The sequence below is a fragment of the Mycobacterium montefiorense genome (assembly GCF_003112775.1).
Lineage (GTDB): Bacteria > Actinomycetota > Actinomycetes > Mycobacteriales > Mycobacteriaceae > Mycobacterium > Mycobacterium montefiorense.
The window spans coordinates 1-57259 of sequence record NZ_BFCH01000017.1; the positions used below are offsets into that span (position 1 = coordinate 1).

Annotated in this window: 58 protein-coding genes and 2 pseudogenes (1 of these 60 cut by a window edge); 34 read left to right on the plus strand and 26 right to left on the minus strand. The window is 65.8% G+C overall.

Translation table 11 applies throughout. From position 1 onward, the window contains the following. Positions 1 to 920: LpqN/LpqT family lipoprotein (locus DB708_RS09950; RefSeq protein ID WP_108921794.1), on the minus strand; the 920-nt coding region annotated here is incomplete at its 3' end. A gap of 188 nt (positions 921 to 1108) precedes the next feature. Between DB708_RS09950 and leuS the strand changes: the two genes are divergently transcribed. Continuing rightward, positions 1109 to 4021: a leucine--tRNA ligase gene (gene leuS / locus DB708_RS09955; protein WP_108921795.1), complete on the plus strand. Its 2913-nt coding sequence runs from the start codon at positions 1109 to 1111 to the stop codon at positions 4019 to 4021. A gap of 7 nt (positions 4022 to 4028) precedes the next feature. Here the strand turns inward: leuS and DB708_RS09960 are convergent, their stop codons facing one another. The 14 genes and pseudogenes from DB708_RS09960 to DB708_RS10025 form a co-directional block, all read right to left on the minus strand. Further along, positions 4029 to 4700, minus strand: coding sequence for an SDR family oxidoreductase (locus DB708_RS09960; RefSeq protein WP_108921796.1), 672 nt, complete (start codon positions 4698 to 4700; stop codon positions 4029 to 4031). 48 nt (positions 4701 to 4748) lie between these two features. Beyond that, the gene (locus DB708_RS09965) at positions 4749 to 5255 is read right to left on the minus strand and encodes a MarR family winged helix-turn-helix transcriptional regulator (RefSeq protein WP_108921797.1); all 507 of its coding nucleotides are present in this window, start codon (positions 5253 to 5255) and stop codon (positions 4749 to 4751) included. A 64-nt stretch (positions 5256 to 5319) separates the two neighbouring features. Beyond that, positions 5320 to 6069, minus strand: a complete 750-nt coding sequence (locus DB708_RS09970) for an amino acid ABC transporter ATP-binding protein (RefSeq protein WP_108921798.1) — start codon at positions 6067 to 6069, stop codon at positions 5320 to 5322. Beyond that, a pseudogene (locus tag DB708_RS09975) lies at positions 6066 to 7872 on the minus strand (ABC transporter substrate-binding protein/permease). The gene DB708_RS09970 and the pseudogene DB708_RS09975 overlap by 4 nt, the downstream one beginning before the upstream one ends. A 51-nt stretch (positions 7873 to 7923) precedes the next feature. Beyond that, on the minus strand, positions 7924 to 8673 hold the full coding sequence (locus tag DB708_RS09980; protein WP_108921799.1) for a GntR family transcriptional regulator: 750 nt from the start codon (positions 8671 to 8673) through the stop codon (positions 7924 to 7926). 139 nt (positions 8674 to 8812) lie between these two features. Continuing rightward, positions 8813 to 9619, minus strand: a complete 807-nt coding sequence (locus tag DB708_RS09985) for an LLM class F420-dependent oxidoreductase (RefSeq protein ID WP_108921800.1) — start codon at positions 9617 to 9619, stop codon at positions 8813 to 8815. 26 nt (positions 9620 to 9645) lie between these two features. Beyond that, a complete protein-coding gene (locus DB708_RS09990) occupies positions 9646 to 10560 on the minus strand; it encodes an alpha/beta fold hydrolase (RefSeq protein ID WP_108921801.1) in 915 nt (304 codons plus the stop codon). Between the two features lie 11 nt (positions 10561 to 10571). Then, positions 10572 to 11780: a DUF1214 domain-containing protein gene (locus DB708_RS09995; RefSeq protein ID WP_108921802.1), complete on the minus strand. Its 1209-nt coding sequence runs from the start codon at positions 11778 to 11780 to the stop codon at positions 10572 to 10574. Between the two features lie 2 nt (positions 11781 to 11782). Then, the gene (locus tag DB708_RS10000) at positions 11783 to 12583 is read right to left on the minus strand and encodes a sugar phosphate isomerase/epimerase family protein (protein WP_108921803.1); all 801 of its coding nucleotides are present in this window, start codon (positions 12581 to 12583) and stop codon (positions 11783 to 11785) included. Positions 12584 to 12587: 4 nt separating this feature from the next. Beyond that, the gene (locus tag DB708_RS10005) at positions 12588 to 13757 is read right to left on the minus strand and encodes a sulfotransferase family protein (RefSeq protein ID WP_108921804.1); all 1170 of its coding nucleotides are present in this window, start codon (positions 13755 to 13757) and stop codon (positions 12588 to 12590) included. Then, the gene (locus DB708_RS10010) at positions 13754 to 14881 is read right to left on the minus strand and encodes an LLM class flavin-dependent oxidoreductase (protein ID WP_108921805.1); all 1128 of its coding nucleotides are present in this window, start codon (positions 14879 to 14881) and stop codon (positions 13754 to 13756) included. The genes DB708_RS10005 and DB708_RS10010 overlap by 4 nt, the downstream gene beginning before the upstream one ends. Positions 14882 to 15087: 206 nt before the next feature. Further along, a complete protein-coding gene (locus DB708_RS10015) occupies positions 15088 to 16185 on the minus strand; it encodes an inositol-3-phosphate synthase (protein WP_108921806.1) in 1098 nt (365 codons plus the stop codon). A 60-nt stretch (positions 16186 to 16245) separates the two neighbouring features. Then, entirely contained in the window at positions 16246 to 16788 is a 543-nt protein-coding gene (locus tag DB708_RS10020; protein WP_108921807.1) for a PadR family transcriptional regulator, read from the minus strand. 149 nt (positions 16789 to 16937) lie between these two features. Next, positions 16938 to 17816, minus strand: a complete 879-nt coding sequence (locus DB708_RS10025) for a DUF1707 SHOCT-like domain-containing protein (protein ID WP_108921808.1) — start codon at positions 17814 to 17816, stop codon at positions 16938 to 16940. A gap of 100 nt (positions 17817 to 17916) precedes the next feature. Between DB708_RS10025 and DB708_RS10030 the strand changes: the two genes are divergently transcribed. The 20 genes from DB708_RS10030 to dnaB all read left to right on the plus strand — a co-directional run bounded on the left by DB708_RS10030 (position 17917) and on the right by dnaB (position 37808). Then, the gene (locus tag DB708_RS10030; protein WP_108922223.1) at positions 17917 to 18351 is read left to right on the plus strand and encodes a DUF5318 domain-containing protein; all 435 of its coding nucleotides are present in this window, start codon (positions 17917 to 17919) and stop codon (positions 18349 to 18351) included. Further along, positions 18344 to 20914, plus strand: a complete 2571-nt coding sequence (locus DB708_RS10035) for a transglycosylase domain-containing protein (protein ID WP_409347583.1) — start codon at positions 18344 to 18346, stop codon at positions 20912 to 20914. Before DB708_RS10030 ends, DB708_RS10035 begins: the two co-directional genes overlap by 8 nt. Continuing rightward, entirely contained in the window at positions 20911 to 22569 is a 1659-nt protein-coding gene (locus tag DB708_RS10040; protein ID WP_108921810.1) for a glycosyltransferase family 87 protein, read from the plus strand. Before DB708_RS10035 ends, DB708_RS10040 begins: the two co-directional genes overlap by 4 nt. Next, positions 22570 to 23208, plus strand: a complete 639-nt coding sequence (locus DB708_RS10045) for a DJ-1/PfpI family protein (protein ID WP_108921811.1) — start codon at positions 22570 to 22572, stop codon at positions 23206 to 23208. It abuts the gene before it with no gap. A gap of 155 nt (positions 23209 to 23363) precedes the next feature. Further along, positions 23364 to 24326, plus strand: a complete 963-nt coding sequence (locus DB708_RS10050) for a phosphate/phosphite/phosphonate ABC transporter substrate-binding protein (RefSeq protein ID WP_108921812.1) — start codon at positions 23364 to 23366, stop codon at positions 24324 to 24326. Continuing rightward, positions 24281 to 25111, plus strand: a complete 831-nt coding sequence (gene phnC, locus DB708_RS10055) for a phosphonate ABC transporter ATP-binding protein (RefSeq protein ID WP_108921813.1) — start codon at positions 24281 to 24283, stop codon at positions 25109 to 25111. The genes DB708_RS10050 and phnC overlap by 46 nt, the downstream gene beginning before the upstream one ends. Positions 25112 to 25119: 8 nt before the next feature. Then, complete coding sequence (phnE, locus tag DB708_RS10060; RefSeq protein ID WP_201263480.1) at positions 25120 to 26754, plus strand: phosphonate ABC transporter, permease protein PhnE; 1635 nt, start codon at positions 25120 to 25122, stop codon at positions 26752 to 26754. A gap of 96 nt (positions 26755 to 26850) precedes the next feature. Then, entirely contained in the window at positions 26851 to 27600 is a 750-nt protein-coding gene (locus DB708_RS10065) for a GntR family transcriptional regulator (protein ID WP_201263481.1), read from the plus strand. After that, complete coding sequence (locus tag DB708_RS10070) at positions 27593 to 28027, plus strand: phosphonate C-P lyase system protein PhnG (protein WP_108921815.1); 435 nt, start codon at positions 27593 to 27595, stop codon at positions 28025 to 28027. The genes DB708_RS10065 and DB708_RS10070 overlap by 8 nt, the downstream gene beginning before the upstream one ends. Continuing rightward, on the plus strand, positions 28024 to 28605 hold the full coding sequence (gene phnH / locus DB708_RS10075; protein WP_165839793.1) for a phosphonate C-P lyase system protein PhnH: 582 nt from the start codon (positions 28024 to 28026) through the stop codon (positions 28603 to 28605). Before DB708_RS10070 ends, phnH begins: the two co-directional genes overlap by 4 nt. After that, positions 28605 to 29714: a carbon-phosphorus lyase complex subunit PhnI gene (locus tag DB708_RS10080; RefSeq protein ID WP_108921817.1), complete on the plus strand. Its 1110-nt coding sequence runs from the start codon at positions 28605 to 28607 to the stop codon at positions 29712 to 29714. The genes phnH and DB708_RS10080 overlap by 1 nt, the downstream gene beginning before the upstream one ends. After that, entirely contained in the window at positions 29711 to 31534 is a 1824-nt protein-coding gene (locus DB708_RS10085; RefSeq protein ID WP_108921818.1) for an alpha-D-ribose 1-methylphosphonate 5-phosphate C-P-lyase PhnJ, read from the plus strand. Before DB708_RS10080 ends, DB708_RS10085 begins: the two co-directional genes overlap by 4 nt. Positions 31535 to 31539: 5 nt before the next feature. Further along, complete coding sequence (locus DB708_RS10090) at positions 31540 to 32277, plus strand: phosphonate C-P lyase system protein PhnL (RefSeq protein ID WP_108922225.1); 738 nt, start codon at positions 31540 to 31542, stop codon at positions 32275 to 32277. Beyond that, positions 32274 to 33473, plus strand: a complete 1200-nt coding sequence (locus DB708_RS10095; RefSeq protein WP_201263482.1) for an alpha-D-ribose 1-methylphosphonate 5-triphosphate diphosphatase — start codon at positions 32274 to 32276, stop codon at positions 33471 to 33473. The genes DB708_RS10090 and DB708_RS10095 overlap by 4 nt, the downstream gene beginning before the upstream one ends. After that, positions 33470 to 34000: an HD domain-containing protein gene (locus tag DB708_RS10100; protein WP_108921819.1), complete on the plus strand. Its 531-nt coding sequence runs from the start codon at positions 33470 to 33472 to the stop codon at positions 33998 to 34000. The genes DB708_RS10095 and DB708_RS10100 overlap by 4 nt, the downstream gene beginning before the upstream one ends. 165 nt (positions 34001 to 34165) lie before the next feature. Then, positions 34166 to 34456, plus strand: coding sequence for a 30S ribosomal protein S6 (rpsF, locus tag DB708_RS10105; protein WP_061557737.1), 291 nt, complete (start codon positions 34166 to 34168; stop codon positions 34454 to 34456). A gap of 116 nt (positions 34457 to 34572) precedes the next feature. Then, positions 34573 to 35097 carry a single-stranded DNA-binding protein gene (locus DB708_RS10110; RefSeq protein ID WP_108921820.1) on the plus strand — a complete coding sequence of 175 codons (525 nt, stop codon included), beginning with the start codon at positions 34573 to 34575 and terminating at the stop codon, positions 35095 to 35097. 55 nt (positions 35098 to 35152) lie between these two features. Next, positions 35153 to 35407: a 30S ribosomal protein S18 gene (gene rpsR / locus DB708_RS10115; protein ID WP_066819628.1), complete on the plus strand. Its 255-nt coding sequence runs from the start codon at positions 35153 to 35155 to the stop codon at positions 35405 to 35407. A gap of 31 nt (positions 35408 to 35438) precedes the next feature. After that, on the plus strand, positions 35439 to 35897 hold the full coding sequence (gene rplI / locus DB708_RS10120; protein ID WP_108921821.1) for a 50S ribosomal protein L9: 459 nt from the start codon (positions 35439 to 35441) through the stop codon (positions 35895 to 35897). 534 nt (positions 35898 to 36431) lie between these two features. Next, a complete protein-coding gene (dnaB, locus tag DB708_RS10125) occupies positions 36432 to 37808 on the plus strand; it encodes a replicative DNA helicase (protein ID WP_108921822.1) in 1377 nt (458 codons plus the stop codon). Between the two features lie 90 nt (positions 37809 to 37898). Here the strand turns inward: dnaB and DB708_RS10130 are convergent, their stop codons facing one another. Then, positions 37899 to 38471 carry a TetR/AcrR family transcriptional regulator gene (locus tag DB708_RS10130; RefSeq protein ID WP_201263483.1) on the minus strand — a complete coding sequence of 191 codons (573 nt, stop codon included), beginning with the start codon at positions 38469 to 38471 and terminating at the stop codon, positions 37899 to 37901. 75 nt (positions 38472 to 38546) lie between these two features. Here DB708_RS10130 and DB708_RS10135 point away from each other — a divergent pair, with 75 nt between their 5' ends. Continuing rightward, entirely contained in the window at positions 38547 to 40304 is a 1758-nt protein-coding gene (locus DB708_RS10135) for an ABC transporter ATP-binding protein (RefSeq protein WP_201263484.1), read from the plus strand. 44 nt (positions 40305 to 40348) lie between these two features. Here DB708_RS10135 and DB708_RS10140 read toward each other — a convergent pair whose 3' ends face one another. Both DB708_RS10140 and DB708_RS10145 read right to left on the minus strand, forming a co-directional pair. Beyond that, complete coding sequence (locus DB708_RS10140; protein WP_108921824.1) at positions 40349 to 40594, minus strand: hypothetical protein; 246 nt, start codon at positions 40592 to 40594, stop codon at positions 40349 to 40351. A 267-nt stretch (positions 40595 to 40861) separates the two neighbouring features. Beyond that, complete coding sequence (locus tag DB708_RS10145; RefSeq protein WP_108922228.1) at positions 40862 to 41689, minus strand: transporter substrate-binding domain-containing protein; 828 nt, start codon at positions 41687 to 41689, stop codon at positions 40862 to 40864. Between the two features lie 125 nt (positions 41690 to 41814). Between DB708_RS10145 and DB708_RS10150 the strand changes: the two genes are divergently transcribed. After that, a complete protein-coding gene (locus tag DB708_RS10150; protein ID WP_108921825.1) occupies positions 41815 to 42807 on the plus strand; it encodes a glycoside hydrolase family 6 protein in 993 nt (330 codons plus the stop codon). 111 nt (positions 42808 to 42918) lie between these two features. Next, a complete protein-coding gene (locus tag DB708_RS10155) occupies positions 42919 to 43773 on the plus strand; it encodes a transglutaminase-like domain-containing protein (RefSeq protein ID WP_108921826.1) in 855 nt (284 codons plus the stop codon). Positions 43774 to 43815: 42 nt separating this feature from the next. Here the strand turns inward: DB708_RS10155 and DB708_RS10160 are convergent, their stop codons facing one another. After that, positions 43816 to 44844 carry a fused (3R)-hydroxyacyl-ACP dehydratase subunits HadA/HadB gene (locus DB708_RS10160; RefSeq protein ID WP_108921827.1) on the minus strand — a complete coding sequence of 343 codons (1029 nt, stop codon included), beginning with the start codon at positions 44842 to 44844 and terminating at the stop codon, positions 43816 to 43818. Positions 44845 to 44975: 131 nt separating this feature from the next. Between DB708_RS10160 and DB708_RS10165 the strand changes: the two genes are divergently transcribed. After that, complete coding sequence (locus DB708_RS10165; RefSeq protein WP_108921828.1) at positions 44976 to 45296, plus strand: DUF1330 domain-containing protein; 321 nt, start codon at positions 44976 to 44978, stop codon at positions 45294 to 45296. A 187-nt stretch (positions 45297 to 45483) separates the two neighbouring features. Beyond that, positions 45484 to 45687, plus strand: a complete 204-nt coding sequence (locus DB708_RS10170) for a cold-shock protein (RefSeq protein ID WP_108921829.1) — start codon at positions 45484 to 45486, stop codon at positions 45685 to 45687. Between the two features lie 365 nt (positions 45688 to 46052). Here the strand turns inward: DB708_RS10170 and DB708_RS10175 are convergent, their stop codons facing one another. Both DB708_RS10175 and DB708_RS10180 read right to left on the minus strand, forming a co-directional pair. Then, positions 46053 to 46880 (minus strand): mycofactocin-coupled SDR family oxidoreductase, encoded by an 828-nt coding sequence (locus tag DB708_RS10175; protein WP_108921830.1) that lies wholly within the window; start codon positions 46878 to 46880, stop codon positions 46053 to 46055. Positions 46881 to 46960: 80 nt separating this feature from the next. Beyond that, positions 46961 to 47563 (minus strand): TetR/AcrR family transcriptional regulator, encoded by a 603-nt coding sequence (locus DB708_RS10180; RefSeq protein WP_235616712.1) that lies wholly within the window; start codon positions 47561 to 47563, stop codon positions 46961 to 46963. 129 nt (positions 47564 to 47692) lie between these two features. On the opposite strand from DB708_RS10180, the gene DB708_RS27255 reads away from it, so the two are divergent. The 3 genes from DB708_RS27255 to DB708_RS10190 all read left to right on the plus strand — a co-directional run bounded on the left by DB708_RS27255 (position 47693) and on the right by DB708_RS10190 (position 49160). Beyond that, the gene (locus DB708_RS27255; RefSeq protein ID WP_165839794.1) at positions 47693 to 47866 is read left to right on the plus strand and encodes a hypothetical protein; all 174 of its coding nucleotides are present in this window, start codon (positions 47693 to 47695) and stop codon (positions 47864 to 47866) included. Positions 47867 to 48007: 141 nt separating this feature from the next. Then, positions 48008 to 48433, plus strand: a complete 426-nt coding sequence (locus DB708_RS10185) for a nitroreductase family deazaflavin-dependent oxidoreductase (RefSeq protein ID WP_108921831.1) — start codon at positions 48008 to 48010, stop codon at positions 48431 to 48433. A 253-nt stretch (positions 48434 to 48686) separates the two neighbouring features. Continuing rightward, a complete protein-coding gene (locus tag DB708_RS10190) occupies positions 48687 to 49160 on the plus strand; it encodes a hypothetical protein (RefSeq protein ID WP_108922230.1) in 474 nt (157 codons plus the stop codon). 4 nt (positions 49161 to 49164) lie between these two features. Here DB708_RS10190 and DB708_RS10195 read toward each other — a convergent pair whose 3' ends face one another. Both DB708_RS10195 and DB708_RS10200 read right to left on the minus strand, forming a co-directional pair. Next, positions 49165 to 50475, minus strand: a complete 1311-nt coding sequence (locus DB708_RS10195; protein WP_201263485.1) for a cytochrome P450 — start codon at positions 50473 to 50475, stop codon at positions 49165 to 49167. Positions 50476 to 50614: 139 nt separating this feature from the next. After that, entirely contained in the window at positions 50615 to 51190 is a 576-nt protein-coding gene (locus DB708_RS10200) for a TetR/AcrR family transcriptional regulator (RefSeq protein ID WP_108921833.1), read from the minus strand. Between the two features lie 207 nt (positions 51191 to 51397). On the opposite strand from DB708_RS10200, the gene DB708_RS10205 reads away from it, so the two are divergent. Further along, entirely contained in the window at positions 51398 to 52441 is a 1044-nt protein-coding gene (locus DB708_RS10205; RefSeq protein ID WP_235616714.1) for a ketopantoate reductase family protein, read from the plus strand. Between the two features lie 3 nt (positions 52442 to 52444). Here DB708_RS10205 and DB708_RS10210 read toward each other — a convergent pair whose 3' ends face one another. Together DB708_RS10210 and DB708_RS10215 are read right to left on the minus strand one after the other, a co-directional pair. Then, positions 52445 to 53923 (minus strand): FAD-dependent monooxygenase, encoded by a 1479-nt coding sequence (locus DB708_RS10210; RefSeq protein WP_108921835.1) that lies wholly within the window; start codon positions 53921 to 53923, stop codon positions 52445 to 52447. Continuing rightward, positions 53920 to 54327 carry a hypothetical protein gene (locus tag DB708_RS10215; protein ID WP_108921836.1) on the minus strand — a complete coding sequence of 136 codons (408 nt, stop codon included), beginning with the start codon at positions 54325 to 54327 and terminating at the stop codon, positions 53920 to 53922. Before DB708_RS10215 ends, DB708_RS10210 begins: the two co-directional genes overlap by 4 nt. 94 nt (positions 54328 to 54421) lie before the next feature. Here DB708_RS10215 and DB708_RS10220 point away from each other — a divergent pair, with 94 nt between their 5' ends. Both DB708_RS10220 and DB708_RS10225 read left to right on the plus strand, forming a co-directional pair. After that, entirely contained in the window at positions 54422 to 54979 is a 558-nt protein-coding gene (locus DB708_RS10220; protein WP_108921837.1) for a TetR/AcrR family transcriptional regulator, read from the plus strand. 4 nt (positions 54980 to 54983) lie between these two features. After that, complete coding sequence (locus DB708_RS10225) at positions 54984 to 55388, plus strand: nuclear transport factor 2 family protein (RefSeq protein ID WP_108921838.1); 405 nt, start codon at positions 54984 to 54986, stop codon at positions 55386 to 55388. Here DB708_RS10225 and DB708_RS10230 read toward each other — a convergent pair. Beyond that, positions 55385 to 55891: pseudogene (locus tag DB708_RS10230) on the minus strand (nuclear transport factor 2 family protein). The gene DB708_RS10225 and the pseudogene DB708_RS10230 overlap by 4 nt on opposite strands. A gap of 34 nt (positions 55892 to 55925) precedes the next feature. On the opposite strand from DB708_RS10230, the gene DB708_RS10240 reads away from it, so the two are divergent. Both DB708_RS10240 and DB708_RS10245 read left to right on the plus strand, forming a co-directional pair. After that, positions 55926 to 56807: a TIGR03854 family LLM class F420-dependent oxidoreductase gene (locus DB708_RS10240; protein ID WP_108921841.1), complete on the plus strand. Its 882-nt coding sequence runs from the start codon at positions 55926 to 55928 to the stop codon at positions 56805 to 56807. 78 nt (positions 56808 to 56885) lie between these two features. Beyond that, positions 56886 to 57259: the 5' portion of an NUDIX hydrolase gene (locus tag DB708_RS10245; RefSeq protein WP_108921842.1), read on the plus strand. Its footprint extends 346 nt past the window's final position; the window shows 374 of its 720 coding nt (coding positions 1-374); the start codon lies at positions 56886 to 56888; the stop codon falls past the right edge of the window.

Genomic DNA, 57259 nt, shown 5'->3' on the forward strand with positions numbered 1-57259 from the left:
CCCGCCCAGGCTCCGGCCGCAGCGGCCGGAGCCTGGGCGGGAGCAGCGGTGGGGGCCGGGGCGACGGCCCCGGGCGCGGCCACTCGGAAACCGCTGATGATGGCCTCGGTGGCGGGTGCGTCTCCGACGGCCACGGCCCGGTCGGTGGTCACCGAGAACGACACCAGGTACGTGTCGTGGCCCGACGTCGCGAGCACGTGACGGCGTGAGGTGTTCAGTGTCACGTCGCCTTCGCGGTAAGTCCCCTCGATAACTGACGACGGGAATCCGTCGAAATCGGCCATCGACGCGTTGGTGGACTGCCAGGCCAATAGCTTCTGGCTGTCGACGTAGCCGTGCGAGATGGCTTCCTTGGGATCGAAATTGCCGACCAACTTGTAGACCACGACCTGCGCGTTTGATGTGTAGACGCTGCTGCCTTGTCGGTCAGCGATCACCGCGAACGCATCGGGCACATTGGGGTCGGGCACCTGGGTCCAGCGGGCCGGAACCGGCAGCGTGATGTCGAGCGCCTTGAATGCCTGCGGCTTCTGCGGCTCCAGCTTGACGCCCTTCGAACCGAAGTAGTCGCGCAGCGTTCCGGAGGCCGCCGGGGTGACTGCTTGCGGTGCCGGCGTAATCGCGGCAGCGTTAGGCGTCGCAGCCGGGGCGGCTGCGCTGTTGGGCACCGCGGGCGAGGCGCCGACGCTCGGCGGCGCGAACGGATTCGCCGACGGCGGGGTAGGGAGGAACCGGTTGCTATTGGCCGTGCCCGGAGGTGCCGGGATGTATTGGCTCGGGGGCACCGGGACGATGGGGCCTGGTGGCACGGGAATGAGAGGATCGGCCGAAGCCGTAGCGCCCGAAAATAGGGCGAACCCGATCACACTGGCGGTGAAACCGCCTGCGACTACGCGCCAGGGGGCGGCGATCTGAGTCATCTCTGTCGGTCCTTCCGAATGGCTGGTCCACCAGCATCCGCACGTATAGAGGCCGACTGTAACCAGAGGTTAAACGCCCTGGACAGGGCCGAAATAGAGCTGGAATAAACCCCTGATCGACGCGCAACGCAACCTTTATCAACCTGTGGCCGGCGGGCGCGGCGAGCCGGCCCTTATACGCTGTTCACGTGACCGAATCGCCCACCGCCTCGTCGGGGAGCAACCCTGCGGGTGCCCAGCCGGAGTCCGACGCGCCGCCCTACCGTTACACCGCGGAGCTGGCCGGCCGGATTGAGGACACCTGGCAGGGCAATTGGGCGGAGCTCGAGACGTTCAATGTGCCCAACCCGGTCGGGTCATTGGCGCCGGCGGACGGTGCGCCGATACCTGACGACAAGTTGTTCGTGCAGGACATGTTCCCGTATCCGTCAGGCGACGGGTTACACGTCGGGCACCCCCTGGGCTACATCGCGACCGACGTATATGCCCGCTATTTCCGGATGATCGGCCGTAATGTCTTGCACGCCTTAGGCTTTGATGCCTTCGGGCTGCCAGCCGAGCAGTATGCGGTGCAGACCGGGACGCATCCGCGCAGCAGGACCGAGGCCAACATCGTCAACTTCCGCCGGCAGCTGGCCCGGCTGGGTCTGGGGCACGACAGTCGGCGATCCTTCTCGACCACCGACGTCGAGTTCTATAAGTGGACGCAATGGATCTTCCTGCAGATCTACAACGCGTGGTTCGACACCGAGGCCGCCAGGGCCCGTCCGATCACCGAGCTGATCGCCGAATTCGATTCCGGTGCCCGCCGTCTCGACGATGGCCGGGACTGGACGACATTGTCGGCGGGGGAGCGCGCCGACGTGATCGACAGCCACCGGCTGGTTTATCGGGCCGACTCGATGGTGAACTGGTGCCCCGGGCTGGGCACCGTGCTGGCCAACGAAGAGGTCACCTCCGACGGACGCAGTGACCGCGGGAACTTCCCGGTATTTCGGAAACGGTTGCGGCAGTGGATGATGCGGATCACCGCTTACTCCGACAGGCTGCTCGATGACCTGGACTTGCTGGACTGGCCGGATCAGGTCAAAGCCATGCAACGCAACTGGATTGGCCGCTCCACCGGTGCCGAAGCGCTGTTCTCGACGACCATTGCCAATGGCGACGGAGCCGGCTCACCAGTCGACATCGACGTGTTCACCACGCGCCCCGACACCTTGTTCGGTGCAACCTATCTGGTGCTGGCCCCCGAACATGATCTGGTGGAAAACCTGATCGCCAGCGCCTGGCCGGACGGTGTCGACCGCAGTTGGACATACGGCGCCGCCACCCCGGCCGAAGCCGTCGCGGCCTACCGGCGCGCGATCGGCGCGAAGTCAGACCTTGAGCGCCAGGAGAGCAAGGAGAAGACCGGCGTCTTCCTGGGCAGCTATGCAACCAATCCGGCCAACGGTAAGCCGGTGCCGATCTTCATCGCCGACTACGTGTTGGTTGGGTACGGCACCGGGGCCATCATGGCGGTGCCCGGCCACGACCAGCGTGACTGGGACTTCGCCAACGCTTTGCACCTGCCGATCGTGGAAGTGATTGCCGGAGGCGATATTTCGGAGGCGGCCTACCCGGGCGACGGCGTGCTGGTGAACTCCGGATATCTCGACGGAATGGAAGTGACGGCGGCCAAGGAAGCCATCACCGCACGCCTAGAGTCCGAGGGCCGGGGCCGGGCGCGCGTCGAATTCAAGTTGCGTGACTGGCTTTTCGCTCGCCAACGGTATTGGGGCGAGCCGTTCCCTATCGTTTACGACAGCGACGGTCGCGCGCATCCGCTCAGCGAGGCTGCGCTACCGGTTGAGCTGCCCGACATCCCGGACTATTCGCCGGTGCTGTTCGATCCCGACGCCGCCGATAGCGAGCCGTCGCCGCCGCTGGGCAAGGCAACCGACTGGGTGCACGTCGAGCTGGACCTCGGCGATGGCCTGCGACCCTACTCGCGCGATACCAACGTGATGCCGCAGTGGGCCGCCAGTTCCTGGTACGAACTGCGCTACACCGACCCGCACAACTCGGAGCGGTTCTGCGCCAAGGAGAACGAGGCGTATTGGATGGGCCCGCGACCGGCCGAGCATGGCCCGCAGGATCCCGGCGGCGTCGACCTGTACGTCGGCGGCGCCGAGCATGCGGTGCTGCACCTGCTGTATTGCCGGTTCTGGCACAAGGTGCTCTACGACCTCGGTCACGTCAGTTCCCGAGAGCCCTACCGCAGGCTGGTGAACCAGGGCTACATCCAGGCGTTCGCCTACACCGACGCCCGCGGCTCCTACGTTGCGGCCGAGCAGGTGAGCGAACGCGACGGCAAATTCTTCTATCCGGGGCCCGATGGTGAGATCGAGGTCTTTCAGGAATTCGGGAAAATCGGTAAGAGCCTCAAGAATTCGATATCTCCCGACGAGATCTGTGACGAATACGGCGCGGACACCCTGCGGGTGTACGAAATGTCGATGGGGCCGCTGGAAGCGTCGCGGCCATGGGCAACCAAGGACGTGGTCGGTGCGTATCGATTCCTGCAGCGGGTGTGGCGACTAGTGGTCGACGAACACACCGGCGAAACCCCGGTGACAGAAGGCGAATTGGACACCGACACGCTGCGGGTCTTGCACCGTACCATCGCGGGTGTAGCGGAAGACTATGCGGCCCTGCGAAATAACACCGCGGCGGCCAAGCTGATCGAGTACACCAACCACCTCACCAAAGCGCATCGCGACGCGGTGCCCCGGGCGGCCGTCGAGCCGCTGGTGCTGATGCTGGCACCGCTGGCCCCGCACATGGCCGAAGAGCTGTGGTCGCGGTTGGGGCACAGTACCTCGTTGGCCCACGGACCGTTCCCGCAAGCCGACCCCGCCTACCTCGTCGACGACACCGTCGAGTACCCGGTGCAGGTCAACGGCAAGGTGCGCGGCCGGGTGGTGGTCGCAGCCGACGCCGATGAGGACACGCTGAAAGCCGCGGCGCTGGGCGACGAAAAGGTCCAGGCGTTCTTGGCCGGTGCCACGCCCCGCAAGGTGATCGTGGTCGCGGGCCGGTTGGTAAACCTGGTGGTGTGATCGGCGACTAACGCCGGCCCGGGCGCAGCACCACCTCATGGACGTGGCCGTCGCGCGGTGTCGTCACCGCCTGGACGACCGCGGCGGCGACGGTCTCGGGCCGCAAGAAGTTGGCGGCGTCGTAGTCGCCGCCCTCGTACGCGATGAGCTCGCGCTGCATCTCGGTGTCGGTGCGGCCCGGAAATATCGTGGTGACCCGCAGGCTCGGCTCGTCGGCGCGCAGCGAGTCGGCGAAGGCGCGCAACGCGAATTTGCTAGCCGAATAGGATGCCATGCCCGGTGAAACCGTACGGCCGGCCCCGGAGTTGATGAACACCACCTGACCGTGGGCACTTCGCAGGGCGGGCAACAGCTCCAGCGTAAGAGCCACCGCGCCAAAGACATTCACGTTGAAGGTGGCGCGCCATTCGTCGACGTGCGACTCGGCGACCCGGCCGGGCAGCGACAGCCCCGCGTTATGTACCAGCACGTCGAGCTCGTCGACGACTTCGCATGCGGCCTCGATCTCGTCGATGTCGGTCAGGTCCAGTGGGAAGGTGGTGGCGCCGAGGCGTTCGGCGACGGCATCGAGCCGGTCGGAGGACCGACCGGCCAATAGCAGCGCATGCGTGGGGGCCAGCGCCGTGGCGATGGCGGAACCGATACCGCCGCCGGCACCAGTGATGAGTGCGGTTGGCATGTAGGTCAGTCTACGGACGTCACCAATGCCGTTGGAAAACAGGTACTTTCACGCGCGCTTGCGGGCGGGAGATTCCCCGCCTGCGGGGCCCGATGTCGGCTCGCCCGAGGCCAGGCGTTGCAGCGGCGCCAGTGCTTTGGTCAGCATGTCCACGTCGGACTCGGGGAGTTGGCTGAGCATCGCGGCCAAGGCAGCGTGCCGGTTGGCCAGTGACTCGGCGTGCACGGCCCGTCCCCGGGGGGTGATGTCGACCAGTACAGCGCGCAAGTCGGACGGGTCGCGGGAGCGCTTCACCAACCCGATCTTCTCCAGCCGCCGGATCGCCACGGTCGTGGTGGGGGTCCGGACCCGTTCGTGCGCGGCCAGGTCCGTCATCCGGATCGGCCCTTGATCGAGCAGAGTAACCAGGATCGACAGCTGTGCCAACGTCAATTCGCCGGCGACCACTCCGCTCGGGTCACCGCGGCGCAGTATCGAAAACAGTTTGGACAGCGCGCGGTGCAACCCTTCCGCAAGCTCGGTCACCTCGGCCGCGGTGGATTCGCTGTCCGCCATAAGTCGGCAGTCTAACCCGATATGGGTGGCGTACAAGGTAGCTACAGCGACTATTTCTAGCCCGTCAAAGCACTTGTGACAGGAATCGCTGCAACCGCTCGGTCTCCGCGGCCTCGAATATGCGCTCTGGCGGGCCGGATTCCACGACTTTGCCCTGATCCATGAACACGACAGTGTCCGAAGCCGACCGGGCGAAACCCATTTCGTGAGTGACCACGATCATCGTCATCCCGCCGGCGCCAAGGTCAGCGATGAGCTGGAGAGCGCCCTTGACCATTTCCGGGTCCAGCGCGGAAGTCGCTTCGTCGAAGAACATCAGCTCCGGAGCCATGGCCAGTGCCCGGGCGATCGCCACCCGTTGCTGTTGGCCTCCGGACAGCATGCTGGGGCGGGCACTGGCCTTGTGCTTCAGGCCAACTCGCTCCAGCTGGGTCAGTGCGAGCTCCTGGGCGGCGTCCGCGGACAGGCCGCGCAACTTGCGCGGCCCCAGAGCGACGTTCTTGAGAATGCTCAGATGCGGGAACAGGTAGTAGTGCTGGAACACCATGCCGATGCGCTGACGCAGCTCGTCGGGATCGTCGTCCAGCACCGAGCGCCCGTCGAGCAGGATGTCGCCACTATCGGGTTCGTGTAATCGATTCAGCGCGCGCAGCAGTGTCGACTTACCGGAGCCAGAAGGGCCGATGACGGCGACTGTGCTGCCCGCCGGGGCTTCGAATGTGACGCCGCGCAACACCCGTGTCCCGCCCAGGGTCTTGTGAATATTCCTGGCTTCCAACGAGACTGATGCTCGCGCTGCCGCACCGGCGGTCATATCATCCCCTGGCCGAGGGTGGAGGTGACCACCGTGGCCGGATCCTCTGACTCGTCGGTGGGGCTGCCGCGGCGAAGCCGGATGTCGATGTAGTTCACCAAATGCGTTAACGGAACAGTCAGTAACAAGTAGAAGAGGCCCGCCGCGACCAACGGTGACAAGTTACCGGTCTGCGCGTTGAGGTCGCGGCCCACCTGAAACAGCTCTCGTTGCTGGGCGACCAGTCCCAGGAAGTACACCAGTGCCGAGCCCTTCAACAACGCAATGAATTGATTGACCAGCGCCGGGAGCACTCGCCGGATGCCTTGTGGCACCACCACCAGCCGCATCGCGGCCGGGTAACTGAATCCAAGTGCCCGTGCGGCTTCCAGCTGGCCGGCGTCAACGCTCTGGATTCCCGAACGCAGGATCTCGCCGATGTACGCGGCAGCCATCAATCCCAGCGCGCCGATGCCCAACGGATACGGATTGTTGTTCGTCAGCTCGCCGACGAGCGGCCCGACGCCCATCCCGATGATGAGGATGATCACCACTTCGGGAAGACCCCGGAAGATATCGGTGTAAACCCGCGCGGGCCAGCGCAGCCAGCGCGACTGTGACATGCCGGCCATCGCCAGCCCCATGCCGAGCACCAGCCCGATCACGCTGGCGCTGACGGTCAGGATCAACGTGTTGGGCAGACCCGTCGTGAGCAGAGCGGGGATGGCTTGCCGGTAGAGATCCCAGTCCAAAAACTGGTCGCGCAATTGCGCGAGCGCGGATTTCGGGGCCGCCGGGCTCACCGACTTATGGTGATTGCCAGCGGCGATCGCGGCGAAGTCCGGCAGGTGCGGTGTCGGAGCGGCCTTGGATCCGGGTTTCCAGCCCGGCGGCAGCGGTCGCGGAACCCACTCGGAATACAGCTTCGCCCAGGTGCCGTCCGCGATGACAGCGTCCAGCCCGGAGTTCAGCGCGGCGATCAGCGGCGGGTTGTCGTTGGCGACCGCATAGGCGACGAAGTCACCCGGGGTGAAGGCATTCGCGACCACCACCGCCGGGTCGCCCGGCTTCATCAGATTGCCCGCCAACGCCGCCGGCGCCACCCAGGCGTCGCTGCTGTGTCTTGAGGCTGCCGTACACGGTGGCAAAGCCGGGATATTTCACCGGTTGCAGGTGCAAGTCGTCGACGACGTAGGACTCCTCGACGGTGCCTTGCACCACGCCGATTCGCTGTCCCTCGGCCAGGTCGCTGAAGTTCTTGATCGGCGAACCTGGTGGCACCACCAGCGCGTAGTAACCGAAGTCGTAGCCGTTGGTGAACCCGACGGTGCGACGCCGGGCGGGTGTGGCTTTCACCGACGACGAGCCGACGTCGAAGCGCCGCGACGCCACTTGAGCCAGCAGCGCGGAGAAGTCCGTGCTGGCGAAACGCACTTGCAGGCCCAGCTTTTTCGCAATGGCAACCAGCAGTTGATTGTCGAAGCCACTGAACGTGCCGGTGGCGTCGACGCAGATGGACGGCGGGGCGTCCGACAGCGTGCCGACGTTCAGGACGCCGCGCGTACCCAGGCCCAACGCATCGACGTTCACCGCGCTGAGCGGCTCGACGGTCGGCGTGGTGTGGTTGTCGTCCTGGCCGACACCGCCGATGGTGCTGAGGTCTTTCGGTACCGGGGTCGCGCTCTCGGATCCGCCCGGGGCGCATTGGTTTCTATCGGCGAGCGCGGGTCCGGCCAGCGCCAGGCCGCAAACGATCAGAATTGTCGTGGCCAGTCCGAACAGCTTGGCGCCGCGCTTGGTACGCGGGCTCTCGCACGGATTCATTACCGCCACGGTATCGACCGAACAGCAACTCGGCGCGGTGAGAGTGCGGTTTTAGAGCGCCATCGACGGCTCGCCGCAGACCAACTCGGAGCCCGCCAGTACCCGTAGCGGCTCGGGAACAACCTGGCGCACATCGTCGGGTGCGGCGAAAACTCTGCGCCGAAACAGTTCGGCCAGCATGGTCTGTGCCATCAGGTAGGCACGGCCCACGCACGCCGCCCGTGCGGCTTCCGGGTCGCGACGCTGGATCGCCGCTGTTTCGTCTTCGTAGTAGGGCAGCGTGTCGTCGCGATTGTTCTGGTAGCTCATCCAGAACGCGTGCGGGATCAGGTCTTGGGAGGCTCGGATGGTCGCGTGCAGTCGCGGTCCCGCGTACTCGTCGTTGACGGTGCGCCGGTACTCGGCGGTGAGTTCGGAAAAGACCCGGGAGTCCTTCGCGGTGCGCAGCGAGCGCATCAGCGCATCGAGCCGCCCGAGGATCCGCGGCGTCGGGTTGGTCGCGGCACGAGCCGAGGCAATCCCGTTGAGTAAGCCGTCGAGTTCGTGATGCTCGAGGACCGTGGCTTCGTCGAACCGCTCCACGAACGCACCCCGGTGATAGCGGGTCGACACGATGCCGTCGTGCTCGAGTTGGACCAGTGCCTCTTGAATCGGGACGCGACTGACCCCCAAGCCGAGTGCGATCTCGTTGCGGTCGACCCGGTCGACCCGGTCGCCGCTGCGCAGCTTCCCCGTCAGCACCAGGTTGAGGATGTGGTTAACAACCTGGTCCTTTTCTTTGACTCCGTATTTCTTCGGCATGAGTCTCTTTCAAGTCTGTTGCAGCTCCGCACCAGCGACCAGCGGTGGAAAGCCTCTCATGTATTTGCCCATTCGTTAAGGTGTTTGGCGGATGAATTGCGGGCGAACCCGAATTGACGGCGCTTACCGGTTGTCGCGCTTACCGGTTGTCGCGCCAGCGGCACAATGCCTCCGCGGCGCTCAGGTCGTAGTCGGGACCATTGACGCCAACGGTCAGCAGCGTCACCCCCAACGCGGTAAGACCTTCGGCGTTGGCGATCAACCCGGCGATGCCTTCGCCGCGGCGCACGCCGCTGTTGTCCTCCACACCGGCTGACCTCTCGATGGTGGACGGATCGCGCCCCACGGCGGCGCAGTGCTCTGCCAGCACGGCCGCGGTAGCCGGATAGGTCTCGACGGTGGTGAAGCCGTGCCAGATGTCGCCGTATTCGGCGACCAGCCGCAGCGTCTTTCGCGGGCCCTTGCCACCGATCAGGATCGGGATGTCACGGGTCGGAGGGGGATTGAGCTTGCTCAGCCGCGATGTGATCCGCGGGAATGCGGTCGCCAGGTCGTCCAGGCGGCTGCCCGCGGTGCCGAATTCGTAGCCGTACTCGTCGTAGTCCTTTTCCTTCCAGCCCGACCCGATTCCCAGGATCAGCCGGCCCTCGGAAATGTGGTCGACGGTGCGCGCCATATCGGCCAGTAACTCCGGATTGCGGTACGAGTTACACGTCACCAAGGCGCCGAACTCGATACGCGATGTCTGCTCGGCCCAGGCCGCCAGCACCGTCCAGCATTCGAAATGCGCTCCGTCGGGATCACCGTAGAGCGGGAAGAAATGATCCCAGGTGAACGCGACATCGACCCCGATGTCTTCGCAGCGGCGCACGGCGTCGCGGATGTGACGGTACTCGGGGGCGTGCTGAGGTTGCAGTTGTACACCGATGCGAACGGGACGGGTCATCAGACCACCGTAGGAGCCGCGGCCTTTCAGTGTGCGTCGAGTACCCCGCTCAACAGGTCGATCAACGCTCGGGGCTGATCGCTTTGCACGGAGTGCCCGGCGTTCTGCACGACGTGTGTCCGCCGGAAATACGTTGCCCGGCTGGCAAGTTCGGCGGCATCGTCGTCGGAGACAAATGGCGATGAGCCACCGCGGATCAGGGTGACGGGCGCGGTCAGCGCGTCGACGTCGTTCCACAAATCACCGAAGTCCGGGACTTTGCGAATGTTGTCGTAGCGCCATGACCAGCTGCCGTTGTCGAGTCGCCGCGAGTTGTGGAAGACGCCGCGTCGCAGCGCCTTGACCTCGCGGTGTGGTGCCGCGGCGACGGTGAGGTCCAACATCGCCTGAAAGCTTCCGAATTCGCGCTCGCCGGAGACCAGCGCGACCGTGCCTTGCTGCTCGGTGGTCATCTCGGCGTAGCGGTGCAACGCAGACGGGGTGACGTCGACGAGGACGAGCTCGCGCACCAGGTCCGGTGCTATCGCGCCCACCCGGATCCCGGTCAGCCCGCCCAGCGACATGCCGACGACCAGTTGGGCGTCGGGTGCGAAGTCGCGGAGCAAGGGCGCCACGGCGTCGGCGTTGTGCTGCGGCGAGTAGTCGCCGTCCTCGCGCCATCCGGAATGACCATGACCCGGCAGGTCCACCGCCAGTGCCGGCACGCCGAGCCCGACGATGACGGTGTCCCAGGTGTGGGCGTTCTGTCCGCCGCCGTGCAGAAAGACGATCCGCGGCGCAGCGGCGCCCCATCGCAGCGCGCTGACTCTGCCGTTCGGGGTATCGGCCTCGATCCGTTCGACGTCAGGCAGTGGGCCCGTGACGCCGGCCTGCTCGGCGTTCTCGGACAGCAGCGAGAACTCTGACAGCCCGTCTAGTTCGTCTTCGGAGATCTCGGTCACGATCTTTGACGCTAGAGGACATAACGGCGCCGAATGCCGTGGAATCGCTCCCACATTGCGGCGCTGCGCTCCGCGGCGCTCACCGTGGTGGTGTCCGGCGGAAGCACGCGGGTGATGTCGTCGTGTTTGACCACTTGGGTGTCCAGCGCGGCGGGTTCGCCGTCCAGCATGTGGCGGTAGGTCAGGTTCCCGCGCGCGAAGCCCTGGGTGTCCAGCCAGTTGTGGACATTCGGATCACGATGCGCCATGACCAGACGGATGCGCCCGTCGCGGTCGGCTTTGGTGCGGCTCGGCGTGTAGCTCACCGGGCGGTAAAGGTAGTCCATGCTGTTGAAGAAGACGCCCATGTTGGTGAACATCCACAGCCCGTCATGAGCGTCGAATTCGACGATCAGCGCTTCGTCGGCTGCCAGCTCCCAGTACATGTTGGCGGCGGCGCGGCCGCGTTTGCGGTCCGCTTCGGTAGCGCCGGTTCGCGGAAACGTGTTGGGGTGTTCGGCGTCGACACCGCCGTAGGTGAACGGAAACTCCGGCCAGTCAGACATCAGGCCGGTGACGAAATCGCCGGCCCATGCCATCGCCGCGGCCATGACCTCGGGGGAGGGCAGCGGTTTGGGGTCCGTCATATCGACCCGCTCGATCCGCAGCTGCGCCGGGAGTTCGCTCCAGCGGTCGAATCCCTGGCGAATGAACAGCTTTCGCGACTGCTCGGTGGTGGGCAGCCAGTTGGGGCCACGCTCGGGCCCGCCGATGTAGATCTCGAATTCACCGTCCTCGCCGACGCAGAGCTGACCCCCGAACAGGTTGGCCTCCGGTGTGTCACCGAAGGGCTCATGCAGCACGCCGGGCCCGGGGACCCGTGCGCCCTGCACTGTGACGTTGAAAAACCTTGCGGTGCCGCGGCTGCCGGACAGCCGGTAGGTCGACTGCCCGTCGATCCAGGCCTGCTGATAGGTGAAGTCGGCGCAGTCGCCGCCGAGCTTGCGGGTCGGGCCGCTGAAGGTATGCAGCACCGGGTAGCGGGTATCGCGCGTCTCGAGCGACAAGTCGAAAGCCTGGCCCAGATTCTGCGTCAGGAAGCGGAAGGCGTCGACCCGCTGCGCCCCCGACGTGGCGTTGGCGTCCTTGAAGACCTGCTCGCCCGCCCGCTGCAGCTGCGCGCAGAACTCGCTCCACGCCGAGCGTAGCGCCGCGTCGTCCACACCGTCGCCGAAAGCCATTGTCACGCACCCAATCTGTCCAACATTGCCCCGACGACGGCACAGGCGCGCCGGGCGGATTCCAGCCGGCCCTGCTGCTCGATTCGGGGTCCGATCAGTTCCAAGTCGAACCCATGCGAGTAGCCCGCGGCAAGGGTTTGCGCGACGAATCCTTCGATCGGAATCACCCCGTCGCCCGGAACCGCCCGGCCGGGCAGCGCGCGATCGCCCAGTACGTAGTCGCTGAGCTGGATGAGTTCGGTTCGCGGCAGGGCTCGCTGCACCATCGCCTCGAAATCGCCTTCCGCCCAGCAGTGAAACACGTCGATGCAGACACCCAGCCCGCTCATCTCTGCCAGCGCGACGGTGTCGCGCAGCGTATGCGCGAGATGCAGGTCGGCATACAGGCTCGATGCGTTCTCGACGGCCAGCGCGACACCGGCCTGCTTGGCGTGCGCCACGCAGGGGGCGATCATCGCGGCGAACCGGTCGGCGGCCCGGTCCCAAGCCAACGTGTCCCGGCCGCCGGTGAGCAGGTAGACCACGCGTGCCCGGGCACCTGCGGCGGCGTCGATCACCGGCAGCAGCGCATCCCGCGCGGCCTGCGGGTCGGTGGTCAACCGGCCGCCGGCGAACAGGTGATAGATCGCCTCCACGGTGTAGTCGTTGCGCCGCAGCAGCTTTGGAAATCCTGGGTCGAGCAGCTGGCTGTCCAGGATGCTCAACCGGGATAGGCCCAGCGCGGCCCAGTGCTGTTCCAGCTCGGCCAGCGCGGCGCCGTAGAAGGTGACGTTGTGTACCGACAGACGCTGGTGGGCCGGCATCGTGTCAGCCCCGGTTTTCGATTGCGACGCCGAATCGCTCACGGAACGGCCGGAATTCCGCGTGCAACGCATCGGGGTCTTCGCCGATGTCGATCAACAGCTGGGTGGAGTAGCGAAACTTGCCGTAGCGGTCGCCGCGATTGTTGGCCAGGTAGGCGCGCATCGCGGATTCGGCTTCGGGGGTGACCTCGCGGCCGCAGAACCGGTAGTAGCGCTGCACGGTGCCGACCTGGTCGGCGATGAAGTCGGTGTAGCGGATGTGCAGAATGCGCGGATCGTCCACCATCGGGTTGCTCATCGTGTTGGCGATGCCGGCCCGTGTCAGCTCCAAATGCATTTTTGCCAGGGCGTGCAGGTCAACGGGGCCGACCATGCCTTCGGCGATATCAGCCATCATCATGGTGCGCGACGCCGCAACCTGAACCGGGTCGCGGTGCAGCCAGACCAGGGTGGCGTCGGGGTAAGCGCCGAACATCTCCTTGAGCCGGAAGCCATGAAAACCCTTCAGCACCCAGTATTTTCGTGTCCGCTCAAATTGCAGCTGTTGCAGCATGGCCCGGTGCAGCCGGTACTGGGCTGCGGGATCGGCCGCCAGACCGCCGACCAGTGACTGCATCGGCACCCGCCACCAGGCCGTCGGCGTCATCACGCGAAAGTCGAACGCCCAGGTGCGTTCGTCCTCGGGTAAGCCGTTGCCCAGCATGTCGTTGTAGGGATGGCTGTGCAGCCATTTGGGCATCTTCTGGTTGATCTCGCGCCAGTCGGAGTCAGCCTGTTGGCGGCGGGGGTCGTCCGGGCCGGCCAGCCCCGGCGGCGGCGACGGGTACATCACCTCCCAGAATCGCAGCGCCCGCGCGTGCGGATCGGCGGACATCAGAGCGTGCATCAGAGTTGTGCCGGAACGCGGTTCGCCGGTGACGAACATCGGCGCGTCGACCACTTCGTCGCCGATCGGGTAGCGGCTGCGGTCCTCGATGAGTTCCAGCCGTGACGTCAGCAACCAGTGGCACACCTGCGCCGCTTCGCGGGTGCCGTCGGCGTCCATGCCGATGCCGTTCAGATGGTCGACGGCGACGGCGAAGCGCTCGGGCAAGGTAGGGTCGCCGTAGTCGCTCAAGCCGGTCTGCGACTGCGCGGCACGCAGCAGCGTGGCGGCATCCAATCGGACGTTCACGTCAGATCTCCGCACAGCCGCATCAGTTCGTCTTCTGCCGCAACGACATTGGTGGCCGACGAAGCGGCGTATGTGAGGCCGGCCATCGCGCCGTAGTCCAGAATCTTGGGCACCCGCAAACCCGCGTCCACATAGGTCTTGATGATCTCGGCGACCTCCCGGGGTGTGCCGTGCGGGACGACGGCGAGCAGCATTTCGGGCCGCACGTCGTCCAGGAACGCCAGGATTCGCTCGCGGGTGAGCACCGCGGGGTCGATGTCCTGGAACCCACGCCAGTTTGCGCCCATCGGGTGTTCAAAACCGAAGCCGCGCAAGACCTCTGCCGAGACCTGTAGTAGAAATGCCTTGACCAGCGGTGCCTGCAGAATCTCGGCCAGCGCGTCGTCGGTCGCGCCGATCAGGCACACCTGCATGAAGCCCGGCGTGATCGCCATCGGATCCCGGCCGGCTCGCTCGGCGGATGCCCTTACCGCCGAGAGCATTTCGGCGTAGTGCTCCGGGGTCCAGGCACCGGCGGGCCACCAGCCGTCGGCGTGACGGCCGGCGATGTCGAGCATCCGTGAGCCGCTGGCGCCGATCCAGATCTGTGGCACGCGGCCCGCATACGGCTCGGTGTCCAGGCGGGCGTGGTGCAGCGTGTAGAACTGCCCTTCGAAGTCAACCGGCCCGTCGCTGTCCCAGAGCAGCCGGATCACCGTCAGCGCTTCCTCGAAGCGGCTGACCGGTCGCGAGAAGTCGAAGCCGTAGGGCAGCGTGTTCTCGCTTTCGCCGCTGCCCAGGCCGAGGATGAATCGCCCCTTGGCGAGATGGTCGATCGTCAGCGCGGTCTGGGCCAGCGTGCTGGGGTGGCGCCGCACGGTGTCGACCACCGCGCTCACCAGCGGCACCCGCTCGGTCAGTACGGCGGCCGCGGCCGCTACCGCCAGGCCGTCGAGATGGCGGTGCGGCGACGGCGACGCGGTGGCTAGGTCGGTGAATTCGGGCGTCCAGATCGAGTCGGGCCAGAAGCTGACCATGTGATCGGGCAGCCAGATCGAGTGGTAGCGCCCGCCGTCGAGTTCGGCGAGGCGGGACATGTCGAGGGGCAGGGTGGTGCGCAGGAACGCGGCGGGCTGAACTTTCATCGACAGTGATGCTAAGCAACTGCACAGCATTGTGTCGATAGGCCGGCGGACACAGCTTTGAGTGTGAGGCCTGGGCTTCGAGGATGCAGTCAAGGCGGGAATGTCGGGGTATTTCGACCGTCACCGCGCACCCGAAATCGTCAGCGCACACAAGTGTGGGGCGAAGCCGCGCACTGCGACCCCGCCCCACACCCGGTAAAAGCGAACTAGCCCTCGATGATGAACTCTTCGAGCTGCGTGCGCGCGACGTCGTCCGGCAGTTGCTTCGGGGGGCTCTTCATCAGGTAGGCAGACGCCGGGATCACCGGCCCGCCGATCCCGCGATCCTTGGCGATCTTGGCCGCCCGCACCGCGTCGATGATGACGCCCGCCGAGTTCGGCGAGTCCCACACCTCGAGCTTGTACTCGAGATTCAGCGGTACGTCACCGAACGCGCGGCCTTCCAGTCGCACGTAGGCCCACTTGCGGTCGTCGAGCCAACCGACGTGGTCGGACGGGCCGATGTGCACGTCCTTCGTCTTGAACTCGCGCTGCAGGTTAGAGGTCACGGCCTGCGTCTTGGAGATCTTCTTCGACTCGAGGCGCTCGCGCTCGAGCATGTTGAGGAAGTCCATGTTGCCGCCGACGTTGAGCTGCATGGTGCGGTCCAACTGGACACCGCGGTCCTCGAACAGCTTGGCCATCACGCGGTGCGTGATCGTCGCGCCGACCTGGCTCTTGATGTCGTCGCCGACGATCGGCACACCGGCGTCGGTGAACTTCTTGGCCCACACCGGGTCGGACGCGATGAACACCGGCAGCGCGTTGACGAACGCCACGCCGGCATCGATCGCGCACTGCGCGTAGAACTTGTCGGCTTCCTCGGATCCCACCGGCAGGTAGGACACCAGCACGTCGACCTTGGCCTCACGCAGCACCTGGACCACGTCGACGGCTTCGGCGTCAGACACCTCGATGGTGTCTGCGTAGTACTTGCCGATGCCGTCGAGCGTCGGGCCGCGCTGCACCGTCACGTTGGTCGGCGGCACGTCGGCGATCTTGATCGTGTTGTTCTCCGACGCGAAGATCGCCTCCGACAGGTCGAACCCGACCTTCTTGGCGTCCACGTCGAACGCGGCCACGAACTTGACGTCGCGTACGTGATACTGGCCGAACTTCACGTGCATCAGACCGGGCACGGTGCTGTTCGCGTCGGCGTCGTAGTAGTACTGCACGCCCTGAACCAACGAGGACGCGCAGTTACCGACGCCGACAATGGCGACTCGTACCTCGGTCGACGCCTCGGGTGCGTTGTGCTGACTCATAGGGCGTTCTCCTTACCTCAATTACCTATGTCTCGGGGGTTGCTGATTTCGTGCGAGGGTCTATGTCTGCTCGGTGAGCCCGGGCGCGGCCCGCTCCGCGGCGATGAGCTCGTTGAGCCACTTCACTTCGCGTTCACTGGACTCGAGCCCGAGTTGATGGAGCTGACGCGTGTAGCGGTCGAGCGAATTGCTGGCCCGCGCCACGGCGTCGCGCAAACCTTCCCGGCGCTCTTCGACCTGCCGGCGGCGTCCTTCGAGGATCCGCATCCGGGCCTCCGCCGGGGTGCGATTGAAGAACGCCAGATGTACGCCGAAGCCGTCGTCGGTGTAGTTGTGCGGACCGGTGTCGGCCACCAGCTCGCCGAAACGCTGCCGGCCCGTCTCGGTCAGCTCGTAGACCCGACGAGCCCGCCGGACCGGGGTACCGGCCGGCGCCGCATTCTCGGCGATCAACCCGTCCGCCTGCATGCGCCGCAGCGCCGGGTAGAGCGAACCGTAGGAAAAAGCCCGGAACGCGCCGAGTAGGCCGGTCAGCCGCTTGCGCAACTCATAGCCATGCATCGGCGACTCGATGAGGAGGCCAAGGATGGCGAGTTCCAGCATCGAGTCACCTCCTTTGCATCACTGGTTACGACGGGCCGACGCCTCGCGTCATAGTATCGCTCCGATATATTAGCCACAACACCACCGAGTGTTGGCATGCAGTTGGTCACCGGGACCGGATCGACTAAACGGCAGCAGCCTGGACCGCCTCAGCTGGACGGGTAGCTCACTCGCTTGACGGTGCCGTCACCGGCGAAATCGATCGAACCGCCGCCGTAATCGCTGGACACGTACACCGACAGGGTCAGCGTTCCGGGGGCGGTCGGGTCTTTGGCCGGTTCGATGATCAGGTACGTCGACTTGACGTCGGACGCCTTGATGCCCAGCGTCTCGGGGGCCCCGCGCATGATGCCGACCACCGCCTTGACGTCGAACTTGCCCAGGTCGGCCGTGATGGACTTGGAGTCGGTCTTGGCGGAGGTGGTCGGGTCGCCCCAGCCGCCGCGGTAGTCGTAGTCCAGCACCCGTCGGTCGTCGGACGGGTCCGGGCGGTAGAAGCTGGCATAGGTGGGGTAGACCAGCAGCCGGTAGCCGACGGTGTCGCCGAACTTCTTGCGGGCCTGCTCCAGCAGGCCGGTGAGCCCCCCGAGTGACTGCAGTTGCTTGGGCGGGGTCAGCACCACGGCCGCGACGCCGTCCGGCTTGGCGCCCGGATCGCTGGTGAAGTCCAGCGGTGAGCTGGTGTTCCCGTACAGCCCCCAGCCCAGGCCCATACCGAACAGCACCGACACCACCAGCGCGGCGATCGCGAGGCCCCGCCCGCGAACTCTTGGCAGCGCCGTCGACTTTGCCGCCCGCAGCCGCGCGGGCGTGTGGTTGCCCTGCAGATCTGACACCAGCACCTTCAAATCACCCAAAGTCACAGCATTGGTTGCCTTGCTGACGCGCTCGCGGTGTTCCTCGCCGGACAGCTCGCCGTCGCTGAGTGCGTTGTCGAGCACCGCACACGTCTCTTGCCGGTCAGTGTCTTTGGCGCGGGTTGCGGTTGTCACACCGCCGCCGAGTGGTGCGCCCAGCCATTTCGCCATGGAGAAGATCGTAGAAGTCAGCTGTCGATACCGCGGCGCAGCGGCGCCGGCGGCGTTGGTTGCGTGTCGGCGGCACCGATGGCGACGTACTCTGGTGAACGTGCGACTGCAGCGACAAGTGGTGGACTACGCGCTTCGGCGGCGCTCGCTGCTGGCCGAGGTGTACTCGGGCCGCACGGGTGTGTCCGAGGTGTGTGATGCGAACCCTTATTTGCTGCGCGCCGCGAAATTTCACGGCAAAACCAGCCAGGTGATGTGCCCGATCTGCCGAAAGGAGCAGCTCACTCTGGTGTCGTGGGTGTTCGGCGATCACCTGGGTCCGGTGTCGGGTTCGGCCCGCACGGCAGAAGAGCTGATCATGCTGACGACCAAGTTCGCCGAGTTCTCGGTCCACGTGGTCGAGGTGTGCCGAACCTGCAGCTGGAATCACCTAGTCAAGTCGTATGTGCTCGGCGCGGAACGCCCGGCGCCTTCCCCTAAGGGGACTCGGTCCACGCGGACGGCACGCAACGGCGCCCGCACGGCCATTGAATAACGAAGGGCGCCACGATCAGTCGTCCGACGACCCGAATGGGCCCGCGACTGAGCGTATGGGCAAGGAAGCTAACCCCGATCGTCCGGACGATTCCGACCGTCCGGCGCACCGCGCCGACGCCGGGACGCGGCGCCGGGTTCCTCCCGACGACCGGCTGACGACGATCCTGCCGCCGGTCGTCGATGATCGGGCTCCTCGGCAGTCCGATCCCATCGACCAGGTCAGGGCGGCGCTGGACGGCCCGGTGGCCAAGCCCCGGGACGCGATCGAAGAAGTGAAGGCCGCCCTCGATGGCCGCCCCGCCCCGCCGCGGCGCGACCGCACGCTCTCGGGTCAGCCGCCCGACGGACCCCCGCCGCCACCGCGACGGGCCGGCGCGGCGGGCGGCTCCGATGTGCCGAGCCACCGGGCTCCCGCACCGGCGGTGGACTGGAGCTGGGTCGAGCAGATCAACTGGCGGTGGGTGCGGCGCGCGGCCTACCTCACCGCGGCCGTGCTGATCCTGTTGCCGATCGTCACGTTCACGATGGCGTATTTCATCGTCGACATTCCCAAGCCCGGAAACATCCGCACCAACCAGGTCTCGACCATCCTGGCCAGCGACGGTTCGGAGATCGCGAGAATCGTTCCGCCCGAGGGCAATCGGATTGACGTCAACATCAGCCAGGTACCGGTGCACGTCCGCCAGGCCGTAATCGCCGCCGAGGACCGAAACTTCTATTCAAACCCGGGCTTCGACTTCAGCGGGTTTGCGCGTGCCGTGCAGAACAACTTGTTCGGCAACGGCGATCTGCAGGGCGGGTCGACGATCACTCAGCAATACGTGAAGAACGCGCTCGTCGGCTCCGCGCAGCACGGGTTCGCCGGCCTGCTGCGCAAGTCCAAGGAACTCGTCATCGCCACCAAGATGTCGGGGGAGTGGTCCAAAGACGAAGTGCTGCAGGCCTACCTGAACATCATCTACTTCGGGCGCGGTGCCTACGGGATTTCGGCGGCGTCCAAGGCCTACTTCGACAAGCCCGTCGACCAGCTGAGCGTCTCCGAGGGCGCGCTCTTGGCGGCGCTGATTCGCCGGCCGTCCTCGCTGGACCCCGCCGTGGATCCCAAGGGCGCCGAGGCCCGCTGGAACTGGGTGCTCGATGGGATGGTCGAAACCAAGGCCTTGTCGGCGAACGATCGTGCGGCACAAACATTTCCCCAGACCGTCCCGCCCGACCAGGCCCGGGCGCAGAACCAGACCACCGGCCCCAATGGCCTGATCCAGCGTCAGGTCACCAAAGAACTGATGGAACTGTTCAACATCGACGAGCAGACCCTGAACACCCAGGGCCTGCAGATCACCACCACGATCGATCCGAAGGCCCAGCAGGCCGCCGAGAAGGCGGTGTCGAAATACCTTGACGGGCAAGACCCCGACATGCGCTCGGCGGTGGTGTCCATCGACCCGCATAACGGCGCCGTCCGCGCTTACTACGGCGGCTCGGACGCCAACGGCTTCGACTTCGCTCAGGCCGGGCTGCAGACCGGATCGTCGTTCAAGGTGTTCGCGTTGATTGCCGCACTCGAGCAGAACATCGGCCTGGGCTTCCAGGTCGACAGCTCGCCGCTGACCGTCGACGGCATCAAAATCACCAACGTCGACGGTGAGAACTGTGGCACCTGCAATATCGCCGAGGCGCTCAAGATGTCGCTGAACACCGCCTACTACCGGCTGATGCTCAAGCTCAAGAACGGACCCCAGGCGGTCGCCGACGCCGCGTTCCAGGCCGGCATCGCCAAGAGTTTCGCCGGTGTTCCGCACACGCTGTCCGAGGATGGCAAGGGCGGGCCGCCCAACAACGGAATTGTGCTGGGCCAGTATCAAACTCGGCCGGTCGACATGGCCTCGGCGTACGCCACGCTGGCCGCTTCGGGCGTCTACCATCCGCCGCATCTGGTGCAAAAGGTCGTCAACGCCGACGGCCAAGTGCTTTTCGACGCCGGCAACTCCGACAAGGGCGCCGACCAACGCATCGACAAGGCGGTCGCCGACAACACCACCGCCGCCATGCAGCCGATCGCCTCCTATTCGCGGGGCCACAACTTGGCGGGTGGCCGGGCATCGGCGGCCAAGACCGGCACGGTGCAGCTGGGCGACACCCAAGCCAACAAGGACGCGTGGATGGTCGGCTACACCCCGTCATTGTCGACGGCGGTGTGGGTGGGGACCGTTCAGGACAATGTGCCTCTGGTAACCGCTTCGGGCGCAGAGGTTTACGGCTCGGGCCTGCCATCCGATATTTGGAAGTCGACGATGGACGGCGCGCTGAAGGGCACCTCCAACGAAACCTTCCCCAAGCCGACCGAGATCGGCGGCTACGCGGGTGTACCCGTACCGCCACCGCCGCCACCGCCGCCGTCGGAGACCGTCATCCAGCCGACAATCGAGGTGGCACCGGGCATCACCATCCCGGTCGGACCGCCCACCACGATCACCGTGGCACCGCCGGCCCCGCCGGGAGCGCCGCCGGGACAGTTCGGACCGCCGTCGCCGGCGCCGCCATTCGGGCAACCGCCACCGTGACCGGCGCTGGGGAAGACAGCGCCACCATTTCCCCGCGGCCGCTGGCCGACGATCTGCGCAGCGCGGACAACCGCGATTGCCCCAGCCACACCGACTCTTTGGGCGCTGCGTTCGCCGATGCCATCGGCGGTCCGGTGGGCCGGCACGCGCTGATCGGCCGCGCCCGGTGGATGACGCCGGTGCGGGTGATGTTCATGATCGCCCTGGTGTTTATGGCGCTGGGCTGGTCGACCAAGGCGGCGTGTCTGCAGAGCAGCGGTACCGGAACCGGGGACCAGCGCGTCGCCAACTGGGACAACCAGCGAGCCTACTACGAGTTGTGCTACTCGGACACGGTGCCGCTGTATGGCGCGGAGTTGTTGAACCAGGGCAGGTTTCCGTACAAGTCGAGCTGGGTCGAGACCGATTCCAGCGGTGCCGCGCAGACCCGTTACGACGGCAAGCCCGCGGTGCGCTACATGGAGTATCCGGTGCTGACCGGGGTCTACCAGTACGTGTCGATGGCCCTGGCCAAGACCTACACCGCAATGAGCAAGCTGGCGGCGCTGCCGGTGATCGCGGAGGTGGTGATGTTCTTCGACATCGCCGCGTTCGGGCTGGCGCTGGCCTGGCTGGCGACCGTGTGGGCGACGGCGGGCCTGGCCGGCCGCCGCATCTGGGACGCGGCGCTGGTGGCCGCCTCGCCGCTGCTGATCTTTCAGATATTCACCAATTTCGATGCGCTCGCAACGGGATTCGCGATGGGCGGGTTGCTGGCCTGGGCGCGGCGTAAACCGGTGCTGGCCGGTGTGCTGATCGGTTTGGGCGCCGCGGCCAAGCTGTATCCGCTGCTGTTCCTGGGTCCGATGCTGGTGCTGGGTATCCGGACGGGCCGCCTGGGTGCGCTGGTCCGTACGGCGGGGGCCGCCGTGCTGACCTGGGTGCTGGTGAATTTGCCTGTGCTGGTGCTCTTTCCGAGGGGATGGTCGGAGTTCTTCCGGCTCAACGCCCGCCGCGGCGACGACATGGACTCGGTGTACAACGTCATCAAGTCGTTCACCGGCTGGAACGGCTTCGATCCGAAACTAGGCTTCTGGGAGCCGCCCACGGTACTCAACGCCGTCGTTGCGGCGTTGTTCGTCGCATGTTGTGCGGCAATCGCTTACATCGCTTTCACCGCGCCGCAGCGGCCCCGATTGACGCAGCTGTTGTTTCTGGTCGTCGCCGCGTTCCTGTTGACTAACAAGGTGTGGAGCCCGCAGTTCTCGCTGTGGTTGGTGCCGCTGGCGGTGCTGGCATTGCCGCATCGACGGGTGCTGCTGGCGTGGATGACGATCGACGCGCTGGTCTGGGTGCCGCGGATGTACTACCTGTACGGCAACCCGAATCGTTCGCTACCTGAACAGTTTTTCACCACGACGGTGTTGCTGCGCGACATCGCGGTCGTTGCGCTATGCGCGCTGGTGATCCGCCAGATCTACCGGCCCGACGAAGATCTGGTGCACTGGGACGGTCGCGTGGACGATCCGGCGGGCGGGCCGTTCGACCGCGCCCCCGACGCGCCGCCGCGATGGCTGCCCGACTGGCTGCGTCCGGCCCGGTCGCGACGGCAGGTAAGGCCGGCGCTCCCACGCGACACCGACATTGAACTCGAGACGGCAACAAGGCAGGCGTAAATGCTGGTCGCAATCCCGTTATTCCCACGCTTCACCGCACTCGATGCCATTGGGCCTTACGAAGCGCTGCAACGCATTCCGTCGATCGATGTGACATTCGTCGGGCACCGCCGCGGTGAGGTACGCACGGACAACGGCATGCTCGGCGTCGCCTGCGACGCCAGCTTCGACGAGATCAGCGCCCCCGACGTGGTGGTGGTGCCCGGCGGCATCGGCACACGTCGGCTGCTTCACGATGAGCCGATCCGGGGCTGGCTAAAAGCGGTACACCCGACCACGACATTCACCACCTCGGTGTGTACGGGTGCGCTGTTGCTCGCAGCCGCGGGATTGCTCGACGGGCTGACCGCGACCACGCATTGGCGGGCCGTGGATCTGCTCAACGAGATGGGTGCACGCTACGTGCCCGATCGGGTCGTCGAGCATCTACCTGAGCGCATCATCACCGCCGCGGGGGTGTCCAGCGGCATTGACATGGGCTTGCGGCTGGCCGAGCTTCTCGTCGACCGGGTGGCCGCGCAGGCCGCTCAGTTGCTGATCGAATACGACCCACAGCCGCCGTTCGACTCCGGTGCGCTCGCCAAGGCCGACGAGGCGACCAAGGCCCGCGCCGAGGAATACCAGCGCCACCGGCAGTAATCCACGCCACACACTTCGGCGCTCGTGCGGTCGAGTGGTGCTACTTCACAACCGAAGTTCGTCCCCTGGTAACCATTTGGTCCCCTCGCCTGCACCGCCCTTCAGAAGCATCTGGACGACTGCTCTGCTGCTGCTTGGCGAAAAGGAGAATCCGGATGCTAGCTCGCCCTCGAGGCTCCCTCGGCTTGGCCGCGATCGCGGTGCTGGCGACGGTGTTGCTGGCGGCGTGTGGTCAAAGCGCCAGCGCGGGCCGAAGCGGCGGTGGGCCCGGCGGCCGCAACCCCGGCGAACTGGTCTTCGCCGCCGTCCCGTCAGAGAACGCGCAGAGCCTGCAACAGGCCTACCAGCCGCTGATCACGTTGCTGCAGAAGGCAACGGGCAAGACGATCCGGTTCCAAAGTGCCACTAGTTACTCGTCGGCCATCGAGGCGCAGCGCGCCGACAAGGCCGACTTCGTCCAGTACGGCCCGTTCTCGTTGGTCACCGCGCAGAACAGCGGGGTCAAGGTCACCCCGATCGCCGCGGAGACGGTTGCCAAGGGCACCCCTCCCGGTTACCACTCCTACGGCATCACGCGGCCCGGTACCGGTATCAACAGCATCGCCGACTTCAGGGGCAAGAAGATCTGCTTCGTCGACCTGAACTCGACGTCGGGCTACCTGTACCCGTCGTCGGCGTTGATCAACGCGGGCATTGACCCGAACAAGGATGTCACCCAGGTGATTTCCGGTGGTCACGACGCGTCGGCCCTGTCGGTGCTCAACGGCCAGTGCGACGCCGGCTTTGCTCAGGAAAGCATGATCGACACAACGTTGCCGGGTAAGGGCCAGCTCAAGCCGGGCCAGCTGAACGTGGTGTGGAAGTCCGATCTGATTCGCGGCTCGCCGATCGGGATCAGCGACGACCTTGCTCCCGACCTGAAGTCCAAGATCATCAACGCGTTCGGCAACGCCAATGTCGACTACATGAACGCCAATGGCATCTGCACCCCGGCGTGCGCGCACCTCGGTGAGGTCAACGGCTGGGGATATGCGACGGTGGACAACTCGTTCTACGACAGTGTTCGCAAGGTATGCCAAACGACCCACGCCAAGCAGTGCGCGGGACAGCAATCGTGACTGCGGATGAGGCGGTCCGATTACAGTGCGTGACAAAGCGTTTCGGACCCGAGATCCGAGCGCTCGACAATATCTCGCTGACGGTGGCGCCTGGCGAGATAGCTGTCCTGCTCGGGCTGTCAGGGTCGGGCAAATCCACCCTGCTGCACCACGTCGACGGTCTGCAGCGGCCAACCGCCGGTACGGTCACCGTGCTGGGCACGGACGTGGGCGGTGCGTCGGGTGCCGAACTGCGCCGTCTGCGCCGCCGGGTCGGCTTCGTGTTCCAGCACTTCCACCTGGTCGGCAGCCTCAGCGTGCTGGAGAACGTATGCACCGGCGCGTTGGGCCGGCTGCGCTGGCCCCGGCTCGGACTCTTCAGTTACCCCCGGGACACGCGCCGCGAGGCGCTGGGCCATCTGGATCGGGTTGGCTTGCTGGACCGTGCTTTTCAACGTGCGGACACGCTCTCCGGCGGCCAGCAACAGCGGGTCGCGGTGGCTCGTGCGCTGATGCAGCGCCCGGAGATCCTGCTCGCCGACGAGCCGGTGGCGTCGCTCGATCCGGAGTCGGCCGCCCAGGTGATGCAGCTGATCCGGGAGATCAGCACCGAGGAGCGACTCACCGTGCTGTGCAGCCTGCACCAGGTTGCACTCGCGCTGAACTGGGGCGACCGGGTGATCGGGCTGCGAGCCGGGCAGGTGGTGTTGGATCGGCCGGTGGCGGACCTCGACCACGACGATGCGATGGCGCTGTACGCCAACGTGAATGTGGACCCATTGCTCGTCGCCGGCGTCCCTGCGTGACCTCGTGCGTGACCACTGAAACCGTCCCGCAGACTCAGCGCACACTGCGGCCGCCGCGGCCCAAGAGCACGGCGGCCTGGCTGGCCATCGCAGTCTTGGCGCTGGTCGGTTGCTGGGCTGTTGCCGACTTGCGGATCAATGCCGCGACCTTCCTCGAGGGCGCCTGTAACGCGGTGGATTTCGCGGGACGCATGCTGCCGCTGGACTTCCCGCCCGTTGGCGAGCTGTTGCAGCTGTGCGGTCAGACGCTCGCGATCGTCATATCGGCAACGGTGTTATCCGTGCTGATCAGTGTTCCGCTGGCGATCCTGGCCGCGGCCAACACCACACCCGGTATCGGGGCCCGGTTCGGTGCGCGCACCCTGATCGTGATGGTTCGGGCGATCCCCGATGTGGTGATGGCCATCGTGTTCTTCCGGATCTTCGGGCTCGGCGCGATGACCGGCGTGCTGGCGATGGGCCTGCATTCGGTGGGAATGGTCGCCAAGCTCTATGCCGACGCGATCGAGCACATCGACGAGGGGCCCCGGGCGGCGATTCGCGCCAGCGGCGCGGGTGCGGGGCAGCAGCTGATGTCGGGCGTGCTGCCGCAAGTGCTGCCGGCGTTCGTGGCGACCGCACTGCACCGCCTCGACATCAATCTGCGGATCTCGGTGCTGCTGGGTTTCGTCGGTGTCAACGGCCTTGGCTACGCGATAGCCACTGCATTCAAGCAATTGGACTACCGGCGCGGGATGGCGCTGGCCGCAGTCGTTCTCGTGCTGTGCATCCTGGTCGAGCTGATGTCGGGAGCAGTCCGGCGGGCGTTGCTGCACAACACCGACGGGCGATCGGCGCGCGGTGCGCCGCTACACACCGGCGATCAGGTCAGCCCGCCCTGGACGGCCCCGCGGTTGCGCCGCGCCGGGTACGGCGCGCTGACCGTGCTGGTGATGCTGATGGCCGCGGCGGGCGCGGACCTCAACCCGATCCACTTCCTGGATTCATTGCAAAGTATCGGTAGGAATGCCGGACTGTTCTGGCCGCCGGACACCGCGGGCATCTTCGGAAAGCTGTGGTCCGATCTGTGGGTGACGGTCAAGATCGCGCTGGGTGCCACGTTGATCGGCGCTGTGCTGGCATTGCCCATCGGCTGCCTGGCTGCCCGCAATGTCGCACCGAATCCCCATGTTGCCCAGATGTTCCGGATCTTCGTGGTGGTGATTCGCGGCATCCCGGAATTGGTGCTGGCAGTGGTATTCGTGGTGATCACCGGGCTCGGTGCGGTAGCGGGCACGCTGGCATTGACCGTTGGCAGCATCGGGCTGCTGGGCAAACTGGTAGCCGATTCGCTGGAAGAAATCGATCCGGGTCCTCAGCAGGCCATCCGCGCGACGGGCGCGGGTCGCTGGCAGGTGTTCGCCGCCGGAACACTGCCGCAGGCCGCACCAAGTTTCGTCGGGCACGTGCTCTACCAGCTCGATGTGAACATCCGCGCGGCTACCCTGCTCGGCATCGTCGGGGCCGGTGGCATCGGCTTCGATCTCCTCAGCGGTGCGCAGATCCTCGAATTCGGCTTGGTCACAACGATCTTGCTGATGGTGTTCGTCACCGTGCTGGCGGTGGAAGCGCTGGCGGTATGGCTGCGACACGAGGTGAGCTGAGCGGCGGTAACAAGTGTGCGGGATGTTCACCTGCAGGGGCGCCGACGTTGGCCACGGCGAAGTTGTTCGGACAACCTTGCCAACCAACGTGGTGACGTGACCTCAGCGCGGTATATGGACATTGCCGATCAGCTGGCCAGCGAGCTGGCCGCATGCAAGCCCGGCACCCGGGTGGCCAGTGAGCCCGAACTCGCCAACCGGTTCGGTGTCGGCCGCGCCGCGGCACGCTCGGCTTTGCAGGAATTGGAGCGCCGCCTGTTGGTCCGCCGCATCCAGGGGGCGGGCACCTTCGTCAATCGGCGTATCGACTACGTGATCTCGCGGACCAAGCCGCCGTCCTGGCATGCCACGGTGATCGCGAGCGGCGCCACTCCGCGCTCGCAGACCAAGGAGGTGCAGCGGATCGGGCTGGCCGCCGAGGAGTCGGATCAGTTGGGCTGGCCCGCGGGCACCCCGATGTACCGGATCGTGCGGCACTTCTTCATCGACGACCTGCTGGCCTCGGTCACTCGGGAGCTGGTCCCGGTCGAGGCCGCGCCCAATCTGGACGTCGCGCTGCAGAGCGTGGAGTCGGTGAACATCGTGCTGTGCCAGCTCGGTGGTTTGCGACCGGTGCGGGCGTGGTGCCGCGCGAGTTTGGACATCCCGCCCCGCGATGTGCTGCGGTCCCTCGGCATCGAAGCCAGCGACCCGGTGTGGCGGATCGACAGCATCAGCCGTGACGCCGAGAACGGTTGCGTGCTCTTGAGTAGCAGCGCATGGACCCGCGCCGACGCGGTGCGGGTGGTGGTCGAACTCGAAGACACCACCGCGGTGGGCGCCATATCGGGAGAACACCGTGAGTGATTCGCTGAACCGGGTGCGACGCTGCGGGTTGCTGGCCCAGGCCGAGATGGAGGAGCTGCGGGTGCTGGCCGATGCCTGTCTGGCCGACGGTGCCGATGTGCGTGTACTCGTCGCACCCGAGGTCGGATTGGTATCGACGCAGATTCGTGAGCCGGTCGCGGGTGAACGGTTTCTGCTCGGCGACGTGCTGGCCTGCCGCGCCGAGGTGGAACTGGCGGGTCACCGCGGCTGGGCGATGCGGGTCGGCGACGATCGGGTCGCCGTCCTGGCTGCCGCCGTGCTCGACGCCGAGGTAGAGGCGGGTCGGCCGCACGCCGCCGAAGTCGACCGGCTGTGCTGCGCGGTCGTCGCCCGCCAAGCCGAGCAGCAGCACCGCGAATGGGCAGAGCTAGCCCCCACCGTCGTCGAATTCGAGGACTTGAGGTGACCGCGTCGAGGGTGACCGCACTGCGCCCGGCCGACTCGCAGCAGGTCTTTCGGGCGGTGCTGGAGGCGCTGGCCCGGCCCGGAACCCCGTTGGCACTGCCCAGCGAACCGCTGTGCGTGCTGGCGCCGGCCGTTGCTGTGATCGTCGCGCTGGCCGACTCGACCACCGGGGTGTGCGTTCTGGAGAACCCCGATGACCGTTGGGCCGACGCGATCGCCACCGCAGCCGCGGCACCGGCCTGGCCGGCCGAGATGGCGCGATTGGTGGCTGCGGTCAGACCGGTCAGCACCGATGAGATTCGCGGCTTCACCCGCGGGTCGGCCCAGGCACCCGAGGACGCCGCACTGGTGGCACTCGGCGTGCGCGATGTGCACGGTGGCCCCGGCCGTTGGACGCTGTCGGGTCCGGGCGTTTGCGGTACCGCGACCCTCGCGCCCCAGGGCCTGCCCGCCGGATTCGCCGCCGCTCGGGCCGAGGCGGTCGGCGCACACCCGGCCGGCATCGACGTCCTACTGGTGACCGACGACGGGCGCGTCGTCGGTCTGCCGCGCACCACGACGATCACCGAGGAGAACTAGTGGGCTACTCAGGAGCGCGCGGTGGATTGGACGCCATTCTCGCCGCGGAGGATCTGGTGCGCCGGGCGCGCGATTTCGCGCCGGTTCCGTGGGCAAGCACCGAGCAGATCGTCGCGCGTTTCCGGCTCGCGGTCGACCGGGTGATGGGCGAGGCGGGTCTGTTCGACGAAGCCGCCGCGGCGGCCGCGCTTCGCCAGGCCGAAGGCGACTCGCTGGAGGCTGCGCACCTGCTGCGCGCGCACCGCTCGACGCTGCCCCGTCTTGCGGTCAGCGAGCCGATCGACCCCGACCGGATCACGATCATGCGCCGCATCGTGCCGGCCTTCCGCGAGCCTGACGGGCCGCAACTGCTGGGCCGCACCACCGACTACACCCGCAGGCTGTTGGACAAGTCGGGCCCCGCTCCCGCGCCGCCGGCCGAGGAGCAGCCGGTTCCGACGTCGCCGCGCACCGCGGAGCAGCGCAGCCCGCGGCGATTCCTCGACCTGCTGCGCGAGGCCGGTCTGGTCGTCGACCATCGCACCGGCGACGACCCGGAACCCTTTGACATCAGCCGTGTTCCGCCCCGGCCTCCAGCGCCGCGCTCGGCGGCGCTCGCGGCGATGGCGCGAGCTGAGACCGGCGCACTTGTCTCGTTGTGGTACCGGTCGATCCTGGGCCCCGACGGTGACATTCACGAGGTCACTCTCGGTGAGGTGCGGCACGGACGGTTGCCGTTAGAGGTCACGCATCCACATACCGGCGAGCCGGTGACGGTCGGTGAGTTCCGGATCACCGAAGCCGAGGCCATCGAGGATCTTGACGGTGCCGAGGAGGACCGCAGCCGGTTCGACGTCGGGTACGGAATGTGCTTCGGGCACAACGAACGTAAGGCCATCGCGATGGCGAACCTGGACATCGCCAACCGCCGGTTCGGCCGGTCCGGCCCGCTCGAACAGTTACTGCTGATGACCACCGATGGGCTGGACTCCGGCGGATTCCTGGAGCACCTCAAACTCCCGCACTATGTGACCTTCCGCTCCATGGTGGAACGCAAACAAGCGCTGCAGGCCGCAGGCGAAGCGCGAAGCGCGCGAGTTCCCGAGCCTGCCGGAAGGGAGTGCGAATGACCACGACAACCGAATTACTCACCGGATCAAGCGATTACGAGGCGCCGCCGGAAATCCTGGACGAAAGCGGCAAACGCGAGATCCGCCGTGCCGCGCTGACCGCGATCTGCGTGCCGGGGTATCAGGTGCCGTTCGGATCGCGGGAAATGCCGGTTGCGCGCGGCTGGGGTTCGGGCGGCCTGCAGGTGACGCTGGCGGTGATCGGCGCCGGCGATACCGTCAAGGTCATCGACCAGGGCGACGACGGCGGTGTCAACGCCACCAACTTACGCCGGCTGATCGCGTCCACCACCGGATGCGCCGAGTCGGCCGACACCCGGGAATCGACCGTGGTCCAGACCCGCCATCGCATCCCGGAGGAAGCCCTGTCGGCGGGCGATCTGCTGGTGTATCAGGTTCCGGTGCCCGAGCCACTGCGCAAGGTGCAGAAATCGGTCGCCGAGTGTCAGCGCATGCACGCCGAAAACGATTACGCCGCAATGTGGGCGGGCCTTTATGAGGACATCGTCCGTAATGGCATGATCACCCGCACCACGGGCTATCCGGTGCTGGTGGCCGGGCGATACGTGATGGCTACCACGCCGATTCCGCGCTGGGACGTACCGCGGCTGCATCGCAGCGAGCAGATCAACCTGTTCGGCGCCGGGCGCGAGAAGCGGATCTACGCGGTCCCGCCGCACACCGACGTGATCCCGTTGACGTTCGACGATGTGCCGTTCGAGGTGGAGTATTCACCCGGTGCGCGGTGCAGGCTGTGTGGCAGTGACGACGTGTTCCTGGTAGAGGCAGGGGCCGCAGGCGGTTTCGTGTGCAGCGATACCGAGTGGTGTGCCCGCGTGCGCGCCGGGAACGCCGACCGCGCGGCACATCGCAAGCGTGCGCCGCTGCACCTATTGCCCGATCCGCGGCGCCGTGCCGGGGCCTCGGCACGGTTGACTACCAGGCCAACCCCGACGCACCGCAGCGAAATGCGGGTGGGCGGCCGCGAATGGATGCTGCGAGTCGATTCGATCGGCAAGGTGCACGGCACCGGCGGCGTGTATGCGGTCGATGGCACCGGGCCCGAGTACGGCACCGCGATCAGCCCGAACACCGGCGCGGTCGTGGCGGCCTGGGATGTGTCGTTCGATGTCGCACCCGGTGAGGCGCTGGGTGTGATTGGGGAATCCGGATCGGGGAAGTCGACCGTACTGGCGTGCGTCATCGGAAACGAAAGCGCGACAGCAGGTTCGGTGCACCTGGCGACTGTCGACGACGGTGTTACCGACCTGCTCCTGCTGCCCGACGCGCAGCGCCGCCGACTGCGCGTCGACACGATGGCGGCGGTACACCAGAACCCCGCCGATGGTCTCGACCTGCGGATCAGTGCCGGCGGTAACGTCGCCGAACGGCTCACCGCGGCGGGTTGGCGCGGCTACCAGGGCATCCGCGACCGAGCCGCCGAACTCCTTGAGCGGGTCGAGGTTCCGTTATCCCGGATGGACGATCCGGTGGGGACGTTCTCCGGCGGCATGCGGCAACGCGTGCAGATCGCCAAGGCGCTGGCGACCGAACCGCCGGTGTTGCTGCTGGACGAGCCGACCACCGGGTTGGACGCATCGGTAGCCGCCGGTGTGCTCGACCTGCTGCGGGGATTGCTGTTTGAACGCAATATCGCGGCAGTCGTTGTCAGCCACGACTTCTCGGTGATCGAGGCGCTGACCGACCGCGCCGTCGTCATGCAGCTGGGCAGGGTGATCGAACGAGGCCTGACCGATCAGCTGTTCTGTGACCCGCATCAGCCCTACACACAGCGGCTCGTTGCCGCGGCCAGGAGGTGATCGCGGTGCCACCGGTGCTGACGGTGCGGGGACTGCACAAATCGTTCACGCTGCACACCATCGACGGGCGCGTCGTGCACTCACTGCGCGGCGTCGACCTCGACGTGCGGGCCGGCGAGCATGTCGCGCTGGCCGGCCCGAGCGGGGCCGGCAAGTCCTCCCTGCTGCGTTGCGTCCACCGCACCTATCTGCCGAACTCGGGGTCGGTGCTGTTGCGCACCACGGCGAACGAAGAGATCGAGTTGACCAAGCTGCCGGACCGGGCCATGGCACGCGTTCGGGGCCGCGAGTTCGGTTATGTTTCACAGTTTTTGAATGCACCGCCGCGTACCAGCCCGCTGGAGCTCGTAGCGGCCACAGCCCGGCGTCGCGGTGTCGACCGCGCCGAGGCGCGCGAGGCGGCGGGAGACGCGCTGCAACGGCTCAACCTCGACGAAGTGCTGTGGGACGTGGACTGCTCGGTGCTCTCCGGCGGAGAGCGTCAGCGGGTGAACCTGGCCGCCGGCACGGTACGGCCGCCGCGGCTGCTGCTGCTCGACGAGCCGGTGTCGGCGCTCGACCCCGCTAATCGCGAAGCGGCACTTGAATTGATTGGGGCGCTGACGACACAGAACGTCGCGGTGCTCGGGGTCTTTCACGATCTGGACGCCATGCGGCGGTTGGCATCTCGGGTGGTGCTGATGCGCGACGGCCGCGTGGTGAAAGACGGTGCGGTGAACGAGATCTTCGAAGGAGTGGCATGACGATCGAGATGTTCGAACGGACCGTGCGGCACTGGCCGTTGGCGATGCCGCCGGCGGATTACGTGCTCGGTCACGTCTGCGCCGTGCTGCCCGACGGCGTGATCGACGACGCGGTGGTGGCTGTGCGCAGCGGTGTCATCGCGGCGGTCGAACCACACCGGCCGGGGCTGTCGGTTGACGTCGACGGTCAAGGCCTGCTGTGTATTCCGGGTCTGGTGGATACCCACAGCGACGGGCTGGAGAAGGAGCGATTGCCGCGGCCAGGTGCCGAGTTGCCGATGGAGTTCGCGCTGCTGTCGTTCGAGGGCAAGCTACGGGCCGCCGGGGTGACGACGGTGTTTCACGGCGCCGGGTTCGAGCACAGCATGGGCCGCGGCACCCCGCGTACCGTCGAGGGCGCCGAGCTGTGCTGCGACGCCATCGAGGCGCGGACCGTGGGACTAGTGGACCACCGGATCCTGTACCGCCTCGATGTTCGTAGCCCAGAAGGTCTTGTGGCGCTTAAGGAACGGCTCGCCAGCCCGGTGGGCAGGCCGCTGGTCTCGCATGAGGACCACACTCCCGGGCAGGGCCAGTACGCCGAACGCGCATATTACGAGCGCTACATGATGGGCTCGCGCGGAATGACCGTCGAGGAAGCGGTGCGCCACGTCGACGACCTTATTGCCGAGCGCAGCGGGCGCCTCGGGATCCGTGAGGAGGCGATGGGCTGGCTCGGCGAGCACGCTCGAGCCGGGCGGATCCGGCTACTCGGCCATGACCCGACGTCGCGGGCCGAGGTCGACGAGTTGATGGCCCGAGGCGGTGCGGTCGCCGAATTCCCGACCACGGTGGCGGCCGCGCAAGCGGCGCGTGACCATGGGCTGCCGGTGGTGATTGGCGCGCCGAACGTGCTGCGCGGTTCCTCGCACAACGGCAACGCGTCAGGCCGCGAGCTGATCGAACGCGGCCTGGTGACCTCGATCGCTTCGGATTACCTGCCGTCGAGCCTGCTGGCCGCGGCATTCACCCTCGTCAACGACGCCGGGATCGGCCTGGCCGCCGCCGTCGCGCTGGTGACGTCGGGCCCGGCCGATGTCGCGGGGCTGGCTGACCGAGGCCGGCTGTTGCCCGGCCGGCGCGCGGATCTGGCGCTGGTCGCACCCGGGCGCTGGCCCGTCGTGCATTCGGTATTGGTGAGTAAGGAGACGCCGTGACCCTCACCCGTGAAACGTTGGCCATGCTCATCGACGGGCTGGCCGGCCTGCCCTATGGCCGTGAGGTGGTGGACCAGCGCGCGCATGCACTACAGACCGGGTGGTACGCCAAACAGGCCGGTGCCGACGACGAGCTGTTGCTCGCGGCGACATTGCACGACATCGGGAAGGCCAAAGTGACGGCTGCCCAATGGCCGGATCTTCCGCACGAGCTGTGCGGCGCCGAGTTCGCGCGCACGCACCTCAGTGAGCGCGCAGCCTGGATAATCGGTGCGCACGTGCCGGCCAAGCGCTACCTGGTCGCCACCGACCCGGGGTACCACGCGCATCTCAGCCCGGCCTCGGTCGCGTCGCTGAAACTGCAGGGTGGCGGGATGAGCGAGCTAGAGATCGCCGACTTCCGCGCAAATCCGGGCGCCGACGAGGCGGTCGTGGTGCGGCGCTGGGACGACAACGCGAAGGATCCGCACGGTCCGGTGATCACCATCGCCGAGGTGCTGGACGCCTACGACCGGCTGATCGCCTGAGCGCCGCGGGCGGATCTGCCCGGGCACTGATCGCCGAGTACCTGGGTTGCATGGATTTCTCGGGCCGCTGTGTCGTCCGGTAGCCTGATGCGGTTGCCGACGCAGGCGACCCTTCTGCCACGGACTGCCCGTGGCCGCTTAGACCAGAGGAGGTGATGAGGTCCTATGCGTCCATACGAAATCATGGTCATCCTTGACCCCACACTTGACGAACGCACCGTCGCCCCGTCCCTAGAGACGTTCCTCAATGTCGTCCGCAAAGACGGCGGATCCGTCGACAAGGTGGACATTTGGGGTAAGCGCCGGCTGGCCTACGAGATCGCCAAGCATGCCGAAGGCATCTACGTGGTTGTCGACCTCAAGGCGGAGCCGGCCACGGTGTCCGAACTCGATCGTCAGCTGAGCCTCAACGAGTCGGTGTTGCGCACCAAGGTGATGCGCACCGACAAGCACTGAGTTCGGTTGGCGCGCACGCTCCCCGTAGTCGGGGTGGGTGCGTAGGCTCAGCGAGAACATGCACATGACCGTTTACCGTTCCCGGGCGAGAGCCAGGACGGACCCAGGAGGACACAGTGGCTGGTGACACCACTATCACCGTTGTCGGAAACCTGACCGCCGACCCTGAACTGCGGTTCACTCCGTCGGGTGCCGCCGTCGCGAACTTCACCGTCGCGTCGACACCCCGGATCTTTGACCGCCAGAGTTCGGAATGGAAAGACGGTGAAGCACTGTTCCTGCGGTGCAACATCTGGCGCGAGGCCGCCGAGAACGTGGCGGAAAGCCTCACCCGCGGATCGCGCGTGATCGTCACCGGCCGGCTCAAGCAGCGCTCTTTCGAGACGCGCGAAGGTGAGAAGCGCACCGTCTTCGAGGTTGAGGTCGACGAGATCGGGCCCTCGCTGCGGTACGCCACCGCCAAGGTCAACAAGGCCAGCCGCAGTGGCGGCGGAGGCGGTGGCTTCGGCAGCGGCGGAGGCGGCGGCGGATCCCGCCAGGCGCCCCCGGCACAGCCAAGTAGCGCACCGGCTGACGACCCGTGGGGCAGCGCCCCGGCATCGGGCTCCTTCGCCGGCGGCGACGAAGAACCTCCGTTCTGACGTCAACCACATTTGAATCACGCAAGACCACTAGCAAACGGAAAGAAAGAAACACATGCCCAAGTCCACGAAACGGCGCCCGGCTCCGGAAAAGCCGATCAAGACACGGAAATGCGTCTTCTGCTCCAAGAAGGGCCAATCCATCGACTACAAAGACACCACCCTGCTGCGCACGTATATCAGCGAGCGCGGCAAGATCCGGGCGCGTCGTGTCACCGGTAACTGCGTGCAGCACCAGCGCGACATCGCGATCGCGGTGAAGAACGCCCGCGAGGTGGCTCTGCTGCCCTTCACTTCGTCGGCGCGATAACCGCCGGACGCCAACCGAAAGTACGAAAACGATGAAGCTGATTCTGACGGCCGACGTCGACCATCTCGGCACCGTTGGTGAGACTGTCGAGGTCAAGGACGGGTACGGCCGCAACTTCCTTCTTCCGCGCGGCCGGGCGATCCTCGCCTCGCGCGGTGCACAGAAGCAGGCCGACGAGATCCGACGTGCCCGCGACACCAAGGCCGTCCGCGATTTGGGGCACGCCAACGAGATCAAGACGGCGATCGAGGCGCTGGGTCCGGTTCCGTTGCCGGTGAAGACGGCGGCCGATTCCGGGAAGCTGTTCGGCTCGGTGACCGCCGGTGACGTCGCGGCGGCAATCAAGAAGGCCGGCGGCCCAAATCTCGACAAGCGCATTATTCGGTTGCCCAAGTCGCATATCAAGGCGGTCGGCTCCCATTCGGTCGCGGTGCATCTGCACCCCGAGATCAATGTCGACGTTGCGCTCAACGTCGTCGCGGATAGCTAACTCAGCACTGTTTGTCGACATCCGGCGGCTGCCCTAAATCGGCGGTCGCCGGATTTTGTCGTGCCGCCAGCGCGCCGAGAGATTGCGCTGTGGATGGACGTCGTGGGTCCGGCTGGCGAACTATTTCAGTGACGTCGCCGAGTGGGCCACTTAACCCCCTCGTAACTCAGCGCAAATATGGCCGAAAGCCAACACGCCCGGCGCAGTAACCTGCGACGACACGCCGAAGAGATTCTTCTCCACACCAATTCACCCGTCGTGTACGACCCTTATCAGCAGGGATGTCGCAGCGCCGCGTTTTAGTCCACAGGTTCTCCACAACCCACTCAACACAGGTGTCGATGGATATGCACATACGATGCACAACCTTATGAACAGCGCCCCTTTCAACAGCTGCCCAGCAACGTTTACGGTCTTCCCGGCGCGAGGCTTACGGGTGCTTGGTTCAGGGGTGTGCGAGCGTCCGGGCCTACGCTGCGAGTGTCGGCGATCGAATGTATGTTCGTATGATGTTGCAGAGGGAGGCGAAAGCCCGTGGCGGTCGTTGATGACCTAGCTCCTGGCATGGACGCTTCACCGCCCAGTGAGGAATTCAGCCGTCAGCCACCGCAGGATCTGGCCGCCGAGCAGTCGGTGCTGGGCGGGATGCTGCTGAGCAAGGACGCGATCGCCGATGTGCTGGAGCGGGTGCGGCCCGGCGACTTCTATCGCCCCGCACACCAGAACGTCTACGACGCGATCCTGGACCTGTACGGGCGCGGGGAGCCCGCCGACGCGGTGACGGTGGCCGCCGAACTGGACCGCCGCGGGCTGCTGCGCCGGATCGGGGGGGCTCCCTATCTGCACACCCTGATCTCAACGGTGCCGACCGCCGCCAACGCCGGGTACTACGCGGGCATTGTGGCGGAGAAGGCGCTGCTGCGACGGCTTGTGGAGGCGGGAACGCGGGTCGTGCAATACGGCTATGCCGGCGCCGAGGGTGCCGACGTGGCCGAGATCGTGGACCGCGCACAGGCCGAGATCTACGACGTCGCCGAGCGTCGGCTGTCGGAGGATTTCGTTCCGCTGGAGGACCTGCTGCAGCCGACGATGGACGAGATCGACGCCATCGCCTCCAACGGAGGCATCTCCCGCGGCGTGCCGACCGGCTTCACCGAACTCGACGAGGTGACCAACGGTCTGCATCCCGGACAAATGATCATCGTTGCGGCTCGTCCTGGAGTCGGCAAATCGACACTGGGTCTGGATTTTATGCGGTCGTGCTCGATCAAGAACCGGATGGCCAGCGTCATCTTCTCGCTCGAGATGAGCAAGTCCGAAATCGTGATGCGGCTGTTGTCGGCCGAGGCGAAAATCAAACTCGCCGACATGCGGTCGGGCCGGATGAACGACGACGACTGGACTCGGTTGGCGCGACGAATGAGCGAAATCAGTGAGGCGCCACTGTATATCGACGACTCGCCGAACCTGACCATGATGGAGATCCGCGCCAAGGCGCGCCGGCTCAAGCAGAAGGCCGACCTGAAGCTGGTCGTGGTCGACTACCTGCAGCTGATGACGTCGGGCAAGAAGGTCGAGTCGCGCCAGATCGAGGTGTCCGAATTCTCAAGGCATCTCAAGCTTTTGGCCAAGGAGATCGAAGTGCCGGTGGTGGCGATCAGCCAGCTGAACCGGGGTCCGGAGCAGCGCACCGACAAGAAGCCGATGTTGTCGGACCTTCGTGAGTCGGGATCATTGGAGCAGGACGCCGACATGGTCATCCTGCTGAACCGGCCGGATGCATTCGAGCGCGACGACCCGCGTGGGGGAGAGGCCGACTTCATTCTGGCCAAGCACCGCAACGGCCCGACCAAGACGGTCACCGTTGCCCACCAGCTGCACCTGTCACGCTTCGCGAACATGGCGCGGTAGTAACCTACCGGGCTGATGCTGGGGAGATTGGACCTGCGCGCGCCATCTTCAGACGAAAATTGTTGCGTCCGAACGAATCACGTCATCAACCTATGGCGTAATCGCCTTGGTCAGAGTGTAAATACATTGGCCTAGCACGTGGTGCTTCGGCGCTCGTGTGAGTCGAGTCAACTCCCACGACGAGATCAACAGGCCCCACAACAGGTACTGGATCCACGCCGGATCCAATTTGGTGTCTACAGTTCCCTCGACGTGACCTCTTTCAATCGTGAGGATCAAAGCTCGGTCGGCGTCTGTATCGGTGACCCAGTCGACGATGTCGAACATGTCGGGTCGATTGATAACCAGCAGGAGCAAGTCGCCCAACTCGAAGTACTCCTGCGCCAGCCGAGTTAGCGCGTCTGGAGCGCTGCCGTCGCCGAGGCGCGCGCGCACCGTGGCAGCCGCGATCTTTTCCGTCGCGTCGGTCCCGATTGCCGCCAGCAGGTCGGATCGTTCGGGAAAGTAACGGTGCACGGTCGAGCGTCCGACGTTTGCGACCAGGGCGATATCGGCCAACGCGGCTTGGGGATTGCGGGTCAGCGCCGAGACCGCGGCGTCCAGGATGGCGCGACGTGTCCGGACACGTGTGCCGGACTCAACAATTGCACCGGCGCCGTCCACGAAGCGATAGTACGCGAAGGTCCGGTTTAGGGAGCTCCTTGACATAAATAGGACAATCGTGTTCCATTTCGAATCATGCTTTCTCCATCGTATTTGGCGCGACTGCGCCTGCTTTGGTCATTCGCCGCACCTCATCGCGGTGCTCTCGCGGCAGGTCTGGTTTTGGGATTGCTGGGCTCGGCCGCTGGTTTGGCGACGCCCTTGGTCACTAAGTGGGTGCTCGACTCGCTTGGACAAAACGCGTCGCTGCGAGGTCCGGCGGTGACCCTGCTAGGGCTGTTCGTGTTAGGCGCGGGCATCCACTGTGCGCAATGGATGTTGCTCGGGACCGTCGGTGAACGGATAGTCCTTGACGCCCGGACGTCAATGGTGCGCCGCTTCCTTCGTGCCACGGTGCCTGCAATCACTAGCCGACCACCCGGCGAGCTGATCACTCGCGTCACCTCCGATACCGTGCTGCTGCATACGGCGACGTCGACGAGCTTGATCGGACTGATCAACGGCGCCGTGATGCTAGTCGGCACGCTGGTGCTGATGGGTGTGCTGGACACTGCGCTGCTAGCCGCCACGCTTGCGGTAATCGCAATAGCCGCAGTGCTGTCTATGCTGTTGATGCCCGCAATCGCTGCGGCACAGCAAGAAGCGCAGCATCACCTGGGACTCATGGGAGGCATCCTCGAAGGTGCCTTGCGTGCCGTACGCACACTGAAGGCCAGCCGGGCCGAGGAACGCCAGGCCACCCAAATCATTGTCGAAGCCAAGGCATCCACTCGCCAGGCCATTCACGCCGTGCGCTGGGAGTCGATCGCCTGGACGATTGCGTGGGCAGGTGTCGATCTGGCGATCGTCGTCATCATCGGAGTCGGGGCCTGGCGCGTCAGCGACGGCACACTGGCGCTGTCGAGCCTCATCGCGTTCCTGCTCTACGCGTTCGGGCTGATCGACCCGGTGACCGAGCTGTCGCAGGACGTCATCAATCTGCAGGCCGGTATCGCTGCGGCAAGCCGCATCCGCGAGGTCGAGACCTTCGAGGTCGAACCCGATCCGCACGCGGCACCAACAGCACCAGCAGCAGCGCTCGGCGATCAGCCTGTGATCGAAATGCGTGGTGTCACAGCTGGTTACGGGACAACCACTTCGGCCGTATGCGCTATCGATCTCGCCATCGCGCCGCGCGGACACACCGCCATCGTTGGCCCCTCTGGCGCGGGAAAGACCACGGTGTTGTCGCTGATCTTGCGATTCCTGGAACCTCAGGTCGGCGAGCTTCTGCTGCGCGGCCGGCCGTACAGCGGATGTAGTCATGCCGAGATCCGCAAACGCCTTGCCTTCGTGGAACAAGAGACGCCAAGCGTGCCGGGGACGATTCGGGAAAACCTGCTCTACACGTTTCCCGACGCAACAGAGGACGACTTGCGCAGGGCGCTCCGCGACGTCGGACTCGACGATGAGGTTGCCGCGATGAAAATGGGCGTTGATACCGATCTGACTTCGTTGGCGATCTCTAGCGGCCAACGGCAACGCGTGGCACTGGCGCGTTCCATCATGCGCCCCTCCGATGTTCTGCTGTTGGATGAGGCGACCGCACATGTGGACGCGCTGGCCGAAACCGCGATCCACGACTGCATCCGCCGGCTCGCACGCGACCAGGCCGTAGTTTCGGTAGCCCACCGGCTCTCGACGGTGGTCGACGCAGACGCCATCGTGGTCATGCAGGACGGCAACATCCGGGCACAGGGCACACACACCGACCTGCTGGCAACCGATCAGCTGTACCGCGACCTTGTCGACGCACTATGGGTCGGCGAACCGTCCATCGGCGCACATGAATAGGAGATTCCGCCCTGCGCGCAGACCTGGACCGCGCGGGACCCGTTTCACACGATTGGGCGCTCGAGTGTCTTGGTTTGGTGGTCGCGCCGGCTGGCAGGCCAGCGGATACCGGTAACGACTCCGCCGAGCGAGAACACAACCGGCAGCGAACTGGCGACGCGGACCCAGCGAACGTCCTTGCCCTCTGCGCCGGCCGTCCACGCTGACGCGGCGTCCATGGCGTCACACACCGCGCCCATCCACAGCGCGGTCCGCTTTGCCGGCCCCGCCACCGTCGCGACTCCGATCACATGTCGCGTGCTCCGAACAGCCGAGTCACGTAGCGGGAATCGGCGTTGTCTGCAGCTCCGGGGACCTGCCCGTGTCGCGCGAAAGCTCCAGGCCAAAAGTAGCCGACCAATCCGCCTGCGGTACGGGCGATTCCGATGATCGATGCAAGCACTCGGTTTGACATCCACACTCCTCGACAGGCTTCAGGTGGTCAGCTGACGCGATCCCCATTGTTGTCCGACCCGGCTGACGGGCAAGCCCGCGCAGCGGGCGATGACTTGCACGCATTAGGGACCGATGACCGACCCGAGGTAACGGGTGCTCAGCCTGGCGTAGGTGCCGTCGTGCTGTGCGATGTTCAGCCACTGGTCGACGTACTGCTGCAGACCAGCCTCGCCTGCAGGCAGCAAGTACGCTTTCTGCTCGAACGTCAACGGGCGGTCCGCGGCGACGCCACACAATCGCGGATTTTGCGCTATCTGATAGCGGATCTCGCTGGTGTCGGTGAACATGACGTCGGCTGCGTTATTGGCAAGCTGGTCGAAAATCATTGTGTTGTCCGGGAATTCGATTACCTGTGCATGTGTGATGTGGCTCTTGGCGAACTCGGCATTGGTCCCGCCCGGATTCTCGACAACGCGAACGCCTGCGGTGTCGATATCGGCCAACGTCCGGTATTTGTCGCTGTCCGTGCAGCGAATGATGGCGGCCTTGCCGTCGCGCAGGTACGGCGAGCTGTACAACGCCTGCTGAGCACGTTTCAAGCTGATGGAGATACCACCCATTGCAAGGTCGCATCGGGTGCCGACGTCGGTCACGATGTGGGCCCACGTGCTGGGTATCAGGTCGAGCCTGGCCCCCAACCGGTCCGCGAGGTCGTGCGCCATGTCGATGTCCAGGCCGCTCCACGAACCCTGGGAGTCGCGGAAAGTGAACGGGCGGTAGTCGCCGGTGCTACACACCCGGACGACCTTGTCGTGCACGATTCGGTCGAGGGCCGTCGGGGGTTTGCCCGCCGGTGGCGGCGATTGCGGTGCCGTGTTGCCGCACGCCGCCACCACGAGCAGTGCCGCCACTGTGGACGCCGCGGTCGTGCCGCGGCGCAGGACGGGCATTCGGTTCATCACCTGTGTCAAATATCGACCGCGCACGGCATCATCCCTACCCTGCCCGGGCCCCCGGCGGGGCCTTACCCCACCCGCGATTCGCCCTGAATTCCTCGAAGCGCTAATTTTCCTGGGTGATGTCCTCAGCTGCTCGTGCTCTGGCGCGGTGGATTGCTCCCTTCCTGACTGTTGCCGTCGTTGCCGGCATGTTCCCGCTACAGGCCGGCCTCGCCCCGGCGGTGCGCTTGGTCAGCGATGGGAACCCGCTGGCTGGTGCACCGTTCTACGTGAATCCCACGTCGGCGGCCATGCGCGCCGCACAGGCTGCCGATCCGCCGAGTCCGCAGTTGACCGCGATCGCCAACACGCCGCAGGCGTACTGGATCGTCCCGGGCGGTTCGGCGGGCACGGTCGGGAAGTACGTCGGCGACGCCAATGCCGCCGGCGCGATCCCGGTGCTGACGCTGTATGGGATCCCGCACCGCGACTGCGGCAGCTTCGCCGCGGGTGGTCTGGGGTCGGGCGCGGACTACCGGGGCTGGATCGACGGCATCGCTGCCGGCGTGGGCGCCTCGCGGGTGGCGATCATCGTCGAACCCGATGCGCTCGCGATGGCCGACTGTCTGTCGGGTGATGCGCGCCAAGAGCGCTTCGACCTGATTCGCTATGCCGTCGACACGCTGACTCGGGATCCGAACGCGGCCGTCTACGTCGATGCCGGTCACCTGCGCTGGCATAGCCCCGACGACATGGCCGCCAGGCTCAACCAGGCCGGCGTCGGCCACGCGCGGGGTTTCAGCGTCAACACGGCGAACTTCTTCACCACCGAGGACGAAATCGGTTACGGCGAAGCGATTTCAGGCCTCACCAATGGTTCGCACTATGTGGTCGATACGTCGCGCAACGGGGCAGGACCGGCACCCGACGCCGAGCTCAACTGGTGCAACCCGAGTGGCCGAGCGCTCGGTGCGCCGCCTACCGCGAATACCGCCGGCGCGCACGCCGACGCCTACCTGTGGATCAAACGTCCCGGCGAATCCGACGGATCATGCGGCAAAGGCGATCCGCCGGCGGGCACCTTCGTGAACCAGTACGCCATCGATCTAGCCAGCAGGGCGGGCCAGTAGCTCTGCGTCGACGAGCGGCGCGCGGCTGCGTGCTGTAAGAAAGTGCGTACACGAAAGCCCTGCCAAGCAGCGAGCGGGACTCGACTGGCTCAGACGAGAGGGCCTGATCGTATGCCTGCATGGAAACGCCACGGCGTGACGACCAATAGCAGCACGGCCGGTGCTGGCCGCAGCGTTGGCGTAGAAATCGAACTCGAGGTCTCCGAACCGACGGTGCTCGATTTCCAAATCGCGGTCAGCCGTCAGCCCGGCATTGAGGTGAGCGAGTCGCTCACCATCAAACGAAACGGCAAAGCGGTCCAACCGCGTGAGGTCATCGGCGCGCACCAGACCCGCATCCACGTCGTATCGGCCGGCACAGGAACAGTCACCGCGTCATATTCGGCGACGGTCGGCGGGCAGGCGGACCCCGAGTCGGTCAGCGAGATCGATGCAACCACGTATCTGCGCCCGAGCAGATACGCCGAAGCCGATAAGTTCTTCGGCTTCGCCGCTACCGAATTCCAGCAGTACGGCACCTCGGTCACCTTGCTGGAGAGAGTTTCGTCGTGGGTCGGTACTCGACTGAACTATGTCCCTGGGTCCAGCGATTCGATCGACGGGGCCGCCGATACCTTGCTCGCGGGTGCGGGTGTGTGTCGCGACTATGCCCATCTGGTTATCGCGCTGCTGCGCGCGGTCAACGTCCCGGCCCGAATGGCGGCGGTGTATGCCCCCGGATGTCACCCGATGGATTTTCACGCCGTGGCCGAGGCGTTGATCGATGGGGTGTGGCGGGCGGTCGACGCCACCTGCCTGGCCCCGCGGCAGTCTATGGTCCGCATCGCCACCGGACGTGATGCCGCCGACACCGCCTTCCTGGACAATCACGGGGGCGCCATCACCTTGCAGAACATGACGGTCAGCGCGGTCGTGGACGGTGAGCTGCCCAAGGATTCGGTCGAGCAACTCGTCACCCTGCGTTAGAGACGCGGGTCGTCGACGGCCGGCGTCGCGCAGCCGGCCCCGTCAGCGGAAGCGGATGTCCGACGTCGCCAGGCCGAAGATCTTGCGACCACCGGACTTCGCGCCAACTATGACAACACCGGCGCGGGTTGCCGGGTCCAGCGATTTGATCCGGCCGCTGTATTCGATGTCTGCACCCTCGGCGGCCGACACGATGACGGGCTGAGACAGCCGCACCGCGTAGCGGGTAACCGCACCGGGATCGCCCGACCATGCGGACGCAAACGCGGCACCCAGACCCATGGTGAGCATTCCGTGGGCGATCACGTCGGGCTGTCCCGCCAGTTTGGCGAGGTTCTCGTCCCAATGAAGCGGGTTGGCGTCGCAGGCGACCCCGGCGTAGTTCACCAGGTCGCCGCGGGACAGTCGGGCGTGGTGGATCGGTAGCTCGTCGCCGACCTTCACGTCATCGAAGGACGGCGTCCCCGGGGTGCGGGTGCCTCCGTCGGCGATTCGAACCTCGTCCGCGGGGCGCGCCGTCTTCTGGTAGTCCACATCGGAGTAGTCGATTCCGGCGAGGTTCACGTCGTGCATCATCACTTGCTGCGCGGTCGCCCTGATCGCTGGATCGACATCCTCGGCGGTGACGCCGACGACGGTGGTGTGCAGGGTGTGCACCCGCTCGCCGGCAGCATCGGTGAAGGTATTGGTCACGGTGATCAAGTCTCTGCCGGCGAATCTGCGCACCGATGACAGTTCGACGTCGATGCGCAGTTCGTCGCCGGCCACGATCGGTCGGTGCTGTTCGAAGACTTCTTCGGTCTGCAGATACATCTCGTAACCGATGACCACCGATTCGAACAAGTGCCGATTAGCCGCCATAGCCGGAGCCGACGTGAACGTCAGCGGCGCCACCAGATCCGGATATCCCAGTTCAGCGGCGCCGGCGAGGTCCCAGTGCGCCGGGTGATAGTCCTGCACGGCACGGGCGAACTCGCGCACCTTCTCCCGGCCGACCTGGTAGGTGCCGTCGACCTGGTAGTAGTGGCCGACGCGCGATTCGAGCGTTGACGTTTCTGCTGCTGAGGTCATGAATTGCTCAACTTTTCTATCGATCGGTTCGCTGCGGCCGACCAAGGCACACTAACGCGCTGCGGGACGCACACAGGGTAGAGGCACCGGCCACCGCCGGTGATCGTCGTCCCCACGTAACGTCGGCGACTATGACCGTTTATGCGTTGAACCTCTTCGATGTCGCCGATGCCGACGAGTATCGCGCCTACTCGCGACGATCACCCGCCGAGGTGGCCAAACACGGCGGCCGCGTCGTCGCGCTGGGAAGTTTCCAGGACGCGATTGTCGGCGACATCGAACCGCGTCAAGTGCTGATCCTGGTGGAGTGGGACTCGCGGGAAGCCTTTGACAGCTACTGCAACGACCCCGAACTCGCCGATCTGCATCCGCATCGCGAGAACGGATCATCGAAGTACATCTGGCACCTGTTCGACCGTCTGGACGACCTCAGGCCGATACTGAGTCGATAACCGCGATCCGACGCCGCAGCATTCCGGAATCGACTGCCGTACAGCGACATCCAGTACTACCCGGCGGTGTCAGGTCTTAGTGTGTGAAAAGCGTTCTATCCCAGTCGAAGACATGCCTACGCGCCTCACGTGCTACTCTCACCCGGGATGTCTATCGGCATCCCTCCAGAATGAGGAAGTTGAAGGTATGGCACAGGGAACTGTGAAATGGTTTAACAGCGAAAAAGGCTTCGGCTTTATCGCTCCGGACGGCGGCGCAGCAGATGTGTTCGTCCACTACTCAGAAATCCAGGGGAACGGCTACAAGTCGCTCGAGGACAACCAGCGAGTTGAGTTCAGCATCGAGCAGGGAGCCAAGGGTCCGCAGGCAGTCGGGGTAACCGCCGTCTAGTGTGAGCGTTCTTCTTGTGGGCTGGTGGGTGATTTCCCGCCAGCCCACAGTTCGTCGATGGGTTCTCGGCCAAGTCGGTCGGGACAACGTCTTTCCTGACGCTCGCGCTGCGCTCGACAGACCAATGTTGCGCGGAAGCCGAACCAATTTAAGGACCCCGCTCCATGAAATCGCCGGATTTATTCTCACATCGCAACGAGCCCGAAATCGTCTCCCAGACCGGTCGCGATTCCGAACCGGTGCAGCTGCCTACTTTCTCCGATCGCCCCAAGAACGACACCGCCGCTACGACGCCACCGTTATGAGCGGCTTGGCCGGATCCTGCCGGGTGCAATGACCAGATCTGGAACCGCGTCGCAGGACGCTCAGATCTTGAGATAGCCCTTGTCGGCCGGGATTTGGGCGGCAGTCAGCAATGACGATGCATCGCTGGCGAGCCAGACCACGATGTCGGAGATCAGATCCGGAGCAGCCAGCGAATCCGTCGGCAGCGCGCCCGGTGAGAAGCTGTGGATGTAGTGCGGATGATCCTGGAAGACTTGGTACATCGATAGGTCGTTGCCCATCGGGGTGTCGGTGCCGTAGGGGTGCACCGAGTTGACGCGGATACCGAATTCACCGAGCTCGACTGCCAACGAGTTGGTGAGGCCGACCACGCCGAATTTGCTGGCGCAGTAATGGCCGCAACCCGGGACGGCTTTGATACCCGCCGCCGAGCTGATATTGATGATCGACCCGCCATTGCCGGCGGCGATCATTGGCGGCACCGCGGATTTCATCGTGTTCCACAGCCCGGTGAGGTTGGTGTCGAGGGTCTCCTGCCACTGCTGAGCCGAAATCTCCCACACCCGGCCCCAATTCAGCACGCCGGCATTGGCCACGACGATGTCGAGCCGCCCGAACTGTTCGATCGCATTCGCCACCACCCGTTGCTGGCCGGCCAGGTCGCGGACGTCGACCTCCTCGGCGAGGATCTTGCGGCCCTCGCTCTCGACCAGGCCGACCGTCTCGGCCAGGTCTTCGGGTACGGCAGGGGGATAGCCGTTGCTTTCGGCAACCGGGGCGCACGCGTCGATCGCGACGATGTCGGCACCGGCCCGCGCCAGCCGGATGCAGTGCGAGCGGCCCTGTCCGCGAGCCGCTCCCGTCACGTAGGCGACCTTCCCGGCTAACGGGGTGGCGTTGTCGGTCATGCTGATAGCTCCTCTGCCTGTGGCGCGGACTGCGGCTGGTTAGTGGGTCGGGTGCGAAACTCGTAGTCCGTCAACGGGAATCACCCACGGCCGGCTCCGGTCAGCCCGTCGACGACGTGATCGCAGATGTAACGGCGCACGGCGCGCGGACTATCGAGATTGACCGCGATCGGGGGGATCAGCTCGAAACTGAACAGCATTCGGACGATCCATTCACTAGCGCGCGCCGCGTCGACCGTCGGGCCGACTTCCCCGTTGCGCTGGGCGTCTTTGACCAAGGGCTTCCACAATTCGATCGACCGGCGCATCAGCTCGTCGCCCCCGTGGTCCAACAGCAGCACCAGGATGCTGCGATCGATACCTCGCGGCAGCGACTGCGAACGTTGACGATGCGCACAAATCAGCACCGCGACCGCCGCGGCTTGCTCGGCCAGGGTGGCTTCCTTGGCAACCTCGACGGCCATGGTTTCGATGAACCCCGCGGCCAGCTGATTGACTGCGGTGGCAATCGCGCTGTCGCGAGTTCCCAACAAATTGTGGACGGTGCCGCGCGATACGCCGGCGGCCTCGGCCACCGCCGTCAAGCTGAACCGCCGTGGCCCGAGTTGCCGGAGCGTATCGCTGGCCGCGGTCAGCAATGCGTTCGGCACCGGCTTGGTGTCTCGCGCGGCATCGACGGGCACTTGAACACATTAACGACATCTGTTCAAAGCGGTCAACGGTGCGCGGCGCTAGCGAATTTTGAAATTGATGGTTTGACCAGGCGCCAAGCGGGTATTTTCACGAAACCGCAGTCGAGAAGGGGGCCGAAGATGACGACAGTGGAGCATGGTCCTACGCGGTGCCCCCGATGCGCGGCCTGGGCCGAATACCGATTCCTGGAATCCGGCGATGACAAACTCGAATACGAGGTGCGCTGCGGTACCTGCGGCCACGTGTACTCCGAGGTGACCCCCGTATCGACTCCCGGGGTGGCGGCCGCCTAGCTACACCCGCCCAGGACTGGGCTCAATTGCCTGGCCGTCGTAACGAATTCCGCCACAACGGATCCCGGCGCATCGCGCTCAGGGGCGGCGCGTGGTTGCATCGACTATCCGACGCTGAACCAATCCCTCTGAGGAGGCCGCATGACCGATGACGACTTCAACCGTCGCAACATCGAGGAGTTTCGTGCCAATCATGGCAGGCTCGGCGGGCAGTTCGAGGGAGCGCCGGTTCTGTTGCTGCACAGCACCGGCGCGCGCAGCGGTGCGCAACGGGTGAGCCCAATGATGTACCTAGCCGACGGCGACCGCTATTTGGTTTTCGCCTCGGCAGCCGGGGCTGACAGCAACCCCGCCTGGTACTGGAACCTCGTCGCCCACCCAGACGCCAGCATCGAGGTCGGTGACGAGCACTTGAATGTGCGCGCCGACGAAATCAAGGGCGCCGAACGCGACGAGAAATACGCCGAGCAAGCCAAGCGGTATCCCGGCTTCGCCGAATACGAACGCAAGACGACCCGGACGATCCCGGTCATCTCGCTGTGCGCAACCGGACCACACGACGGGTGAATCACGAGCGCTGGGTCGATAAGCGGCATGTATCGGGCCATAGCAACCCAATGTTGGACAAGCCTGGCTGTATAGGGTGACTCTAGAAGTCGACGGGCAAAGCAATCAAGGCCCGACTAAGTGTGTGAGGAGCAAACCCATGACCACCTGGTCGACAACCGGGGCACGGTTCGGACAGCGGCTGGGGTCGCTCGCTATCGCCGGTGTCGCGGCCACCGGAATCGTCCTGATCGCCAACATCAATCGCCCACCAGTGGCGCTGGCTTCCGACGACGCGGTCGCCATCGTGCCGGGCATCACGGTCACCCCGGCGCCGGGCTGGACGGTCGCAGACCGGGGGCCCGACTGGGTAGCGCTGGCCAACGCCAACTCCAGCGCGCAGCTGCAAGTCGCGGTCAAACCCCCCAGGGGAACCGACCTCGTCGGGTTGCTGCAGGCTGACATCGATCAATTGACCGGCACGCCATCGGCCGGCTTCGCCGATGTGAAGGATCTAACCGGGCCGACCATCATTGGGGTGCGCGGCAACAAGTTCCAGCAGGAAGCCTTCATCAACTACACCGCGACCGTGTCAGGCCCGCAGGGCGCGGTTCCGGTGATGGGCACCTTCAGTGAGCTGCTGAACACCGCGAGCCACCAGACGGCCTTTATCGACTTTAGGCAAGATAACAATGCGACCGCTCAGGCCGTCAACGATGGCGGAGCGATGGTCAATTCGTTGCTCTGAGCGCCTATTTGGCGCGCCGGTGAGCGATGATGCGTGCGCCGTGGGAGGGGACGTAGACAACGTGACGCGCGCGGGCCGCCTCGGGGCGGCTGCGACCGGGCGTCAGGCGGTAGTTGTGCAGGACTTCGCGAAGGATTGCGGTGGCTTCCATCATCGCGAATCCCCCACCGAGACAACGGCGTACCCCGGCGCCGAAGGGCAACCAGTTCGAGGCGGTAGCCGAGCCGTCCAGGAACCTTTCGGGCCGGAAGACGTGCGGATCGGCGTGCTGGCAGGGATCGGCCTGTACCGGGCCGATGCCCGCGAAGACGGTGTAGCCGGCGGGGACACGGTAGCCGCCCAATTCCACATCGTGGGTGAGTCGTCGTGCGACGGCGAAGAACACCGGATGTAGCCGCATCGACTCTTTGATAACGGCTTCGAAGTATTTGTCGTCGCCGCTGTCGACGGCAGCAATTGCCTTGTCCTGCAGCGCAGGATTATGCGCGAGGTCGTGCAGGGTCCAGGACAGCGTGATGGCGGTGGTTTCGTGGCCGGCCAGCAGCAGGGTGACCATCTGGTCGCGCAACTCGGCATCGGAGAGTCGATCGCCGTCCACTTGCGTGGCTATCAATTGGGATAACACGTCGCCGCGATCGGCGGTGCGTCCCGCGCCGCGGCGCTCGCGGATCTCCGCGTAGAGCACGTCGTCGATGCGCTCCCGCAGTTGACGGAATCGTTTCCAGGGCCCGAACCGTTGCAACTGCGGTACCACTTCGCCGGCATATACCGGCATCGGTGCGGTAACGAGTCGCGAAAACGGGATCCGAAGCGCGTCGAGCTGTGGTCCCTCGCGCAAACCCAAGACCACGCGCAACATCATCTCCAAGGTCACGGCGTTCATCCGCGGCTGTGCGGCGAACGGAGTGCCGACCGGCCACCGCCCGATTTCTTTAGCGGCGAGCTCGTTCATCATGTCCCGGTAGCCGCGCAGCGCAGCGCCGTTAAACGGGGGCACCAACAGTTTGCGAAGCCGTTGGTGCGCAGCCTCATCCGTGGTCACCACGGACCGCTCGCCCATCACGTTCCGGATCCCCTGAATTCTTCCCTCGCCCGCATGGAAGGTCGTCGGCTCGCCGCCCAGCACGGACCGAGTCAGCTCAGGACTGCACACCAGGACCGAGGGCCGGCCCAGCACCGAGACCGTGATGACGTCGCCGTAGTGGTTGCGCAGCCACGGCGTGATGCGGTCCCGATGGGAGAACAGTGCGGTCTGCACCACGCCGGGCACTCGCGGCCCGGGCGGTAACGGCAGCTGCGCCAAACGATCGGTCACGGCTGGCGTCGTCTGGCTCATTTCAGCTCGCCCAAACGGTGCAGGACATCAACGCCTCCTCGGGGCTTCGACGCCCACCCAGACTACCGAGCATCTGCCAATTGCGAACCTCGAGAGAACGACGCCTGCGCATCACGCATCAGTGCGGCTGAACAAGCCTGCCCACCTCGGTGAACATCGATTCGCGCTGCTTGTCCCTCGGCAAATCGTGGAGTCCGGTCGCCGAGCGTACGAACGGCTCGAACAGATGCCAGCCCAGCAACAGCGCCATCGCGTTCGCCGCTCCGAGCCGTGCGCCCTCTTCGGTGTCGTGCAGGGGTCGGATGTTGCCCAGCAGTCTGGCGGCGGCGGGAAAGCTGGACTGCAGTTGACCCGCCGGATACCCATCGAGCAGCGCCCGCGCGATGACCCGTAACTGGCGTGTGGTGGCCACGTCGATCTCGTCCGGCGACGACGTGCCGTCGGCCAGGTTGTCCAGCTCGGCCGCCAGGTAGTCGAGTACCGCGGCGACAAGATTTTCCTTCGTCCCGAAATGGCGAAAGACCAGGCCGTGATTGACGTGAGCCCTGGCTGCGATGTCGCGAATCGAGGCGGCTCCCGGGCCCCGTTCGGCGAACATATCCGCCGCGCTGTCCAGGATCGCGGCGACCACCTCGTCGCGGCCGGTCGGAGCGGATTCTTGGACGGCGCTGGGGCTTGCGCTGGGTGTAGTCATATGTCTACACTACACTGTAGTCAAACGACTACAGACTTGGACGGCAAAGAGAAAGCGGGCCTCCTTCAGGGGTTGCTGGTCGCGGGGTGCCAGCAACTTCTGAAGGAGGCCCGCTTTCGCGTGCGCACCAACAGCCGGGAGCGCGTCCGCCGGTGCCGACGTAACCTCGCCCAGGACGAGGTTCGAAGCCGATGGAAGGCGGACCCATTGTCGCCAGCAGACGACCACCGATTCGTGATCATCGGCGCCGGCGCTATCGGCGGCACCGTAGGCGCAGTGTTGGCCCGGGCCGCAATCCCAACCGTCTTGGTCGCGCGCGGTCGGCATGCCGAGATCCTGGCCGCCGAGGGCATCACACTGAAGACGCCCGACGGAACGTTTCGCACTGCGGTCACCACCGCGTCGCGGCCCGACGATGTCGTGTTGACCGACCGCGACGTCCTCGTTTTCGCGACCAAGACCCAACAACTCGATGGCGCACTGCAGGAGTGGGTGGATCAGCCCGTCCATGGCCGAGATGGTGGCGTGGGGACCGCGGGCGAGCTGCTGCCGGCAATGACAGCGCTCAACGGGGTTGCCGCAGAAGACAAAGCACAGCGCTATTTCCGCCGGGTATTCGGGATCTGCGTCTGGTTGCCGGCCGTGCATCTCGAGCCGGGTGAGGTCATCGTGCGGGCGTGGCCGGTGGTCGGGCAGTTCCATATCGCGCGGTGGCCGGCGGCGCTGCGCACCCCTGAGGATGCCGAGCTGTTGGCGGGGCTCGCCGAGACTTGGACCGCGGCGGGGGTTCGGGTGCGTACTCCCGATGACGTCGCCCCGTGGAAGTACAACAAATTGCTGAGCAACCTCGGCAACGCCGTGGGTGCACTCACCGTCGATGCCGCAGCCGAAGTGGTGACCGCGCTGCGGCGCGAAGGCGAAAAGGTGCTGCGGCAAGCGGGAATCGCATTCATCTCGTCCGAAGTTTCGACGGCGACGCGGGCGGACGGGCCCACGATACGGCCGGTGCCCGGATCGAATACCGGGCCGAGCAATTCGACATGGCAATCGTTGAGCCGCCAGACCGGCAACGTGGAGACCGACTTCCTCAACGGCGAGATCGTCCGGATCGCGCACCGACACGGCATCGAGGCGCCGCTGAACACCGCATTAGCTCGTGCCGCCCGCGCGACGGCGCGAAATGGCTTTGGCCCAGGCCGCTATTCAGCCCGGCAGCTGGCAGACCTGGTTGGAGTCGACGGGCACGAGTGACGGCTAAGGAGTTACCAGGCAGAGCGGTTTTCGCCCGGTCCACCACCCAAGCGCCTCCGCACCCGCGGCCCGGTCGGCCGAATTGCCCGCCCAGGCGATGTAGCCGTCGGGACGCACCAGCACCGCCGGACCGTCATCGGTCCGCTCTGCCTGGGGGAGCCCGGCCGCGTCGATGCAGGGCGCACCCCGCTCACGAACGAAGACGAAACCCGGCAGGCGTAACAGCTTGCCGATTTGCCCATGCCGCAACGGAATCTGCGTCGCGCGGGTACCCACCAAAGGGCTCTCACCCTTGCGGGTGGCATACCGCAACGTTGTTCCGGCGAAGCTGCCGGCAATCGCGTCACGCACACGGGGGATGCGAAGTAGCCTCGGTGCCAGCATATTTCGTAGTCCGCGGGCAACCGGCGGACGAAGCGTGATGCCGCGGGCCATCAGGCCTGACTGCAGCAACACCCGCTTGCCGATCGGATGGCGTTCGTCGTGGTAGGTGTCGAGCACCGAGTCGCCGGCACCGGCGAGCACCGCGTCGATCTTCCACGCGAGGTTCGCGGCGTCCTGGATGCCGGTGTTCATGCCCTGGCCCCCCATCGGGGAGTGGACATGTGCGGCATCTCCGGCCAGAAACACGCGGCCATGCCGGTATTGCTCGACTTGGCGTTCGTCGCAATGGAATCGGGACTTCCATCCCACCTCGAGTAACCCGGGATCGGGATCCATCGCCCGCGCCAGAATGTCGGCGATCTCGTCTCGTTTGACGGGCGCGTCGTCGGGCAGCTGGTTGTTGCGGTCCCAGACCATGGCGCGGTACCAGGCGCCGCTGGCGTCGCGGTCGTCGTAGGGAGCCAAGAATGCGAACTCGTTACGAGTGCTGCCCAGCGTCAGGGCGCCTCCGGCGGGCCCATCCGCGAGTTTCACATCCGCCAGAACGATCGACGACAGCATGGTCCGGCCGGGGAAGTCCGCGCCCACCAGTGCGCGAACAGTGCTGTGCGCCCCATCGGCGCCGATCAAATACTGTGCCCGCCAACGGACAAGGTCGCCCGGGCCGCCGTCCTCGGGTCGCGCGATCACGGTCACGCCGTCGGTGTCCTGCTCGAGTCCGATGACCTCGATGCCGCGCTGGATGTCGGCGCCATGCGCGATCGCATAGTCGGCAAGCGCCCGATCGACGTTGGTCTGCGGGGTGATCATTGCGAATCGGTAGGGCGAGTCGAGGTGCGTGAGGTCGATGCGGGCACCGCCGAAAATCGTGACTCCCGGTGCGTGATGTGAGCGCGCCAGGAGGTCCTCGGCGACCCCCCGGGCGTCGAGGACCTCCAGCGTGCGGGCCATGGTGGCGAAGGCGCGGCTGGACGGGTTGATGGTGGGCCAGCGCTGAAGCACGGTGACCGAGCGGCCCGTGCGCGCCAGGTCACCCGCGGCGGTCAGGCCCGTCGGCCCGGCGCCGACGACGACGACGTTGACAGCGTGGGTCGTCATCGTGTCACCGCTTCCGGGTGCGGGTACCAGCGACGGATGTCGTCGGGTGTCGCCACGGCCGCGCGATTGAAGACGAACCGGCAGCCGGGCTGGGTGATGTGTGCGGCATTGACGATCGATTCGAACAGCAGCGTGTTGCTGGCGATCAGCCGCACGCCGGCGCCGATCAGTACCGCGTCGTATCGCTTGGACGCCAGCGATGTGCGGGCTTTGTCGACGCCGGTCTCGCCAAAGTCGATCAGGCAGTTGTCGACGTCGTAGCCGGCGGCGCGCAACGCCACGACATTGTCGTTGTTGGCGGTGCGCAGCTTCTCCTTCGACAGGCCAGGGAATTGCGCGAAGTCGGGTGAGGAGTAGTCGATCACGTCGGGATCGAGTCCGATCTGGATGGCGGTGACGGCCATGGCTACATCCCCGATGCTGACTTCAACAGTTGTTGAACTCAAACGGTAGGCCGCGATGTATGCGATGTCAACAGCTGTTGAATATACTGCTCGGATGGCAGCCAAAGCCCGTGATGGCGAGGCCACGCGATCGACGATTCTGACCACCGCGCGTGCGCAATTCGGGGCCCATGGATTCGAACGCACCACCATCCGTTCGGTGGCAGCGGAGGCCGGCGTCGATCCGGCGCTGGTGATGCACTACTTCGGCAGCAAGGCGGACCTTTTCGCCGCCGCCTCCCGATTCGAGGTCGAGTTCCCCGATCTCTCCGGCATCGCCCCCGACCGCATCGCCGATCTGCTGCTGCCGATGTTCGTCGGCGTCTGGGGACCGCAGGGGCCGCTGTTGCCGATGCTGCGCGCAGCCGCGACCAATCGGACTGCCGCGGATGCGTTACTCGCGGTGTTCGTCGACCAGGTAGCACCGGCGCTGTCCGCGGTGGTCCCCGATCACGCTCACGATCGAGCCGCGCTGGTGGGATCGCAACTGCTCGGACTCGCGACCGCCCGCTACATCCTGTGCATTCCGGCGCTGGCCGACATGGACGACGCACGACTCGTCCAATGGCTGCGACCGGTGTTTATGCATTACCTATCGGATCCGGCACCATGATCTGATGCATCCCTTCCGGAAAGCAGTCGAGGACCGTGACGAGGCGGCCATCCAGGCCATGCTGGCCGACAACGTCGTGTTCACCAGCCCGGTGGCGTTCAAGCCGTATGTCGGCAAGCCGATCACCGCGGCGATCCTGCGTGGTGTGCTGCGGATCTTCGAGGACTTCCGCTACATCCGCGAGATCGCCGGGAGCGACGGTCGTGACCATGCACTCGTGTTCGAGACCGGTATTTCGGGTGCGCCGGGCGTGAAGATCACCGGCTGCGACTTCCTGCATATCGACGCCGACGGCCTGATCGACGACTTCATGGTCATGGTGCGTCCGCTGTCGGGCGCGACGGCGCTGTCCGAAGCGATGGCCGCGCAGTTCAGTCGGATCCAGCAAGAGGCCGCCGAACTGGCCTAGGCACTGAGGATTCCGACGCGTCCGGCATCGGCTTCGCGCCGCAGCACGGTGGTGGTGAGGTCGAACTTCGTACCGGGAATCGTTTCGTTGACGAACGGATTGCCGGTCCACCAAGTGATGCGGCATACCCGGTGCGTGATCCGCCAGCCACCGCCAGTGCACACCAGCGCGTCGTCGTACCAGCCGCTGCCATCCCAGAGCGGGTTGCCGTCGGCCGCCTTGCGTACCAGCCTCCAGCCCCCGTTGCAGAAGCTGTGCGCGCGGTCGCCGTCGACTTGGACGACATGGGTGGACATCGTGTGCTGAGTGGAATCGAACGGATCATGGAACGCGGCGAACTCGGCCTTGAACCGTTCGCGATCCGTCCAGCGCGACGTCGGGCCTTAGTCGGCGTCCACTTCCTCGGCGAAGATCCGATCGAACAAGTCCCAGCGCTGGGAATCGACCGCCAGCCCGTAGAGGTTCACCAGTTGAGTGATCGCCACAATGTCGCTGTCGGTCATGGTCGAAGGGTATTAGGCGCGAAGGGAGACGCGGGTGAAGATTCGCTTCGGGGTCGGACTGGGTGCAGACAGCGCTCCCGATCAGCTTGCCGGCATTGTCGATCACCTGGAGAGCAGCGGGGTGGACTCGCTGTGGTTCTCCGAGCTGGTGTACGCCCCCACGGTCGATCCAACGGTCGGAATGGCTTATGCACTCGGCCGGACGACCCGGCTGAAGGTGGGCACGTCGGTGGCGGTGCTGCCGGGGCGCCATCCGGTGCTGGTGGCCAAACAACTGGCGTCGTTGGCAGCCGTCGCGCCCAAGCGGGTTCTTCCGGCCTTCGGGCTGCGTTCGGCGATTCCCGCCGAACGCGAGCTATTCGTGGTGCCTGACGGAGAGCGGGCCGCGGTGTTCGACGAATCGCTGCGGGTGCTGCGCGTCGCGCTGACCAACGAGTCGGCCGCCTACGACGGTCGTTACTTCACGGTCAGCGGCGCAGTGATAACACCGAAACCATCTCCCGCACTGGATATTTGGCTGGGGGGCTCGGCACCGGCGGCGTATCAGCACATCGGTACGTTGGCGGATGGCTGGTTGGGTAGCTTCCTGACCCCGGATGAGTCGCGCGCCGGGCGCGAGGCGATCGAACGGGCCGCGGAACAGGCTGGCCGACACATCGAGCCCGACCACTTCGGTATTTCGTTGGGCGTCGCTGACGGTGAGCTGTCGGCGGAGCTGGTCGCAGCGGCCCGACGGCGCCGCCCGGACGTCGATCCCGCTGACCTGATCGCCGTGGACTGGGATCAGCTGCACCGGCGGCTCGATGCCTACCTGGATGCCGGGTTGACGAAATTCGTCATCCGGCCCGCCGGGAGCGCGCCGCTGGACGGCTTCATCGAGCGCTTCATCGAAGAGCTGGTCGGCCGGCAGAACTGAGCAAGGCGGCTCGTTGGTGAACCAGGCTGCGCGCTGCCGCGGCTCTGCTGCCAGACTGCCGCGGCCTAGTCTCGAGAAATGACCATCCCCTACGACGTGGCGCTGCATGAGCGGATTGGCAACCATCTAGCGGTCCACGACCGTCGCGCGGTGAGCGATCCGACCAAGCGGCATGCCGCAGTCGCGGTGGTATTGGTCGACTCGGAGGTCGGCGAGGACCGGGTGGATCCGGTGTCGGTCGAGGAGTGGAACGACGGTCGCCCGATGCCGGCAACGGATCTGGACGGCCGCATGGTCGATGTGTCCGGCGGCGCTGCTTTTCTGCTGTGCCGCAGGGCTTCTCGCTTGACCTCGCACGCGGCGCAGTGGGCACTGCCCGGAGGTCGCCTCGATCCGGGGGAGACTGTGATCGACGCAGCGCTGCGGGAGCTGCACGAAGAGGTGGGGATCGA

Excerpts from the sequence above, each read along its gene's own strand:
- DB708_RS09960 (WP_108921796.1), bottom strand. The coding sequence starts at position 4,700 with ATGCCAACCGCACTCATCACTGGTGCCGGCGGCGGTATCGGTTCCGCC.
- DB708_RS09965 (WP_108921797.1), bottom strand. The coding sequence starts at position 5,255 with ATGGCGGACAGCGAATCCACCGCGGCCGAGGTGACCGAGCTTGCGGAA.
- DB708_RS09970 (WP_108921798.1), bottom strand. The coding sequence starts at position 6,069 with ATGACCGCCGGTGCGGCAGCGCGAGCATCAGTCTCGTTGGAAGCCAGG.
- DB708_RS09980 (WP_108921799.1), bottom strand. The coding sequence starts at position 8,673 with ATGCCGAAGAAATACGGAGTCAAAGAAAAGGACCAGGTTGTTAACCAC.
- DB708_RS09985 (WP_108921800.1), bottom strand. The coding sequence starts at position 9,619 with ATGACCCGTCCCGTTCGCATCGGTGTACAACTGCAACCTCAGCACGCC.
- DB708_RS09995 (WP_108921802.1), bottom strand. The coding sequence starts at position 11,780 with ATGGCTTTCGGCGACGGTGTGGACGACGCGGCGCTACGCTCGGCGTGG.
- DB708_RS10000 (WP_108921803.1), bottom strand. The coding sequence starts at position 12,583 with ATGCCGGCCCACCAGCGTCTGTCGGTACACAACGTCACCTTCTACGGC.
- DB708_RS10010 (WP_108921805.1), bottom strand. The coding sequence starts at position 14,881 with ATGAAAGTTCAGCCCGCCGCGTTCCTGCGCACCACCCTGCCCCTCGAC.
- DB708_RS10015 (WP_108921806.1), bottom strand. The coding sequence starts at position 16,185 with ATGAGTCAGCACAACGCACCCGAGGCGTCGACCGAGGTACGAGTCGCC.
- DB708_RS10020 (WP_108921807.1), bottom strand. The coding sequence starts at position 16,788 with ATGCTGGAACTCGCCATCCTTGGCCTCCTCATCGAGTCGCCGATGCAT.
- DB708_RS10025 (WP_108921808.1), bottom strand. The coding sequence starts at position 17,816 with ATGGCGAAATGGCTGGGCGCACCACTCGGCGGCGGTGTGACAACCGCA.
- DB708_RS10045 (WP_108921811.1), top strand. The coding sequence starts at position 22,570 with ATGCTGGTCGCAATCCCGTTATTCCCACGCTTCACCGCACTCGATGCC.
- DB708_RS10050 (WP_108921812.1), top strand. The coding sequence starts at position 23,364 with ATGCTAGCTCGCCCTCGAGGCTCCCTCGGCTTGGCCGCGATCGCGGTG.
- phnC (WP_108921813.1), top strand. The coding sequence starts at position 24,281 with ATGCCAAACGACCCACGCCAAGCAGTGCGCGGGACAGCAATCGTGACT.
- DB708_RS10085 (WP_108921818.1), top strand. The coding sequence starts at position 29,711 with ATGACCACGACAACCGAATTACTCACCGGATCAAGCGATTACGAGGCG.
- DB708_RS10095 (WP_201263482.1), top strand. The coding sequence starts at position 32,274 with ATGACGATCGAGATGTTCGAACGGACCGTGCGGCACTGGCCGTTGGCG.
- rpsF (WP_061557737.1), top strand. The coding sequence starts at position 34,166 with ATGCGTCCATACGAAATCATGGTCATCCTTGACCCCACACTTGACGAA.
- rpsR (WP_066819628.1), top strand. The coding sequence starts at position 35,153 with ATGCCCAAGTCCACGAAACGGCGCCCGGCTCCGGAAAAGCCGATCAAG.
- rplI (WP_108921821.1), top strand. The coding sequence starts at position 35,439 with ATGAAGCTGATTCTGACGGCCGACGTCGACCATCTCGGCACCGTTGGT.
- DB708_RS10135 (WP_201263484.1), top strand. The coding sequence starts at position 38,547 with ATGCTTTCTCCATCGTATTTGGCGCGACTGCGCCTGCTTTGGTCATTC.
- DB708_RS10145 (WP_108922228.1), bottom strand. The coding sequence starts at position 41,689 with ATGCCCGTCCTGCGCCGCGGCACGACCGCGGCGTCCACAGTGGCGGCA.
- DB708_RS10155 (WP_108921826.1), top strand. The coding sequence starts at position 42,919 with ATGCCTGCATGGAAACGCCACGGCGTGACGACCAATAGCAGCACGGCC.
- DB708_RS10160 (WP_108921827.1), bottom strand. The coding sequence starts at position 44,844 with ATGACCTCAGCAGCAGAAACGTCAACGCTCGAATCGCGCGTCGGCCAC.
- DB708_RS10165 (WP_108921828.1), top strand. The coding sequence starts at position 44,976 with ATGACCGTTTATGCGTTGAACCTCTTCGATGTCGCCGATGCCGACGAG.
- DB708_RS10170 (WP_108921829.1), top strand. The coding sequence starts at position 45,484 with ATGGCACAGGGAACTGTGAAATGGTTTAACAGCGAAAAAGGCTTCGGC.
- DB708_RS10175 (WP_108921830.1), bottom strand. The coding sequence starts at position 46,880 with ATGACCGACAACGCCACCCCGTTAGCCGGGAAGGTCGCCTACGTGACG.
- DB708_RS27255 (WP_165839794.1), top strand. The coding sequence starts at position 47,693 with ATGACGACAGTGGAGCATGGTCCTACGCGGTGCCCCCGATGCGCGGCC.
- DB708_RS10185 (WP_108921831.1), top strand. The coding sequence starts at position 48,008 with ATGACCGATGACGACTTCAACCGTCGCAACATCGAGGAGTTTCGTGCC.
- DB708_RS10200 (WP_108921833.1), bottom strand. The coding sequence starts at position 51,190 with ATGACTACACCCAGCGCAAGCCCCAGCGCCGTCCAAGAATCCGCTCCG.
- DB708_RS10210 (WP_108921835.1), bottom strand. The coding sequence starts at position 53,923 with ATGACGACCCACGCTGTCAACGTCGTCGTCGTCGGCGCCGGGCCGACG.
- DB708_RS10215 (WP_108921836.1), bottom strand. The coding sequence starts at position 54,327 with ATGGCCGTCACCGCCATCCAGATCGGACTCGATCCCGACGTGATCGAC.
- DB708_RS10220 (WP_108921837.1), top strand. The coding sequence starts at position 54,422 with ATGGCAGCCAAAGCCCGTGATGGCGAGGCCACGCGATCGACGATTCTG.
- DB708_RS10225 (WP_108921838.1), top strand. The coding sequence starts at position 54,984 with ATGCATCCCTTCCGGAAAGCAGTCGAGGACCGTGACGAGGCGGCCATC.